This is a genomic window from Actinoplanes sp. NPDC051861 (assembly GCF_040681145.1).
GTDB lineage: Bacteria > Actinomycetota > Actinomycetes > Mycobacteriales > Micromonosporaceae > Actinoplanes.
The window spans coordinates 1-56,576 of sequence record NZ_JBFAYE010000005.1 but is presented as its reverse complement, the minus strand read 5'-3'; the positions used below and the strand labels follow the sequence as shown (position 1 = coordinate 56,576).

Here is a 56,576-nt window from a genome sequence, read left to right as displayed (position 1 = left end):
GCGCCGCACGCTTCGGCCAGGATGACGAGCCGGGGCCTCACCGTGGCGCGCGATGTCCAGCGGCCGGAGGGTGTGCTCTTCTACACCGTGAGCGGCGACGGCAGCACGCCGCTGTACACCGCGGACCTCGGTGGCGAGCAGGCCGGCAAGGACAACGTGTTCAGCATCGTGACCGCCCAGTTCGCCGAGCCGGGACCAGCCGGGGACTTCCTCGCCAGCCCTTACGAATACAACCTGGCCAAGGGCGTCTTCGGTGAGCTGTTCACCGGCTTGCGGCTGCAGCCCCGCCAGGAGGACTTCGCCGCGGTCGAAACCCAGTACTCGGCCAGTGGCGAAGGGCGGGAGTTCCGCGCCGGTCATTACGGTCAACCGACCAGCGGCCGGCCGGAGCTGATCAACTACGTCTCTGGGCCGGGTCCCCGAACAGCGGCTGCACCGTTGCCGCTCCGTCGCCGTGAGTATCTGCTCGCGAGCGGCCTGAAGTGGACGTCGGGTATGGAGCAGGGCGATGTGGAAACCGGAGACTTCGACTTCGTGCTCCGGGAGGTCGAGCCGCAGGTCTATCAGGCGGGCCGGGTCTACGGGCGGACCTGGGGCCGGGGTGTGTTCGGGCCACAGTTCGCCGCGCCGCACAACCTCGGCGGCTACCGTCTCGTCGGAGCCACGACGAGGCAGGGTGACCGGCTGATCGCGGCGTTCGGCCACTTCGTCGACTCGGCACCGGGGCACGGCTGGGGCGTTACGAAGCAGGTGGACGGCAGCCAGCGTCTTTACCGGGACGGTCGGCTGATCGAGGAAGTGCCGTTCGTCGGCCGGCTGGAGGTGGACCTGCCGCCGGAGCCCGCGACCTACCGGCTGGAGGCGACGGTGGAAAAGCCGGGGCTCCAGGTCTCGCCCAGGGTCAGCACGGCATGGACCTTCCGGTCCGGCCGGGTGGACGACGGCCAGGCGGTCGCTCTGCCGCTGCTCAGCGTGAGGTACACGCCGCAGCTGGACGAGTACAACCGGGCCCGGCCCGGGGCCGGCTTCCGCGTCCCGGTCGAGCTCTACCGGCAGCCGACCGCCGGAACCGCACAGATCGCGACGCTTGCCGTCGAGTTCTCCCACGACGACGGCGGCACGTGGCACCGGGCGCCGCTGGCACGGTCCGGCGAGCGGTGGCTGGCGACCGTGGACAACCCGGCGGGCGGCGCGGTGTCCCTGCGCGTCACCGCGACGGACACGGACGGCAACAAGATCGAGCAGACCACCGTACGCGGGTATCGCGTCGCCGACTGAGGGAGCAGCGAGGCGGGCGCGGGCTTCCTGGCGAAGCCCGCGCCCGTCGCCGTTCGACAGGAGGAAGACATCACGGTGCAAGCGCCGCGCCATAGCGTCAGACCGTTCCGGAAGTACCGCAGCGCGGGGGAAGCAATGAGTCGTTCGATGAGTTCGGTGGATCTCGGCCCGGGGGCGGATCCCGTCGGCGGGGCTTCACGCCGTTACCGCGTGCTCGCGCTGCCTCCGGGACTGCGCCACGGCACCGTCGACGCCGTGGACCCGTCCGGCCGGTGGCAGGCCGGGCACGCGCAGGACCGCGACGGTGTGGAGCACCTGGTGCTGTGGGACGACGGTGTGCCCGCCGACCTCGGGACGGTGTATCTCGACCCGGTCGCCATCAATCGCGACGGCATGATGGTCGGCGGCTTCTCCTGGAGATACCACCGCGGCGAGTTCCGGACGCTGGCACCGGTCCCGGGCGGGCATTCGACAGTGGCGGCGGTCAACGACGGGGGAGTTGCCGCGGGTTCCTCCTCCCGCACCGGCGCCCGTCTCGACGTCCCGGTGCTCTGGGAGGGCGCCAACGGGCCGGCAGTGTTGCCGCTCGGGCCGGACGACAACTGGGGATCGGTCGCCGGCATCAGCGGCGACGGGACCGTGGCCGGGGAGGCCGGTCACGGCGCGCACAACGTCGCGGACCTGTCCAGCCGCCCGGTGGTCTGGCACCCGTCCGGCCGGATCGCCGATCTCGCGCTGCCCGCCGACACGTCGCCGGGAGCGACGCTTCGCCTGCTCGGCATCCACGACGGCGTGATCACCGCGAACCAGAAGACCGGTCGCCGCGAACGTGTCCTGCAGTGGCCCCACCCGGCAGGGGTGCCCGTCGTCGTCGCCGAGGGCCACGCCGCCGCGGTGTCCGGCACCGGCGCGATCGTGGTGTACCTCAAACACAGCGGCGGTGACCGTTCCGCCTGGCTCCTGCACGGCGAATCCCTGATCCGGCTGAGGGACTCCACCGACCCGCTCCGCCCCGCCATCGTCACCGGCGTCACCGACACCGGCGACGCGTACGGCTGGGCCCACGACGACAACCGCGGAACCTCGACGATGCCGGTCGTCTGGCGCCGGGACAGCTGACGGGTGGTGCCCCGGGGTGCCACCCGTCAGCTGTCCGGTGGTTCAGCGAGTGCGTTCCGGGTCCGGCTCCAGGGCCATGAAGTACGGGCTGCGCGGTGAGCCCAGCCCGGTCATGTCGTCGTAACCGGGCCCGGTTGCGGTGCTCTGCGGGTACCCGATGGTCCGCAGGGTGTAGTTCACCCCGTCGCTGTCGTCGTTCCAGTTCACGTAGTCGCTGCGTACCTGGGCGCGGACCGTGGTGTCGGCGATGTCGACCAGGTCGGTGCGGCCCGCGAACTGGTACAGCAGCGGGTTCACGAAGCCGTGGTGCCGCCGGGCGTGCTGGTCGGCGAGCGCCATCATGCCGGCGAACAGCGGCGACGCGAGGCTGGTGCCGGCGGTGCGGTACTCGCCGTAGCGCACGCCGTCCGGGAACGTCTGGGTGTGCCCGATCAGCATCCCGGTGTTCGGGTCACCCAGCATCGCGACGTCCGGCACGGCCCGCTTGCGGCCGCCGTTGCGGGTCGCGATCCGGTCCGGCACCTTGCCGGCCTGGTAGTCGGGCTGGGCGAACACTCGGCTGGTGCCACCGCCACCGCCGTTGTTGAAGTTGCCCGGAGGCGCCGGGCTCCACGCGCCCCCGTTCAGGCCGGCCCGCCCGGTGGCCCAGCCGGTCTCGAACAGGCGCTCGTCCCGCGCTCCGATGCCCAGCGAGGTTCCGCCGACCGCGGTGACCAGCGGGTCCGAGGCCGGGTGCGCGGTGACCGGCTTGCCGTCGTTGCTGACGGTCGAACCGTCGCCGCTGTTGGCGGCCGAGAAGTAGACGCCGATACCGGTCGCGGCGGCCTGCAGCAGGGTGCCACGGTACGCGTCGAACAGCGCCGCGTTGTTGCGCTCGTCGTCGACACCCCACGAGTTGGTGACGATGTCGGCCAGGTGGCCGTCGACGACCTTGTTGACCGCGATGTACTGGTCCCGGTCGTCACAGCTGGCCGCGGTGACCATGGTGATGTTCGCGCCGGGCGCAATGGTGTGCACGGCGTCGACGTCGAGCGACTCCTCCGACCACCAGAGCGCCTCCCAGCACTCCTCGCCGCTGTGATAGCCCTCCTCGGGCTCCACGACCTTGAACTGTCCCGGCTTCATCGCGGGCAGCCCGTGCCGGGCGCTGTAGGTGTCCAGGTCGGCGAGCAGCGTCGGTGAGAGGTACGACGCGACGACCGCCACCGTCACGCCACGCCCGTCGAGACCGGACGCGTGGGCCTGACGTACCCCGTACGCGCTCTGGATCTGCTTCGGCGTGTAGCCGCACGGCGCCCAGGGTGCCTGCTTGCCGAACGCCGGTGGTTTTGTCGTGTCGGTCAGCTGGCCGTAATACGCCGAGCACGGCCGCCCGGTGACCTCGCTCTCGAGTGGCGGTGTCTGCAGCTCACCCTGGAAGGTTTTGGTACGGACCGGCCGGTCGGAGAGTCCCAGCACCCCGGTGACCGTGTCGCGCAGGTCCTCCGGGACGGTCACAGCGCCCGCCGGTCCGCGGCCGTCGGCGGCGGACACCCGCAGGTCCGTGCCGAACGCCCGCTCGGCCGCCGCGACCGTGCCGGTGGTACGGACGTACCGCCGGTTCGCCGGAATCTCCTGGATGGACAGACCGCTGCCGGTCAGCCAGTCGCGGACCTCGCCGAGTTCCCGGTCGGTGGTGGCGTAGCGCTGCTGGAACTGTTCCTTCGTGAGGTACTTGCCGTACCGGGCGTGGCGCGGGTCGCTGACCTGGGCGACGAACCGCTCCAGTTCGGCGGTGTCGCGCGTGCCGAGGAACACGTCGACGGTCAGTCGCTGCCCCGGCGTTGCGTCCGTGGTCGAACCGGTGACCGGCCGGTCGGACCGGATCGCGGCCCGGCCGGGCTCCGCGGCGGAGGCCGGTAGGCCGGTCGCGATCGGCCCGAGGGCGACGGCCAGGACTGCGGCCGTCATTGCTCTTCTGCGGTGGCGCATGGTGTCCCTTCAACGAACGAGAAACGTCGATATCGACGCGCCGCCAGTCGAACAACGGGGCACTGCACACGGCTTTCACGTCACTGACACGGCGCGAAAAGGTGGTCTCCCGCGCCGATATTGGCGGTAATCCCGCCGGTCCCGGCGAATCGTATTGATGTCACTCGGCCTCCCGGCGATTCTCTCCTCGCCGCAGACGTGGGCCGGAGGCCACCCCGTATGCCTTCGGCCCACCCCTTTCTCATGGAGGCAATCAGTGATGCGCCGACTATTCGTGCGCCCGGCGATCCTGGCGGCGTTCTTCGCCGTGGTCGCCGTCCCCGCTACCCGGGCCGAGGCCGACCCGGCGATAGCCGAGTGCTCCAGCGTCCCCGCCAACCGGGACATCGCGGTGACCCGCGAGGTCTACCGGACCGGTAAGGACCTGAACGTGTCTGACCGGGTGATGCTCTCCGGCTTCGAGGCCGGCTGGGTGGAGTCCCGGATGAACAACCTGAACTGTGGGGACAAGGACTCGCTCGGCGTCTTCCAGCAGCGTCCCAGCCAGGGCTGGGGCACCCCGGAACAGATCATGAACGTGCGGTACGCCGCCACGAAGTACTTCAACGGTGCCATCGCTGCCGAGCGGGCCAATCCGCAGGCGAGCGCCGGCCAGATCGCCCAGGCGGTGCAGCGATCGTGCTGCCCGAGCCGGTACGACGAGGCCGAGTCGGTCGCCCGGCGGCTGCTCGCCGAGGTCAGTCAGCCGCCGGTGGAGCGGTTCGCCTTCGTCAACTCCGAGGGGATCGTGGTCGCCAAGGACGGCCGCAACTCGTCGTGGATCACGCTTAACAGCGGCGGCGCGAGCAAGGTCGTGCTCGACGGGAACCGGATCGGCTGGCTGGAGAACGGCACTTTCTATCTCAAGGAGCATCTGTACGACACCTGGCGCACGATGCGAGCCGGTGACGTCGCCGAGTTCGCCGTCAGCGGTGACCGCTTCGCCTACATCGACACGTCGGGCCGGCTGTTCGCCAAGAACGGCCGCGACGGCGTCTGGAAGCAGATGAACGGCGGCGGCCGCGCCACCAAGGTCGTGCTCGACGCGAACTGGCTGGGCTGGCTGGAGGACGGGCGGTTCTGGGTCAAGGACGGCCTCGACTCGTCGTGGCGGGACATGGCCGGGACCGACATCCGCGACATCGCGATCAGCGGTAACCGGTTCGCCTATATCAACAGCACCGGCCGGCTGACCGCCAAGGACGGCGTGGACTCGCCGGACTGGCGGCAGATCAACGACCGCGGTGCGGTGAGCGTCGTCCTGGACGACAACTGGCTCGGCTGGCTCGAGGGCGGCCGGTTCTACGTCAAGGAGGGCCTGTACAGCAGCTGGCGCGCGATGAGCGACGGCGTCAGCGCGATCACCGTGGGTTCGCCGGACTGGTTCGGCTACCTCAGTGACGGCAACTTCCGGGCCAAGCAGGGCCCGGACACATCGTTCTTCGACCTGGCGCCCGGCGGCCAGGTCCGGCACATCGCCATCAACCGATAGGGAGTTCCGTTGTCCGAACCGTCACGTCATCTGCGCCGCCGTGCCGTGCTGCGAACGATCCCGGTCGTGGCCGGCGCGGTAGGGGGCCTGCTGATCGCCGCCCGCCAGGCCAAGGCCGCCCCGCAGGCCACGAGGGCACCGGAGTGTCTTGCTGACCTCGTCGAGCAGGGGCTGGTCTGAGATGCCGATCAACTGGCTGGCCGATGTGTTGCGCGACGCCGGAGTCCGGGTCGTCGAGGAGGGCAACTGGCGCGGCCGGGGCGTCTCCGGCGCGTTCGACCCGCGCGGGGTGCTGTGGCATCACACCGTCGGAACCTCCAGCGCCACCAACCCCGCGCCCGCGCTGGGAACTGTCATCAACGGCCGGCCCACGTTGCAGGGCCCGCTGTGCCACGCGCTGGTGGACTACCACGGCGTCTTTCATCTCATCTCGGCCAACCGTACGAACCACGCCGGGCCCACCCGGGCGAGCGGGCCGATCCCGGCGGGCGACGGCAACACCATGCTGGTCGGCTGGGAGATCGACTATCAGGGTGTGCATCAGGCGATCACGGGTGAGCAGTACCGCGAGTCGGTGATCGCGACCGCCGCGGTGCTGCGGGTGCTGGGCCGCGACGCCAGTTATGCCCGCGGGCACCGGGAGACCAGCGTCGAGGGCAAGATCGACCCCGGTCATGTCGACCTGGACCGGATGCGCGCCGACGTCGCCGAGCGATTGAAACAGCCCGGTGAGCGGTTCGCGGTGGTCGGCGAGAAGGGCCGGCTTTACGCCAAGGACAGCAGGGACGGGACCTGGCTCGCCATCAACTCCGGCGGCGCCGGCCTGGTCCGTGCCGACGGCAACTGGCTGGTGTGGAGCGAGGGCGACAAGTGGTTCGCCAAGTACGGCCTCTACGACTCGTGGCGCACGATGGGCGACGACGGGGTCCGTGACCTTGCTGTCGACGGCATGCGTTTCGCGTACGTGAACAGCGCCGGCGTGGTCAAGGTCAAGGACGGCCCGGACGCGGCGTGGCAGGGCCTCAATACCGGCGGTGCCACGAAGGTCGTCCTGGACCGGGTGTACAACCGGATCGGCTGGCTGGAGAACGGCGCCTTCTACCTCAAGGAGGGCATCTTCGACAGCTGGCGGACCATGGCGAAGTCCGGCGTACGCGACATCGCCATCGCCGGTGATCGCTTCGCCTACGTCGACACCGACGGCCGGGTGTTCGCCAAGGACGGCCGGGACTCGTCGTGGACACAGCTCAACTCCTCCGGCGCGGCGAAGGTCGTGCTGATGCGCAACTGGATCGGCTGGCTGGAGGGCGGCACCTTCTACGTCAAGGAGGGCCTGTACAGCAGCTGGCGCACGATGGCGACCGGTGTCTCGGACATCGTGGCCGGCGCGCCGGACTGGTTCGGCTTCGTCAAGAACGGTGACTTCTTCGCCAAGAAGGGCCCGGACTCCGGCTTTGTCCAGCTGGCCGGCTCGCAGATCACTGCGGCCGCCATCCGGAGCTGAAAGGAACACGTGCGTTACGTCAGACGGCTTCTCGCCGTACTCCTGGCGGTTGTTGTGTCTCCCGTCGCGGTCGCCGAACCGGCGGCCGCGATGGACAACGGCCTGGCCAGAACCCCGCCCATGGGATTCAACAACTGGAACGCCACCGGATGCCTGTACGACTTCGACCACAAATTCGTCCGGTCCATGGCCGATCTCATCGTCAGCCGGGGTCTCAAGGACCTCGGCTACGAATACGTCAACATCGACGACTGCTGGGCCGCTCGCGAACGGGACTCCGACGGCCGGCTTCAGCCCGACAGGGACCGCTTCCCGGACGGCATCAAGCCTATTGTGGACTACGTCCACTCCAAGGGGCTGAAGTTCGGCATCTACAGCAGCGCCGGCACCTGGACCTGCCAGACGGCCGAAACCGGCCCGTGGCAGGGGCAGCCGGGATCGCTCGGCCACGAGCGGGTGGACGCGGAACTCTTCGCCTCCTGGGGCGTCGACTACCTCAAGTACGACAACTGCGGTGCCCCGCCGAACGTGTCCGCGCGGGTGCGTTACGAGGCGATGCGCGACGCGCTGCGAGCGACCGGCCGCAACATCCTCCTGGCCCTGTGCAACTGGGGTGAGGAGCGGGTGTGGGAGTGGGGCGCCGGGTACGGCAACATGTGGCGCACCACCCACGACATCTACGACAAGTGGGACTCGCTGCTCGGCATCATCAAGCACAACCGCTACCTCGGCGGCCACGCCCGGCCGGGTGCCTGGAACGACCCGGACATGCTCCAGGTCGGCAACGGCGGGATGACCGACACCGAGTACCGCACGCACTTCACCACCTGGGCGATGATGGCGGCGCCGCTGATGATCGGCACCGACCTTCGGGACGCCTCCGAGGAGACCTGGGCGATCCTCAAGAACCGGGACCTGATCGACGTCAACCAGGACCCGCTCGGTGTGCAGGCGTCGGTCCATCACCCGGGCAGCTACCAGACGGTGTTCGTGAAGCCGCTGGCCGGTGGCGATGTCGCGGTGGCGCTGTTCAACGAGGCGGACGCGCCGGCGGTGATCAGCACGTCGGTGGAGCGGTCCGGTTACGGCGGCGCCTCGGCGTACTGGCTCAAGGATCTGTGGTCCAAGGAGATCCGCTCGACCACCGGTGAGATCAGCGCGACGGTGCCGGCGCACGGCACCGTGGTCTATCGGGTCACCCGGGCCGCACGCATCGGTGTGCTGGCCGGTGGTGACCTGGTCGTCAAGCAGGGCAGCCTGTCCGGCGGGTGGCCCGACGCGCCGAGGAGCGGCGACGTCTCCGACTTCCGGATGGACGGCGACCGGATCGCGGTGCTCAACTGCCAGGGCGAGTTGTGGATCAGGAACGGTGACCCGGACGGCCCGTGGAACGACCGGCCGGTGGCCCGCAACGTCGCCTCCGTCCAACTGCATCGGGGCCGGGTCGGTTACCTGACCAGGGACGGTGTCCTGTACGCCGGCGACGTCACACCCGTGGTGCAGAAGCGTGACGTGGTCGCGTTCGACATGTCCGGCGACCGGATCGGTGCGCTGACCCGCGACGGCGTGCTGCACGTCAAGGAGGGCGGTGTCACCGGGGCCTGGCCGGATCCGCAGGAGAGCGCCGTGGCGGCGTTCGATCTGGAGGGCGACCGGATCGGGGTGCTGCGGGCCAACCGGATGCTCAGGGTCAAGCAGGGTGCCCTGAACGCGGTCTGGGGCGACCCGCAGACGGCTGACCCGGTCGCGGAGTTCCAGCTGTCCGGCACCAGGATCGGTGTGCGGACGACCGGCGGTGTCCTGCGGGTGAAGGACGGGGCGCTCAACGCGGTGTGGGGCGGTGACCAGGCCGGCGATGTGCGGTCGTTCGAGCTGTCCGGCAACCGGATCGGCGTGCTCCAGAACTCCGGCCGGTTGTGGGTCAAGGCCGGCGGGACGGCTGCGAGCTGGGGTGATCCGCAGAAGGAGGGCGTGCGGTCGTTCGATCTGCAGGGCGACCGGATCGGCGCGCTGACCACCGACGGGACTCTCCACGTCAAAGAGGGCCCGACGAACGCGGGCTGGGCGCAGCCGATGCCCGCGGGGTCACCGGTGACCGGGTTCCAGCTGCACAGCTGGTAGGTCGAGAAACAGAAAGACCGTGCGGGCCGGGGCATGACGCCCCGGCCCGCCGGTGTCACCACTCCCGGTTGTCCAACTGCTCCGCGGTGATGCGAACCGAGTCCGTGGTGTCAGTGATGCGCACGGAGTCCGTGCCGTCGGCCGAGGCCGGGCCACCGCCGGCGAGGACGATGCCGGTGGCCGCGGCAACGGCCAGGAACACGCCGGCGACGAGGCGAGAGACGGGTTTCATGATGCTCCTTGTGGAACGACGGAAATGTCCGGACCCACTGAACCAGCCGGCGCTTACGTAACCCTTTCGCGCCGCTGACCGGCGGCCCGGCCGCTTCCCGCCCTCGCGACTGCTACTCTGGTGCATGTACAAGGAAGATAGCGCTATCCAGACTGCCGCAGGACCGCTTTCGCTCGATGTCCCCGCGCTGCGGGCCGACACCCCGGGGGCCGAGCGGGTCGTGCACTTCAACAACGCCGGCTGCGGCCTGCCACCCGGGCCGGTCCTCAACGCCATGATCGATCACCTGCGGCTCGAGGCGACCATGGGCGGTTACGAGGCGGCTGCTGCCAGGGCCGCCGAGGTCCAGGAGTTCTACCGTGAGGCCGCCGCGCTGCTGGGTGCCGAGCCCGAGCACATCGCTTTCGCCAGCAGCAGCACCCATGCGTACGCGACCGCGCTCTCCGCCATCGACTTCGCCGCCGGCGACGTCATCCTCACCACCCGCGACGACTTCATCTCCAACCAGATCGCGTTCATGTCGCTGCGCAAGCGGTTCGGGGTGCGGCTCGTCCACGCCCCCGACCTGCCCGGCGGCGGCGTGGACGTGGACGCGATGGCCGAGCAGATGCGACGGCTGCGCCCGCGCCTGGTGGCGGCCACGCACGTGCCCACCAACTCCGGGCTCGTCCAGCCGATCGCCGAGATCGGGCGGCACTGCCGCGAGCTGGACCTGCTCTACCTCGTCGACGCCTGCCAGTCCATCGGGCAGCTCCCGCTCGACGTCACCGAGATCGGCGCGGACCTGCTCGCCGCCACCAGCCGCAAGTTCCTGCGCGGGCCGCGCGGCACCGGTCTGCTCTACGTCTCCCCGCGCGTGCTCGACGCGGGCTACGAGCCGCTGTTCATCGACATGTACGGCGCGCGCTGGGTGAGCACCGACCGCTACGAGCCGGTCGCCACCGCCGCCAGGTTCGAGGACTGGGAGTTCCCGTACGCCGCCGTGCTGGGATCCGCCGCCGCCATCCGCTACGCCCGCGAGCTCGGGCTCTACCGGATCGCCGACCGTACCCCGGCTCTCGCCGCCCGGCTCCGGGCAGGTCTCGCGGAGATCGGCGGTATTCGCGTGCTCGACCGCGGCACCCAACTGGCCGCCCTGGTCACGTTCGCGGTCGAGGGCTGGGAGGCCGAGCCGTTCAAGGCCGCGCTGGACCGGTGCGGTGTCAACTCGGCCCTCAGCTACCGCCAGTTCGCCCAGTTCGACTTCGGCGACAAGGACGTCGACTGGTGCCTGCGGCTCTCGCCGCACTACTACAACACCGAGGAGGAGGTGGATCGCGTCGTCAGCGAGATCACCGGTATCGTTCGGAAGCGTGTCGGACGGTAGCACTTCTCATTCGCTGGTATCGGAACTGCGCCGCCTGGTCGCCGGGCTCACACCCGGCGACCGGCTCCCCAGCAGCCGGGAGCTGATCGAGCGGTACCGGGTGAGCCCGGTGACCGTGTCGCGGGCGATCGCCACCCTCGCCGCCGAGGGCGCGGTGGTGAGCCGGCCGGGCAGCGGCACCTACGTGGCGCCGCGCACCGATCACGCCGGGCCGACGGTCGCCGACACCGCGTGGCAGACGGTGGCGCTCGCCGACCGGGCGGTCGACGTGCGCCACCTGTCCGGCTCGTACGGTGCGGCGCCGGAGGGCACGATCCGCCTCGACGGCGGCTACCCACATCGGTCACTGCAGCCGACGCAGGCCCTGGGTGCGGCGCTGGCCCGCGCCGCTCGCCGGCCGGACGCGTGGGACCGCGCCCCGGCCAGCGGCCTGTCGGCGTTGCGGTCGATCTTCGCGAGGTTCGTCGGCGGGTCGATCACCCCGGACGACGTGCTGGTGACCGGCGGCGGGCAGAGCGCCCTGTCCATCGCGTTCCGCGCGATCGCCGCACCGGGCAGCCCGGTCCTGGTGGAGTCGCCCACCTATCCGGGTGCACTTGCCGCCGCGCGCGCCGCCGGCCTGCGCCCGGTCCCGGTGCCGCACGACGGCGACGGCATCCGGCCGGACCTGCTCGCCGAGGCGTTCGCGATGACCGGCGCCCGGCTGCTGTACTGCCAGCCCACCTACCACAACCCCACCGGCGCGATGCTCACCGCCGAACGGCGCCGGCAGGTCGCCGAGACCGTACGCGCGGCCGGCGCGTTCCTCCTCGAGGACGACTTCGGCCGCTTCCTGAGCCACGACCGCCACCCGGCCGCGCCGATGATCCTCGACGACCGCGACGGCTCGACGGTCTACGTCACCTCGCTGACCAAACCGGCGGCGCCCAGCCTGCGCATCGGCGCGCTGGTCGCCCGCGGCCCGGTCATGGAGCGCATGCGGGCGATCCGCAAGGTCGACGACTTCTTCGTCGCGCGCCCGCTGCAGGAGGCGGCGGTGGAGCTGGTCAGCTCCCCGGCCTGGGACCGTCATCTACGCGCGCTCGCCACCGAGCTGCGCGAGCGGCGCCTGCTGCTGACCGGTGCCCTCACCGGGGAGCGCCCGGACTGGCGGATTGCCGGGCCGCCCACCGGCGGCCTGCACATCTGGGTCCAGTTGCCGGCCGGCGCCGACGCCCTCGCCCTTGCCGCCGCGGCGCGGAGGCAGGGCGTGACCGTCGACGCCGGCAGCCGTTTCTTCGCGACCGAGCCGCCGGCCGCCTTCCTGCGCCTGTCCCACGCGGCCGCGGCGGACCGCGCGGAACTGTTGGAAGGCGCCCAACGGCTGACCGCGCTCACCTGACGGGGCTGAGCCCCGGCTGACCGGTCACGGCCTCCGGCACGGTAGGGCCAGGCCGGGCTTGCCCTGCAGACCGAGCTCACCGCGCAGGATGTCGAGGTACCGGCATCCGTCCCGGGCGTTGGGCTCGATGTACCCGCCCTCGTGCCACTCGTTCCACGCGTACACCAGCACCATGTTGTCGACCACCGACTGCGGGCGCGGAGCGGCGTCCATGTCCCGCTTCACGTTGCGCGCCGCCTCCCGGAACAGGTCGAAGTTGTGGTCCGGGAAGTACGCCACGGTGCTCGCTTCCGGCTTGAAGACCGGGTAGCGGGGCCGTTCGTCGAAGTCCGACATGACACAGCGCACGAAGTTGTTCGATCCGCGCCCGAAACCGGCCCGCTGCTCGTTCACGTACTTGGTGTAGCTGCGGCCGGCCACGGCGTGGTACGGCGCCGCGCAGTAGTCGCCGTCGGCTCCGGCGTCCGGCAGGCGAAGGCCGAGGTCCTGGTGGGCCAGAACGAGGATCTCCTCACCGAGCTTGGCGCGGGCCTTCGACCGTACGGTGTCGACGAACGCCTTGGTGTCGGAGGCCGTGTTGCCGCCGATGCCGCGGGTGTCGCACAGCCAGAGGATGCGGCGGCCGTCGTTCGCGCGCAGATAGTTCGGCTGCGCCAGGTAACTGTTGACGAGCCGGTCGGCGACCTCGCCGTACTGGGCGACCGGGATCTTCAGCGTGCCGTTGTCCCAGTCGTGGGCGCAGATCGTCACGCCGAAGTCCAGGGCGTTGCGGTTGGAGGCCCGCAGGAACGACTCCAGCCCGGCGTTCTTCGTCTCGGTACGGGTGTTCGGGTTCCAGTACCAGTAGAACGCGAAGTAGTCGAGGCCGGCCGAACTGGCCTGGTCGATGTGCTTCTCCACGGTCGCCGTCTGCGCGTCGTCGTAGTAGCCGATGAGCGGCTCGCGGTCGCTGAAGTCGTCGCTGCTCCAGGCACCGCGGTACTGCTTGACCTTGGGGTCGGTGCCCGCGTAGTCGCGCACACCCGCCCACGGGTCGTCGTAGCTCCGCTTGTAGTAGTCGCGGCCGGCCTTGATGACCGCGGTGGAGCCGCTGTTCCAGGTGCCGAAGTACAGTGCTCCGGCGCGGACCACGCGCGGGTTGGCGTACCCGAGCGGGCCGTCCCGCTTGTAACCGTTGCGGAGCAGCTCCTCACCGTTGCCGTACGGCTGGTCGAACGCCATCCGCCACTCACGCCCGTTGCTGAAACGCCACAGCATCTGGGTGCCCATGGTCTGCTTCACCGATGCGTGCCCCAGCACACCCTCGTACCGGAAGCGGCCCGAGGCGACCAGTGCGTTGCGCTCGCCGGCCGACGCGGTCACCAGCCAGCCGGCCGTGCCGGTGCGCGCGAGCCGGTGCAGCGGCTGCGAGCCGGTGAAGGCCGCCTGCCGGAGATAACCGCTTGTGCCACTGTCGTAGCGCAGGCCGTGCTTCGCGACGGCGGTGTCGGCCTCGGACCGAGACAGCGTGTAGAGGTGCACGCCATCCGGGTTGGTGAGACCGAGCAGGGGAACCGGATCATCGACCGCGTTCTGCCCCACCACCGGATTCTCCGGCGCCTGTTGTTCGGCGCCGGCCGTGCCCACGGTCACGCCGTATGCGATCAGGCTGACCGCTGTCAGCACGGCTGCGCCGAGGTACAGCCTTCTTCGTTGCCTCTTCAAAGGAACACGCCTTTCGCGTTCGGACAGGAATTCGCGTTCGGACGGAAAAGAGCCACGCCCGGCCGGAGCGTGACCGGGCCGCAGGGCGGTGCAGCTGCGCGGTCGTCCGAGTCCGGCGGGCGTGGCCTGCGCCGAGGAGTGGACCGTCACTCCAGGGCTGACGGGGGAAGAGGCAGGGCGGAAACTACGACCAAGAGGAGCACCGCCCTGCCGACTCACCCGGGCGGAAACGTTAGGGGGACCCGGTTGCGCGCCGCTTTCCCGGCGCTGACGCGGGTCAGCGCCGGCCGCGGTCGCGCGGGGGAGTCGGGTCGTCGTACGACCCGGGCGGCCCCTCGTGGAGCTCGCCGTCCGGGTACGGCCACGCGTTGGCCGTGCACCCGTGCAGCCCCAGGGTCTGCTGTTGCATCACCGGCGCGAGCCCACCACGGCGCGGGCACCGCTGATGTGACTCACCGAGCCGGTGGCCGACCTCGTGGTTGATCACGTAGTGGCGGTACTCCGCGAGCGGGGCGCCGTAGTCCGGGACGCCCTTGACCCATCGGGCCACGTTGATCACCACGCGGGCGCCGTTGCGGCACGACGTGTAGCCGTCCGCGCCGTCGCAGAACCCGTCCCGGGTGCCCGGAGTAGCCAGATAGACGGTGAAGTCGGCGTTCTGGCCGGGCCCGACCCGGCGGAACCGGAACTGTTCGCCGGCGATCCAGCTCCGTGGATCCGCCAGCGTCGCGGAGACCGCGTCGGCGAAGGCGGCAGCGGTCACGCCCTTGATCCCGCCCTCGACCGCCACCCGGTACCGCATCAGCCGGCCCTCCCGCACGGCCGGGCTGCCGTCCTGTTTCGCGGCCGTCGTCCAGGTTCCGGTTCCCTGAGCCGGATAGGTGATGCGCGCCGGTGCGGGCGCCTTCGCCCTTGGCGCCTGCGGGGACACCGCCACGGGCGGAGCAGCCGCGGCGGGACCGGGTAACGGCACCGGCTCGGGGGCGGTGTTGCAGGCGGCGACGGCCATACCGGCCATCGCCACCGCGACCCACAAAAAACCCCGCGATCTCATGTCGTCTCCCTCGCCACGGTGTTTTCACATCCCTGACGATCAAGAGCTCGCAAAGGTTGAGAGAGATGCTGCTACCGTTGAACATGAGAGCGACAGATAGCGCTATCGCGCTCGCTGCGGAACCGCTATCGTCCCGCGGTGAACGTCTTGCGGTACTCGCGAGGCCCCACACCGTTGCGCTGCACGAAGCGTTCGCGCAGGATCGTCGCGCTCGTGTAACCGACCGAGCGCGCGATCTCATGGACCGACATGCGGCTGCCGACCAGCAGCTCCTCCGCGCGGGACAGCCGCTGATGCTGCAGCCAGGCGTGCGGGGTGGTGCCGGTCGCCTCGCGGAAACGCCGGGTGAAGGTGCGGGCGCTCATCATCGCCCGGCCGGCCAGGTCGCCGACCGTCAACGGGCTCGCCAGCCGATCGGTCGCCCAGCTCATCACCTCGGTGACCCGCTTCTCCGCGGCGTCCTCGGGGACGGGCAGGCCGGCCGCGCTCGCCTGACCGCCGTCACGGTGCGGCGGCAGCAACAGCTCGCGGGCGATCTCAGCGGCCGGCACCGGACCGTGCTCGCGGCGAACGAGGTGCAGCAGCAGGTCCGACCACGCGCCGCCGCCCGCCCCGGTGAGCAGCCGGCCCTGGTCGACGTAGAGCAGCCCGGCTCGGACGTCCAGGGCCGGGAAACGGGCGGACAGGCCGGCGGCGAGACCGGGGTGCGCGGCGACCTTGCGGCCGTCCAGCAGACCGGTCGCGGCGAGCCCGGCCACCGCGGACCCGGCCGCTACGAGGATCGCGCCGTTGCGGTACGCGTTCCGTACCGCGTCCAGGGTCTCCCGCCGAGGGTCCCGGGCCGCGCCGCCGGGCAGCAGGACGACCAGGTCCGCGGCCACGAGACGGGACATGCCGTGATCGACGTGGACGGTGAGCCCGAGGTCCGACGCGAGCGGGCCCGCGCCGTGGCCGCACCGCGTGACGTCGAAACGACCGGTGAGCATCTCGGTCACCAGACCCAGCGCGTACGTCTCGACGCCGTAGGGGACGTGGATGGCAACTGATCGGAAACCCATGCCCGCAGCGTCGCCGGAGGCGCTTGCCGGGCGCCTTCACCGTGCTGACTCGGCCGGTGTCAGCGACATGAAAGCCCCGCGAAAGCGGCGCGGGAGCGCGGTGAGAGTGCCACGCAAGCACCTCGTAGTTCGGTGGCTACCGAACTTGCCCGGCCGGGCTCCGGCGGAGCCGGGCGGATCACGAGTTGACGCAGGAGTGTTCCGAGGGGGCCGGGTGCCGGCAGGACAGGTGGAGTTCCGCGTTCTCGGGGCGCTGGAGGTGGTGGTCGGCGGCCAGGTCGTCCCGATACCGGCGGACAAGCTGCGCATCGTGCTGACGGCGCTGCTACTGAGGCCGGGCCGGGTGGTGCCGGTGGCCGAGCTCGTCGGCCACCTGTGGGAGACCTCGCCGCCGGTCCGGGCCCGCGCGACCATTCAGACCTATGTCGCCCGGCTGCGGGCCCTGCTGCGCCCGGCGAACGTCATCCACACGCACGGCGACGGCTACCTCATCGACGTCGACTCGGACGCCGTGGACCTGGACCGGTTCCGGCGGCTGGTGGCCGAGGCCGAGGCGGCCACCGGCGACCCGCACACTCAGGCGGCCCTGTTGCGTACCGCGCTCGCTCTCTGGCGCGGCCCGGCGCTGAGCAACGTCTCGTCGGACTCGCTGCGCGCGCTCGTGGTGAGCCCCCTCGACGAGGAGAGACTCGCGGTCGAGGGCCGCCGGATCGAGGTGGAGCTGAGCCTCGGCCGTCATCGGCACGCGGTCGCCGACCTGCGCGCGCTGACCGCCGAGCACCCGCTGCGGGAGCAGTTCTGGGAGCTGCTGATGGTGGCGTTGCACGGCAGCGGGCGGCAGGCCGAGGCCCTCGAGGTGTATCGCACCGTCCACCGGCTGCTGCACGACGAACTCGGGATCGAGCCCGGCGAGGCGCTGCGCCGGCGGCATCGCGAGGTGCTCAACGGCGAGGAGCCGGCCACGGCCGGGCCGCCGCCGTCCCGCGACGCGGATGCCGCTGTCTGGTGGACCGTGTCCACCCTGCCGCAGGAGCCGAGGGAGTTCGTCGGCCGCGAGGAGCTGACGAAGCAGATCGTGTCCGGCCTCCAGCCGAGGGACGGCCGGGTCGATGTGCCGATCATGGCGATCTGCGGCCCGCCGGGCGCCGGGAAGACGGCGCTGGCCCTTCGTGTCGCGCACCGCCTCGGCGCCGCTTTCCCGGACGGGCAGTGGTTCGTCCGGCTCGGCGGCACCGGCGCGTCGGCCCGCCACGCCGGTGACGTCGTCGCCGAGCTGCTGCTGGCCTCCGGGGTGAACCGTGCGCAGATCCCCGACGACCCCGACACTCGCTCGGCGCTGCTCCGTGCCCGGCTCGCCGACCGGTCGGTCCTGCTGCTGCTCGACGACGTCGCCTCCGCGGCCCAGGTCCGGGCGCTGCTCCCGGGCACCACGCAGTCGGCGGTCCTGGTCACCGCCCGCGCCGAGCTGCGCGGTCTGACCGCCTCGCACGCCGCCCGGCTGGTCACGCTCGACGTGCTGCCGGCAGTGGAGTCGCAGATGCTGCTGCGCCGGCTGCTCGGCGACGAGACACCCCTGGACGACGGGACGGCCGCCGAGATAGCCCACCTTTGCGGGTTCCTCCCGCTCGCGCTGCGGCTCGCCGCGGCGCGGCTGGCCGGCCGGTCCGCCGAGGGGGTCGCCCACTATCTCGCCGCGTTGTGCTCGGAGAACCGCCTGTCGCATCTCGCGGTGCCCGGCGACGCCGACACCGCCGTCCGGGCCACCTTCGACCTCTCCTACGGCGCGCTCCCGCCGGCTGCCCGGCGCCTGTTCCGCCTGCTCGGCGTGATTCCCGGCGCCGACTTCACCACCGGCGCGGTGGCCGCGCTGATGGCCGTCGCGCCGGCCGTCGCCACCGAACTGCTCGACCTGCTGGCCGCCGCGTTCCTCGTCCAGCCGGTCGGCGGCGGCCGGTACCAGCTGCACGACCTTCTCCGGCTCTACGCACGGGAGCACGCCGAGGCGGACCAGAGCGCGGACGACGCCCAGCGCCGGTTGCTCGACTGGTACCTGCGCGCCGCCGACTCCGCCGCCGACCTGCTCTACCCCGATTTGACCCGGCTGCCTCGGCCGGACCCGATCGCGCGGCGCCACGACTTCGGCTCCGCGGCCGAGGCCCTGCAGTTCCTGGAGACCGAACGGGAGAATCTGACCGCCGCCATCGCCTCCTGCCAGTTCGCCGGTCCGGGCACCCGGGGCTACGCCTGGCATCTGGCCGACGCGCTCCGCGGCTACTTCCACTCGCATACGACGACCGCGCGGTGGCGGTCCGCCGTACACGCCGGTCTGCAGGCGGCCCGGCAGGCCGGCGCACCCGAGCCGCAGGCCGCGCTGCTGATGAGCCTGGGTCTCCTGCACTGGACGATGGGCGAGCCGGCGCCGGCGATCGAGGTGCTGTCCCGGGCCCGCGAGACCGCGACGGCCGCCGGCCTCACCGAGATCGAGGGCGCCGCGGTGCTGAACCTGGGCGTCGTCCATCTCGAGGCCGGCTCGCCGCACGAGGCCATCCGCCTGCTGCACCGGGCGCTGGACCTGGGCCGCGCCGCCGGCCGCTGGCACATGATCGCCAACTCCCTGATCAACCTGGGTGGCGCCGCGCTGGACGTCGGCCGGTTCCCCCTCGCCCAGCGGCACAGCGAGCAGGCACTGGCCCTCTGCGAACAGATCGGCTCGGCACATGCCGCCGGTATCGCCCGGACGAACCTCGGCCAGGCCCTGCACGCGCTCGGCCGTCCCGACGAGGCGATCGAGCAGCTCACCCTGGCGCTGGAGACCTTCCGGCAACTCGGGTCGATGGCCGACCAGGCCGAGGCCTCGTGGTGCCTGGCCATCGTGCTGCGCGACATCGGCCGGCTGCCGGACGCGCTGCGGACCGCCGGTGAGGCCGTCGCGCACGCCCGGCGATCAGGTGTTCCGCGGCTGCTCGGCCGGGCGCTGACGGTTCTCGGAGCCGTCCACGAGCGCACCGGCGGTCACGATCTGGCCGTGCGTTTCAGCGAGGAGGCGCTGCGCCTGCTGGGCGACCGCGGCCATCGCCGGAGCGCGATCGAGGCGCGGATCACCCTGGCTGCGGCGTTGCGGCTGCGAGGCGATCCGGCAGAAGCATTGGGGTACGCCCGAAGCGCTCGCGACGACGCCGAGGTGTCCGGTCTCACCGTGCACCACGACCTGGCGCGCACCGAGGTCACCCGAGCCGAGGAGGCGCTTGCCCGAGGCCGTCGGTGAGTGAATCGCGTGGCACACGCCACGCGTTGCCGACCCCGGGTTCGCGACTTACTGTCATCGATAGATGCCTCGCTGTAACCCCCTCAGCGCCGAGATGGCAGCGCAACGACGACGTAGGCCGGCTCTCCCCACGTCGTGACGCCGCGCGAGGCCCGCCACCGCGTGTGACATGCCGGGAGAACGGCTGCGCGCGGAAATTCGAGAGAAGGTTCGGTCCCCCCATGCGCAAGTTCCGTTTCCGTGCCCCTGTCCTGGCCGGAGCGCTGCTGCTGAGCACGGCGCTCCAGGCTCCGCCGGCCCACGCGACGACCACAGCGCCGACCAAGGCGACCCGGATGGCGGCGGTGCAGACCGCGAACACGATCAACTACTACCCGTCGAACGCGGGCTGGACGGCGATGTGGACGAGCTTCGACCCGGTACGCATCGACGCCGACCTGACCAGGGCCGCCACGCTCGGTGCGACCAACGTCCGGATCATCGTCTTCCCGACCACGTTCGGTTACCCGGTGCCGGCTGCGGCGTACACCGCGAAGCTCGAGCAGTTCATCGACATCGCGGAGACCCGCGGGCTGAACGTCAAGCTGACGCTCTTCGACTGGTGGAACGGCTACACCGACGTGGCGAACAGCATCAGCTGGGCGCAGACGCTGCTGACGCCGTACGCCGACGACCCGCGCGTGATCGCCGTCGAGCTGAAGAACGAGTTCCCGCCGAGCGACACCGCCGCGGTCAACTGGGTCCGTCAGGTGATCCCCGCCGTACGCACGACCGCCCCCGAGATGCCGCTGACCCTCTCGGTCGACGGCGTCAGCGGCGCCACCGGCATGGGCACGCTCAAGTCCGCGCTGACCACGACGCCGCTGGACTATTACGACTTCCACTTCTACGGCAACTCGGAGCGGGCGCTCGCCGAGATCCGCCGCGCCCAGACGGCTGTCACACCGGACCTGGTCGTCATCGGCGAGACCGGTGTCAGCAGCTACAACGTGTCCGAGGGTGAACAGGGCGCCTATCTCGGCCGGGTGCTGCGCGCGGCCACCGAGGCGACCGTCGGCTCCGTGGCACCGTGGATCCTCAACGACTTCGCCACCGGCGCCATCCCGCCGAACTCGCAGGTTTCCACTCAGCCCGCGCAGTACAAGTACGGCCTGTACCGCACGGACGCCACGGCCAAGTTCAGCGCCTCCGTGGTCGGCACCAAGTGGACGACCGGCACCACACCGAACAGCATCCTGAACCTGAGCTTCGAGGCGGCGGCGAACGAATCGCCGTGGCGTAACTACCTGCCCCAGGCGGGTGCGGCTGTGATCACTACGGAGTCTCCGCGTACCGGCACCAAGTCGGCCAAGTTCTCCGGCACCACCCGGGTCGGCAGCAACCTGCCGTCGCTGCTCACCTCGCCGATCACGCCGGTACAGCCCGGCTACCTGTGGCGGGCCGAGGCGTACGCCCGCGGTGTGGCGGCCACCGGGATCACCGAGATCTCGCTGAGCTGGTTCGACATCAACGGCACGTGGCTGTCCCAGAACACCTCCAACCGCCTCCCCACCGGCAACACCTCCTGGACGAAACTGGTCGTGGAGACCGCGGCGCCGGCCAACGCCGCAGGCGTCCAGCTACACCTGAAGTCCGGCGACAACACCGGCACCGTCTACTACGACGACGTCGCCGTCTCCTAGCCGAGACCCGACGGCATCGCGACCGCCGGCCCGCGCCCGGCGGTCACGACGCCTGAAATCCACACAGCTCATAGCACCGCCAGGTTGTCGCCCCACGAGGTCGCGCGGACGCCCTCCCTCCGGCGACCCGTTCCCGGGCTGGGGCGAGCGAGGCGCGGGCGGGCGGCTGTGGGTGGTGGGCGGCGGGAGGGGGTGCTTGGATCGGGCGCATGGGTGTGGAGGGGAAGGCGCTCGTGCTCGGTGGCGGTGGCGTCACCGGGGTGGCCTGGGAGATCGGGCTGTTGCACGGGCTGGCGGAGCGCGGTGTGGATCTGAGTGGCGCGGGGCTGTTCGTGGGGACCTCGGCGGGGGCTTCGGTGGGGGCGCAGGTGCTTTCTGGCGTACCCCTCAAGGCTCTTTATGACGCACAGCTCGCTGACGCCAAGGGTGAGATTGCCGCGCGGCTCGGGCCCGGTGTTCTGCTCGGGTTTCTGATCGCTGGGCTGTGGCCGGGGGATCCGGCGCGGGGGCGTGCGTGGCTCGGGCGCCGGGCGCTGCGCACCCGGACCGTGCCGGAGGCGGAGCGGCGTGCGGTGATCGCGCGGCGCATCGGGGACGGTGGCTGGCCTTCAGCGGCCCGCCTGCGCATCACGGCGGTCGAGGCACAGACCGGAGAGGTACGCGTATTCGACGCCACCTCCGGCGTCTCCCTGATCGACGCCGTCGCCGCCAGTTGCGCCGTGCCGCTCGTGTGGCCGCCGGTGACGATCGGGGGCGTGCGCTACATCGACGGCGGAGCGCGCTCGGTGGCCAACGCCGACCTGGCCGAGGGCAGCCGGCGGGTGGTCGTGCTGGCGCCGAGTACGCAGTCCGTGCGGAGTTCGGGCCGTCCGGAAGCACAGCTCAGGGCGCTCGGCCCGGACGTGCGCGGCGCGGTGGTCTCGCCCGGCCGGGCCGCGCGCGCCGCGATCGGCACCAACGTGCTGGACCCGGCCCGCCGGCGCCCGGCGGCCGAGGCGGGTTACGCCCAGGCCGCCAGCGAAGCCGACCGCCTCCGCGCGGTCTGGAACGAGTAGCGCGCCCGAAGCCGACCGCCTCCGCGCGGTCTGGAACGAATAGCGCGCCCGAAGCCGGCCGCCTCCGGGCGGTCTGGAACGAGTAGGGCGTCAGCCTCCGTTGACCGGGTGGAAGGGCTTCGGCAGGGAGCGGGGGACCGCTGACCGGGCGGTGCGGGTCTCCGGGACCGGTGGCAGGTTGTCGAACAGGGCGCGGCCGATTTTGGCGTGGGCCTGCACCGCCGGGTGGGTGGCGCCGTAGTTCTCCGGGTCGCCCAGGCCCTCGGCGAACATCGCATACGTCAGCAGCGGCACGCCGTCGGCGCTGAACATGATGCCGACCTCGTGGCGGGACTCGCCGAGGTCGTTGAAGTCGGCGCCGTACTTGGTGGCGACTCGTTCGCGCTCGCGGGAGGACATGACGCGGCGGACGCCGTCGTGGTAGCCGTTGAGCCAGCGGGTGACGCTCAGCAGGAAGTCGCAGGACTCCGGCTTGAGCAGTGTCTTGGTGGCCAGCCGCCAGAGCAGGTCGTGCATCTCGCGCGGGGTCGTGGTGCCCAGATAGAAGCGGTTCGGGTTGGCGACCGGCTCGACGCGGGTGTGTACGAAACCCTTGGCGGCGAGGATCTCGTTGATCTCCAGGGCGGGGACGACGCGGCCGCACATGCGTACGGCGGTGTTGTCGGAGACCAGCAGCATCGCGGTGAGGAAGTTGCCGACGGTGATCTCGTCGCCCCAGACGCGGTGCAGGTGGTAGATGCCGGAGCCGCCGAGGATGATGTCGGCCGGCAGGTCGAGCTTCGTGCCGAGCGTCAGCTGCCCACGGTCGATCTTGTCCATCACGGCGGTGGCGACGGCGAGTTTCTGCACGCTGTAGCCGTAGGTGACGTGGTCGGCGTCGTCCTCGACGATCGCCTCGAGCGCACCGTCGGCGCCGACCGCGGCGATGTGGGTGTGCCAGACGCCGCCGGCCCTGGTCTTCTCGCGCTGGTACACCTTCCGGACACCGGCGGGGCGGGATGGCGTGGCGTGGGCCGGGGTGCTCACGCCGACCGCCGCGGCGGCGCCGAGTCCGAGGGCCAGACGACGGGACATGCTCGTGGACATCGCTCTCCCGAAATGGACGGACGGTGGACCATGCGGCAAGGTACACCACGTCCGCACATAACCGGAGCAAAGGCCGTTGACCGGGAGAAACTCCCGGTCAACGGCCGTCCGTCACACGTAGGAGACCCCGATGTCGGCGTTGTTGGCGACACTGGCCGGGGTCTGGCCGAAGGGCTGCATCGTGTCGTTGACGTCGATGACGTTCGCGGTGCCACCCGTCGGGCGGTAGGCGTTGATGCGGCTCCCGTTGTTGACGCTCTGCCAGCGCCACCACAGCCGGTCGATGTTGCAGTGGTGCAGCCAGAAGGCCGGGTCGTTCGGTGCCTCGCGGGTCGCCATGTGCCCGCCGACATAGTTGTGCACCCGGTTGTGCAGCTCGATCTCGTTGCGGTTGCGGTAGCTGTTGGACACCGTCGAGTTCCACGGCGCGTTGTCGTAGGTCGCGTAGTTGTTCTGAACGGTGTTGACGTTCGTGGTGGTCGGGCGGGAGGCGTTCTGGCCCACCCGGCGCTGCAGGTTGTTGGTGGAGATGCTGCTGCGGTAGACCGACCAGCCCCAGGTCCGGCTGAAGTTGCCGGAGACGGACGGGCCGGTGGTGCCGAGGAAGTTCGCCACGAACGGCGAAGTGGAGATCGTCCAGTCCCAGTACGGGATGAACAGGTTGGTGTTGTTGGCCACCGACTGCAGGTCGAGTTCCAGCAGCCGCAGGTACTCACGGTGCCACGGGAAGAACGACGGGGACTGGTGCGCGTGACTGATGTTGTCGGGAGTGCGCGCGAAGTAGGTCACGTGCTGGTCGATGTACCAGTTGTACGTCCGGCCACTGGCGGCGGGCGTGGTCTTGAAGGTGCGGAGGGTCTGGGTGAACAGGTCCCGCTCCGCCTGGTTCATCGTGGTGAAGTTTCTGCGGACAGCCATGGTGGTTCGCCTTTCGCTTTTCGCTCTCGCCGGATCAGTGGTAGTGGGCTTGGCCGGCCGCGGGACTGATGTCGAGGTCGCCGAGGATGTCGCAGACCTTCTGGGCGAGCAGTTGCAAGCCGTCCTTGTAACGCGTTTCGTCGATCTCGACCGGGTCGTAGTGGTTGAGCGCGCTGATGTAGCCGTACCCCACGTGTTCCGGCGTGGTGGCGGTCGCCGGGAACAGGGTCTGGATCAGCGTGATCGCCAGCTTCTTGTCGTTGATGTACACCTCGTCGCTGCCGCGCTTGATGTACTTGCCCCGGATCCGCTTGCCCCGATAGGTCTTCAGGAAGTCACGCGGGTCCGGCGGCGGCGGTGCGGCGGCCTCGGGGGCCGAGGGCTCCGCGGAAGCCAGGCTTTGCGCTGCGAACAAAGCGGTGGAGGCTGTCACAGCTCCGGCTGCGCCGTAACGCAGTACGTCACGACGTTTGATGTCGGCCATAGGAGAACCTCAAATCGGGAAGCGGGTATTGCGGCCACAATTTTTCCGATGATGCGGGCACATGGAATCACAACGCAAACGTGCGGTTCCCGCATTCACCCGTGGTGGGCGCGGATGTCGCCGAAAGAGCGACCGCCGGACATTGTTCGCGCTGCTCAGGGTGACGGTGCAGCAATTCTTTCGAGTGATGTTCGGGCAACGGCGTGTCGCCGCGCGAGTCCCGCAGTTGCTGGTTGAAACCGCAACAGAGGCCTCCGCCGAGCGGTACCATTACCACGTATCAAGGCGTCATTCCGCAAATATCGATAAGCGTGTTGGGCGATGATCTCGATGCAGAGAAAAAGCAATGCCAGGCGTTCGATCGCCGTTCTGGTCACCGCTGCGGGGCTGCTCGTCACCGCGGGCTCGGCGAGCGCCGCGGACCCGGCTCCGGCTCCGGTGTCGGCTCCTCCGCCGGCCCCGGACAAGGGGTTCTACCAGCAGTACCGGGGGCACCACATCATGGGCTGGGGTGAGGGCGAGTCGGCCTGCGCCTACATCGACGGCGTCCGGCTGGTGCTCTACTCCGACGGCGACGGGTGGTACCGCAGCGCGCTGCAGGGCTTCCAGAAGGAGCGCGGCGTCAAGGCCGTCACCAAGGCCTCGGTGAAGACGCTCGGCAAGGAGAAGATGGCGTCGTCCGGCGAGTTCGTCTCCAACTGCCCGGAGTTCGCCCCGGCGAAGACGACGGTCAAGACGGTGAAGCCGGCCAAGCCGATGAAGCCGGCCAAGCCCGTGAAGCCGGCCAAGAACTGACAGTGCGCCGCCGCCCGGAAGGAGAGCCGGGCGGCGGCACAGAAACGATCAGAAGACGCGTACGGCGGCTTCGGCGGGAGCCTCCAGGAGGCCGGTGATCTCGTCGTCGAGGCGGACCAGCGTCAGGGAGGCGCCGGCCATGTCGAGCGAGGTGCAGTACTCGTTCACGTAGCTGCGGGCGACCGTGATGTCGCGGGCGGCCAGTTGCCGGTGCGCGTGCCGGTAGAGCAGGTACAACTCGCTGATCGGGGTGCCGCCCAGCCCGTTGATCATGAGGGCCACCTGATCGCCGGCGCGGTAGGGCAGATCGCTCGTGACGGCCTGCAGCATGTCGTCGACGATCGCGTCGGCGTCCTTGATCTTCCGGCGTTCGCGGCCGGGTTCGCCGTGGATGCCCACGCCGAACTCGATCTCGTCGGCGCCCAGCTCGAACAGGGGCGAGCCCTTGGCCGGCGGGGTGCAGGCGGTCAGGGCGACGCCGATCGTACGCGTCACGTCGTTGACCTTGCGGCCGATCCGGAGCAGCTCGTCCATCTCGGCGCCCTGCTCGGAGGCGGCACCGACCGACTTGATCACGAAGAAGTTGCCGGCCACACCGCGGCGCCCGACCGTGTACGTCGAGTCCTGCACCGCGACGTCGTCGTCGATCGTGAGGATCTCGGCGCGTACTCCGTCCGCCTCGGCCATCTCCTTACCCATGTCGAAGGCCATCCGGTCGCCGGTGTAGTTGTTGACCAGCAGCAGCACACCCTTGGGTGAGTTCAGCAGCTTCGCGGTCTCGTAGACGTAGTCCATCGGCGGCGCGGCGAAGACGTCACCGGGGCAGGCGGCGTCGAGCATGCCGCGCCCGACGGCCATCACGTGCGCCGGTTCGTGGCCCGAGCCCGACCCCTGCACGATGGAGACCTTGTCGTCGCGGGGTGCGTCGGTGCGCATGATGAGGTTGTACGCGGGCACGTACCTCAGTTTTCCGGGGTTGGCCAGCGCGACGCCCTCGAGCATCTCGGCCACGTAGTTCTTAGGGTCGTTGACGAACTTCTTCATGACGTCGCTCCTCTCGTCTGCCAGGTCTCGCTGATCCGCTCGACCATCACCGCCACCGCGACCGCGCCGGCGTCGACCGAATCCCTGCTGCGGTCGCCGGTGTACGCCGCGCGCCCCCGCTTGGCGACCATGCCGAGCGTCGCCTCGGCGGCCTCCCGCGTGACGGCGGCGGCCGTGCGTAACGCCTCCTCGCCGCCGGCGCCCGCGGCGAACTGTTTCTCGAGGCAGTCGGTCATCGGCACGAGCGCGTCGAGCAGGGTCTTGTCGCCGACGTCGGACCGGCCGCGCGCCTTGATCCCGTCGATGGCCGCCCGCAGCATCTTCACCACCTGCTCGCCGGTCAGGTCGGCGGCGGCACCGGCGGTCGCACCGGCGCGCAGGAAGGCGGTGCCCCACAGCGGGCCGGAGGTGCCGCCCACCCGGGACGCGATGATCATGCCGCTGCGTTTGAGGAACGTACCGGCGTCGCTGCGGTCGATCTCGTCCCAGCCCTCGATGAGCTTCTCGAAGCCTCGGGCCAGCGAATAGCCGAGGTCTCCGTCGCCGACCACGGCGTCGAGGTCACCGAAGTACCTCTCGTTGGCGACCGCGGTCTCGGCGATCGTGCGGACCACCAGCTCGGCGCCGGGTAACGCGTTGCCGCTCATCGCTGTGCCTCCAGGCAGGCGCGCAGATCATCGAGGGTGAGGTAGGGCCCCGGGCGCGCCTCGCACCGGTCGGCCAGCACGTCGACCGGCGGGCGGCCGGGGTCACCGAGTTCGGAGACGACCAGCAGCGCCTCGCTGAAGTCCTCGTCACGGGTGTAGCCGTTGACGGTCACCAGACAGCCGAGCCCGGCGCGGGTGGCGGCGAGCAGGCCGTTGCGGGAGTCCTCGACGACGAGGGTCTCGGCGGGATCCAGGCCGAGCCGGTCGACCGTCAGCCGATAGATCGCCGGGTCGGGTTTCTTGGCCGGCACGATGTCACCGGCGAACACCGGGACCCGCTCGGCGGTGGCACCTCCGACGGCGTTCGCGAGCACCGCGCGTACCGAATCCGCTGCTGAAGTCGACGCGACCGCGACCGTCCATCCTGCCTGGAGCGCATCGGTGATGATCCGGGCAATGCCCGGACGGGCCGGAATCCGGCCCTGCGCCACCAGTTGGAGGAAGAAGTCCGTCTTGGCGCGGTGCCAGGTCCGCAATTGATCGGTACGGTCGGAGCCGCCGGTCGCCGCCGCGAAGGCCGGATCGTCGAACAGCGAAGCCATCCGCTCCTTGCCGCCGCCGATCCTCAGCTTCTCCGCGTAGTCGTCCTCGCTCCACCGCACCGGAAGCCCGAACTTCTCGAACGTCGCGTTGAACGCCGGCAGATGCCCATGGCGTTCCGTGTCGGCGAGCACGCCGTCGCAGTCGAGAACGAGCGCGGTCACCACGCACGTCCGGAGCCGCCGAAGAGACTGATGTGCCGTCGCGCCATCTCCACGACCGCGGACCGCTGATGCCGGAACAGCGACGGCGGGTCCCACTTGCCGGCCTCGCGCAGGAACTCCAGGCTCGACCTCATGTACGACTCCTTGAGCGCCGTGGAGATGTTGACCTTCGCGCAGCCACGGGCGATCAGGTCGGTGAACTGCTCGTCGGAGAGGCCGGTGCCGCCGTGCAGGGCCATCGGTATCCCGGTGGCGGCGACCAGATCGCTGACCCGGCGGGCGTTGAGGACCGGGGCCTGCCGGTACTGACCGTGCGCGTTGCCGATGGCCGGTGCGAAACAGTCGACGCCGGTGCGCTTGATGAAGTCGACCGCCACCTCCAGGCTCTGCACCATCGGGGCGTAATCGCTGCCGACGTCGTCCTCGACACCCTGGATGCCCTCGATCTCGCCCTCCACGTGCGCGCCGGCGCGGCGGGCCTCGGCGACCACCTCGATCGTCTGGCGCAGGTTCTCGGCGACGTCGAGCTCGTGCGCGTCGAACAGCACGGAGTTCCAGCCGCCGGCCAGGCAGTCGGCGATGACCGCGCGGTCGGGGCAGTGGTCGAGGTGCAGGGCCACGGGGACGGGCGACCGGTCGGCGAAGGTGCGGATGATGTCGAAGAGCTGGGGGCGGCCGTACATGCGAACGGTCTTGACCGAGGTCTGCAGGATGACCGGCGCGTGTTCCTCGGCGGCGGCGGCCAGGACGGCCTCGGTGGTCAGGTCGTTGACGATGTTGAAGGCGGCCACCCCGTACCGGTCGGCGAGGGCGCGGTCGAGGATGTCCTTCGTGGCGACGACGGGCATGCCGCCAGTCAAGTCCCGCGCGTACGCCGTACGGTATGGGGGAAAGTCCCCACCCAGCCGTTGTCGATGGCCGTGACCACCGCCGCGGTCCGGTTGGAGGACCCGGTCTTGCGCATGATCGCGCCGACGTGCTTCTCCACGGTCTTGGCCGACAGGCCGAGCCGGCCGGCGATCTCCCGGTACGTCAGGCCGTGCCGCAGCAGCTCGAGGACCTCGGCCTCGCGCGGCGTGAACGGTGCCGGGTTCGGCACCACCCGGAACGGGAGGACCACCGGGCGCCCGGACTTGACGATCGCGGCGGCCGCCGACTGGGAGAGCGTCTCCAGCTCGTCCATGCCCCGCGTGGTGAGCGCGTCCGGCTCGGGACCGAAGACGACGCTGACGGCGATCACGTCGTCGCGCCACCAGATCGGCACCGCGGCGGCCGGGCCCCGGCGCGCCGGATGGGCCGCGGCGAGATGACCGGCGCGGATCTGGCCGTAGTCGGGGATCACCACCGGACGGCGGCTGCCGAACGCGCGGCCGGTGGCGCCGTCCTCCAGCGGAAACGAGCTGCCCAGCTGGCAGTGGGCGCCGTACTCGGCGGCCTTGACGTAACAGCCCCGCCCGGCGTCGATCAGCGACACGCTTCCGGCCACCGAACCGGTGAGCCGGCCGGTGTGCCGCAGCAGGCGCTGCAGCACCGGAATCAGCCGGAGGTCGCCGTAGACGTCGGTGACCGCCTCGTAGAGGCTCATCGTCGTGGGCCCGGTGGCGTGATGATCGGGGGCGTGATGATCGGCGGGTCCTTCTCCTCGTTCTTGCCGTTGCTCACCTCGATGATCACCACACCGCCCTTGATGGTGCGGCCGCTCGGGTTGGTGCCGGCTGCCGTGCCCTTGGGGCACTCCGAGTCGACCTCGCGGCCGATCGACGTGTCGAAGCCGGCCCGGTCGATCCGGGCGCGGGCGCTGCTGAGCGGGTCACAGGTCACGTCGGGGATCGAGCGCTGGTCGCCGTACGCGATCTTCCGGCTCTCCGGCCGGGGGAACTGCACCCTCTCCCGGCCCTCCATGTAGTCCGCGAGCGTGTGCATCACGGCCGGGTTGACCTGGTCGTGGCGCAGCCGGTCCGGGTGGTTCTGGTAGTCGGGGTTGACCAGGTATCCGGCGACGACCAGTTTCGTGGTGCCGGCGATCAGCGACGCGGTCCGGTCACGGTCGGTGGTGCCGGTCTTGCCGAACACCGGATGCCCGACGATCCCGCGGGTGGCCCGGGCGGTCGCGCCGCCGCAGCTGCTCAGCCGCGACGAGTCACCCACCGGGCAGCGGGCCGCGTCGAGCGCGGCGCGGGCCACGTTCTCGCTGGTGGCCCGGGTACAGCTGGGCTTGCCGACGTCCAGCTTCTCGCCGTCGCGGGCCCTGATCTGCTCGATCGGGGTGGGCTGGCAGTACATGCCGTCGCCGGCGAGGGTGGCGTACGCGTTCGCCATGTCCAGCGGGGTGGTCGCCGAGACGCCGAGAGTGAACGCGCCCCACTGGTGGGAGTACCCGTCCGAGGCCAGTTCCGCGTCCTTCGACGAACGGAACTGGATGCCGAACCGTTTCGCGGCGTCGACCACGTTCTCCGCGCCGACCCGTTCCTCCAGCGGCACGAAGTACGTGTTGATCGAACTGCCGAACCCGGTCCACATGTTGAAGACGCCCTCGCCGCCGCCACCGGAGTTCTGCGGGCACCAGAAGTGCGTGCCGGGACAGGCCGAGTCGTTGCTGGAGTTGATGATGTACTTCGACCGGTACCGCTTCTCGGTCTTGATCGTGTACGCGAGCGGATAGCCCTTCTCCAGCGCGGCGATGATCGTGAAGATCTTCATGACCGAGCCGGCCTGGTATCCGGTGATGTCCGCACCGCCGGTGAGCAGGGGGTTGACCGTGTTCGGGTACGACGCGTGCACGCCCTTGCGCGCCTTGCGCGGGTCGGAGGAGAGCGGGTTCGTCGGGTTCTCCGGGTCGTCCAGCTTGTACTTGCGGTTGGTGGCGAGCATGCGGACCTTGCCCGTACCCGGCTGGATCGCGGCAACCAGCAGCGCGTTCTTGTTCTTCTCCGAGATCAGCTCGGAGACCCGCTTGCGGGCCTGGTTCTGCCCCTTCACGTCGAGCGTCGTGGTGATCCGGTAACCGCCGCTCTTCAGCCGCCGCTCCCGGTCGTACGCCGTCGCCCCGAACTCCTGCCGGCCCATCCACCACCGGTAGAAGTAGTCGCAGAAGAAGCCCCAGTTGTTCCTGGCGACCGACACGCAGCCGTTGCTGATCGGCCGCACCTTGCGCGGGATCGGCTCCTTGATCGCCTTGTCCGCCTGGACCTGGGTGATCGCGCCCATCTCCACCATGCCCGGGATGACGTACGCGTCCCGCCGCTCCTTGACCCGCTCGTAACCCTCAGCGGTGGTCGGGTCGTAGCCGGACGGCGCCCGCACGATTGCCGCCAGCAGAGCCGACTCGCCGATCGTCAGGTCCTTCGGCAGCTTGTTGAAGTAGACCCGGCTCGCGGCGAAGATCCCGTACGTCTGCTTGCCGAACGGCACGATGTTCAGATAGCGCTCGAGGATCTGGTCCTTGTCGAGCTGCTTCTCGAGTTCGAGCGCGTACTTCATCTCGGTGAACTTGCGCTTCGGAGTGTCCTGGGTGGCCTCCACCACGTCGTGCGGGCTGGTCGCCGAATAGGCCAGCGACATCCGCACCCACTGCATGGTGATGGTCGAGGCGCCCTGTTTCGCCCCGCCGTTCTTGTTGTTGACCAGAGCCCGCGCCACACCCTTGAGGTCGACACCGTTGTGGTCGTAGAAGCTGCGGTCCTCGGCCGCCAGCATCGCGTCACGCATCGACTGCGAGATCTGCGCCAGCGGAATGTCGCTGCGGAACTCGTCGTAGAACTGCGTTATCTGCGTCTTGTCGTCCGCCGCGTACACCCGGGTCACCTGCGGTGACTTGAATTCCTTGAGTTCGCCGGGCAGGCTCGCGAACGCCTGCTCGCCGGCCTTCGCCGCCAGGCCGGACATCGCGGCGTACGGAAAGACCGCGGCGGCCACGACGAGGCCTGTCGTCAGCCCGCAGATCAGGAAGACGAACGCGTTCAGAAATATGTTGTGGTCCCGCCTGCGAAACCAGGAAGAAGTCACCGCCACCACCACCCGCTCATCGCTCGCTCAACGGTCAGGCAGGGAGTGATACCTGTCAAGGTCTCTTAAGCTCTACCTATGAATGAGCGCGCCAGAACCGCGTGGGTGCCGATGTACTGCTCAGGTGACCGGCAGGCCCGGGTGGCGACGTTTCGCCAGGCCGGGCAGGAGTGGCAGATCGTCGAGGTGGGCGGGCCCGAGCCGATCGGTGAGTCCGGCGGCGGTGGGCTCCCGGTGACGGGTGGATTCGGTTACGCACCGGGATATCGAGGGTGCCCGGCGTGTGGCAGGGAGGCGTACGTGCGCTGTGGACCGTGCGGGCAACTCGGCTGCTGGCGGACCACCGAGGAGCTCTTCACCTGCGGGAACTGCGGGATCAGCGGGCCGGTGTCGGGCGCTATCGACTCGCTGGGCGCCCTCGACGTCGGCTGAGCCCGTCGAGCAGCGCGTCCAGGGTGTCCGGGTCGGCCCAGCCGTTGACGGCCACCTCGCCGTCGGGGGTGACTGTCACCTCCAGACGGTCGGGGGTGTCCAGTGCTGCGGGGATACGGTCGGTCAGGTAGACGAACTCCTGGTTGGTCGAGCCCACCCAAGGCCGGATATTGTCTATTTTGTCGTTACGAAACGGTCCGGTGACCAATAAATCGGTTGATTTCAGGAGGGCGGCCGCTCTGGGATCCGCCTTCAGATCGTTGTATTCGTAGCCCGTGAACGTCATCACCGACCGGCCCGCTTCTCTGACGCCGGCGGCCACCTCGGCCAGTGCGGCGGCCTGGTCGAACGGCTCGCCGCCCAGCAGGGTCACGCCGTCGGTGCCGGTGGCCAGGATCCGGGCGGTGAGGTCGGCGGGGGAGACCGGTGTTCCGCCGCGCGTGGTGAACAGGTGCGGGTTGAAGCAGCCGGGACAGCGGATCGAACAGCCCTGCACCCAGACGGCGGTGCGCTCACCGGGGCCCTCAGCGGTGGTCCGGTCGACGAAGCGGGCCAGCCGGACCAGCTCAGACATCGACGATCCGGCCGTACGGCGGCGGCTCGGGCGGTCCGGGCGGCGGCGGCTCCGTCGCGTCCGGAGGCGGCGGTGGGGGATTGCACGACAGCCGGTCGCGGATGGCCACGAACTCGTGCGGTGCCAGACCGGCGACGGCGGCGAACTCGGGCAGGCCGAGGAAACCGCCCCGCGCCTGACGGGCGGCCATCACCTGGGCGGCGCGCTGCGGACCGAGGCCGGGCAGGGCCGCCAGCTCGTGCTCGGCGGCCATGTTGACGTCGAGCAACGCCGGCGGTGCCGTGTAGAACTCCTGCGGCGGCGGGACGACGTCCTGCAGCTGCGGCGGCAGGGGAGCGGCGGTGGGCATCGGCGGCGGCGTGAACGCCACCGGCTGGGGCTGGTTGTACCAGGGCACGTGCTGGGCACGCCACCGCAGCCAGGTGTTGTTGATGATGAACGCGTGCACGACGCTGATCGGCCACATCAGGAACATGAACGTGTAGATCAGGTTCTGGGCGACCGAGCCCTCCGGCACGGCGGAGCCGAGGAAGAAACAGACGTTGCCGATGACGCTGTAGATGACGCCGGCGACGCACCACGACACCCGTCGCATGCGGACGCCGACGTAGAGGAAGCCGGCCGCGGACAGACAGCTGAACGGGATGATCGGGGTGATCAGCCAGGCGCTGTGCGCGATCCGCCAGGAGAGCCGCGCCGGCCCGACCGGCTTCTGACCCGGTGGCGTCGCGTAGGCCGGAGGCGGCGTGTAGGCGGCCGGCGGCTGGAAGCCGGACTGTCCACCGGGAAACGGCGGTGGGAACGGTGGCGGACCGGGCTGCGCCCCCTTGTCAGGCGGGGTCCACGTCACGATCGATGTTCCGTTCCCTCGTCGTCTGCGCCTGCCGGTGGTAGTCGTCGGTGAACTCGCTCTGCCGGACCTGGCCACCGACCAGGTCCTCCAGGACGGCGATGTAGTCCAGGCACTTCTCGCCGAGCAGGTCGACCGTCTCGGCGCGCACCTGACCGTCCGGGCCCACCGTCACGATGATCCGCGGTCGCTCGGTCATGCGCGCTCACTCTCCACCTCGAACACCAGCCGCACACTGGCGTCCTGATCCACCGACTCGGACTCCAGCCGCAGCCCCGCCGCCGGTGCCTGCGCCCGCAACCGCTCCAGAACGGCCTGCTGGACCCGCCGCCCGTACGCGGCGTCGACGCGGGTCATCAACTCGACCGCGCCCGCCTGGTCCACGCCGGTGACGTGCGCGGCCCAGATCCCGTCGGCGCCGCGCGTGAACGTGGCAGCGCCGGCCGCCCACGCCGCGCTCAGCGTCTCGCCCGTGGCCGTCACCGTCGCGCCGGTGTCGCGCAACGCGTCCTCCAGCAGGGTCACGTCGCGCATGCGGGTCTGCACCTGGCAGACCAGCTGCCCGTCGGCCTTGCGGCCCGCGGCGGCCTGAACGGCTGCGGCCCCGGCCAGCGCCAGCGGGACCAGGAGAATGGAGATGCTCACGACCCATCACCTTAGCGGGGACCGGGCCGGTTGCTGAGGTCCCAATCGTCGGCGGAGGTCGCCGAAACGGCACGATTGCGGGCCCAGCCGCGCAGGCCGTCGATGCGCTCGGCCTGGGTGACGCTGAGCGGCACGATGCTCATCACGGCGCGGACCAGGTCGTCGCGGCGCAGTGGGCGGCGCTCGGAGAACGCGTCGAACAGGCCGGCGACCACTGCCTGTTCGATTTCGGCGCCGGAGTATCCCTCGGTCAGCCCGGCCAGCTCGTCGAGCACCCCGTCGTCCACCGGCAGCTCACCGGCGGCCCGGGGATGCCGCATCGCCCGCGCCAGGTGCACCCGCCACACGGCGGCGCGCTCCGGGCGACTCGGCAGGTCGACGAAGAACGTCTCGTCGAAGCGGCCCTTGCGCAGCAGCTCCGGCGGCAGGCCGTCGAAGTCGTTGGCGGTCGCGATGACGAAGACCGGGCGCTGCTTCTCCTGCATCCAGGTGAGGAAGGTGCCGAAGACCCGCGCGCCGGTGCCGGAGTCACCGGCGGTGCCGCCGGCGAACCCCTTCTCGATCTCGTCGACCCACAGCACGCAGGGTGCCACCGCCTCCGCGGTACGCAGAGCCGTACGCATGTTGTGCTCACTGGACCCGACCAGTCCCGAGAAGACCCGCCCGATGTCGAACCGCAGCAGCGGAAGGCTCCACGCGGTGGCCGCCGCCTTGGCCGTCAGCGACTTGCCGCACCCGGGAACACCGGTGATCAGCACGCCCCGCGGTGCCGGAAGTCCGTACTCGGCGGCCTCGTCCAGCCACGACCCGTTGCGCTTGACCAGCCACGACTTCAGGTTCCCGAGACCGCCGACGTCGTCGAGCACGGTGCCGGCGGTGATGAACTCCAGCACGCCGGACTTGCGTACCGTCTGGCTCTTCTCGTCGTGGACGATCTCCAGGTCCTCGAGGTCGAGCACCGCGTCGTTGACCATCGCGCGGGCGTACGCGTTCTCCGCCTCCTGCATGGTCAGCCCGGCCGCCGCCGTGACGAACCGCTCCCGCCCCGGCTCGTCGAGCGTCACCTGCAGCCGGCCGGACGCCCCGTTCGACCGGACCATCGCGTCGAGCAGCCCGCGCAACTCCATCGGCCCGGGCAGCGGGAAGTCGACGATCGTGACGTCCTTGCTCAACTCGACCGGCAACTCCAGCACCGGCGAGAGCAGCACCAGGGTCCGCGGGCTGCGCCCGGCCCGGAACGCCTGCGCGATGTCGCGCACCAGCCGGACCACCTCGACGCTCTGCGCGAACAGCGGATGCAGGTCCCGGAAGACGAACACGGCCGGCTCGTCGATGCGCTGCACCGCCTTCAGCGCGTCGGTGGCGCGCTGGGCGCCGGAGCGGGCCTCACCGTTCGGCTGGGTCAGGCCCGCGGTCAGAGACCAGGTCCAGACCGCGCGGGGTACGCGTACGAGCTCACCGTGGCCGGCGATGGTCGCGAGGTGGTGCAGCGCACGCTGTTCCTCATAGGTCTCCAGATAGAGCACCGGGAACCGTGCCTTCAACAGCTGCGCGAACGTCTCCGCGAACGACCTCGTCACCCCGCACATCGTAGGCCCTGCGGTCCGCCCTCCCTCCAAAACCTTTCGTGTGGAGTTGGGGTGCGCAGGAGGGCCGAAATCCACACACGGGTCTACGTGGTAGGACTACGGCCATGGCTGTCACCGAGAGCGATCTGACATATCTGCGGCGGTGCGTTGATCTGGCGCGTGAGGCTCTGCTCGACGGCGATGAGCCGTTCGGGTCGGTGCTGGTGTCGGGGGACGGGGTGGTGTTGTTCGAGGATCGGAATCGGGTCAAGGGTGGGGATGAGACCCGGCATCCGGAGTTTGCGATCTCGCAGTGGGCGGTGGCGAATCTGAGCCCGGAGGAGCGGGCGGAGGCGACGGTGTACACCTCGGGTGAGCACTGTCCGATGTGCGCGGCCGGCCACGGGTGGGTGGGGCTGGGGCGGATCGTGTACGCGGTGTCGAGTGCCCAGCTCGCGGCGTGGCTGGCGGAGTGGGGTGTGCCGGCCGGTCCGGTGGCGGCGCTGCCGATCGGGGTGGTGGTGCCGGGTGCGGTCGTCGAGGGGCCGGTTCCGGAGCTGGCGGCGGAGATGCAGGCGCTGCACCGCGGCCGGTTCACTTCATTGACATAGTTCACTTCCGAGGCGACCATGGGAGCGCTCCCAACCTTCGCCCCATGGAGGCTCTCGTGCACACTCCGTTTACGCGGCGCGCCCTAGCGAGCACCGTCCTGCTCGCTGTGGCCGCCGTCGTCTCCGCGGCGCCACCCGGCGCACAGGCCGCGGCGCCCGCCGCCGACACCCGGATCGACGTCGACGTGCGGGCCGGCCTGGCCACCGTCGGCGACGCCGCGCTCGGCATCAACCACGCCATCTGGGACTCGCAGCTCGGCACGCCGGCGGTCGCCGACCTGCTCAAGGACGCCGGGGTACAGATGCTGCGGTATCCCGGTGGCTCGTACGCCGACATCTACCACTGGGAGGATCACACCGCTCCCGGCGGCTACGTCGCGCCGAACACCGACTTCGACACGTTCATGGCCGGCGCCCAGCGGACCGGCGCCCAGCCGATGATCATCGCGAACTACGGGACCGGGACCGCGCAGGAGGCGGCCGAGTGGGTCCGGTACGCCAACGTCACCAAGAGGTACGGCGCCAAGTTCTGGACCATCGGCAACGAGAACTACGGCAACGGGCACTACGGCGCGGCGTGGGAGGCGGACGAGCACGCCGACAAGAGCCCCAAGGAGTACGCGGCGAACGTGGTGGCGTACTCGCAGGCCATGAAGGCAGTGGATCCGACGATCAAGGTCGGCGCGGTGCTGACCATGCCGGGCAACTGGCCGGACGGCATCGTCGGGCCGGGTGACGCGGGCACGTGGAACCAGGAGGTGCTCACCCGCGCCGGGTCGGCGATCGACTTCGTCGACGTGCACTGGTACCCCGGCGGTGCGACGCCCGCGGAGGCGCTGACCAAGCCGGCTCACATCCAAGACGCGGTGCATTTGCTGCGGCAGCAGATCAATGCGTACGCGGGCGCGAGCGCGAGCCGGATCGGGATCAGCATGACCGAGACAAACGTCGAGGCCGGCCGCAACACACAGCCCGGCGCGCTGTTCCTGGCCGACGTGTACAGCGGGCTGCTGGCCCAGGGTGTGTTCACGGTCCAGTGGTGGAACGTGCACAACGGCCTCGGCACGGTCTCCACGGTCGCCGGGCAGACCGACTACGGCGACTACGGGCTGCTGTCCAGCGGGAACTGCACGGACGACGGCTCGGTCTGCGAACCGCCGCTGAACACGCCGTTCGCGCCGTACCACGCCCTGTCGCTCGTCGGCGACCTCGCCCACACGGGAGACCAGTTCGTCGGCACGGGCAGCGACAACGCGCTCGTCAGCGCCCACGCCGTGCGCCGGGCCAACGGTGACGTGGCGGTCCTGCTGATCAACAAGGACCCGGACGCCTCGCACTCGGTGGCGCTGAACTACCAGGGCTTCACGGCGGCCGCGGGTGCGCCCACCGTCGCGACGTTCGCCAACGGGGACACGTCGGTGACGAGCGGACCGGCCGGTACGTCGGCCGCGCAGACGCTGGCACCCTATTCGCTGACGCTGGTCACGCTGAAGCCGGCCCGGGCCGAGGCCAAGCCCAAGGCGCCGGCCCAGCCGTCCGCGACCGTCACCGACCGCACGGCGACGATCTCGTGGGCGGCCACCGCCGCGGGCGTCAAGTACGAGGTGTACCGGCAGAACGGTGGCATCAGCGAGCTGCTCGGTGAGACCACGGGCACGTCGCTGACCGTCCGGAACCTGGAGCCGGGCCGCCGCTACACGGTCAACGTCCTGGTCCGTGACGGTGCCGGGCGGCTGTCGCCGCCCTCGCCGCCGCTGACCTTCACCACCGGTACCCCGGCGGGCGCGGGTTGCACGGTGAAGTTCCGGGACGTCAACGACTGGGGCAACGGCTACGTCGGCTCGATCGACATCACCAACAACGCGGCCGGTGCGGTCAGCGGGTGGACGCTCGCGTTCACCTGGCCCACCGGATGGCAGAGCGTCAGCAGCGGGTGGAGCGCCACCTGGGAGCAGAGCGGCCGCACGGTCCGGGTGACCAGCGACGGCAGCCTGGCGCCCGGCGCTACCGCGAGTGTCGGGTTCGTGGGTTCCTACAGCGGGCCGAACGTGCTGCCTACGGTGTTCACGCTCAACGGCACCGTCTGCACCAGCGTGTGACCCCGGTGTGCGCGGGCGGCGTCGTGCCGCCCGCGCGCATCCGGTGACCACTGACTGGGCGCGAGAGGCGCGCTGCGGCATGGTTCCGCGGGTGGTCGCGGGTCTAGGAGCGGCAGAGCACGATTTAGCGTACGAAATAGGCTTTTTACGGCAGATAGTCGACGTAGGCGAAATGCTGGCAATCGGGTGACCAACTGTTGACATTGATCGTGCCCTGGCCGCCCCGCAGCGTGACGATCGTGCGCGCCTCGGCCCACGCATCGCCCTCGACCAGGCGCAACTCGACCGGAAGATCGGCCGGATGACCCCGCGTGCCCGGCGGATAGCTGAGGTGGACCGCCCGGCTGCCGTCCGCGGTGAGATGCGGGAACCAGTTGACCCGGTCGTCGACAGTCAACTGCTCCATGCCGGTGCCGTCCGGGCGGATCCGGGCGATCTGCGCGTTCGGGGAGAAACGCTCGGTGTTGAAGTAGATCCAGGTGCCGTCCGGCGAGTATTCGGGGCCGTCGTCCGGACCGCCGTCCGCTTCGGTGAGCCGCGTCGACGGACCACCGTCGCTGCTGATGGTCAAGAGGCTGCCCGCGTCCCAGCGCTGCTGCTCGATGCCGACGTAGGCGAGAGTCGAACCGTCCGGGCTCACCCCGTGCAGGAAGTGCATCCGGTCCTCGTGCGTGATCCGGCGCGCTGAACCACCGCTGAGCGGCGCCTCGTAGATGTGGCCGTCGTTCGCGGAGAGGAAGATTCTGTCGTTCGGGGCGAGCACGTGGTCGTTGTTCAGCTCGGGGACGCCGTCGAGCGGTATCTGCCGGGGCGGCGCCGAACCGTCGGCGGGCAGGCTCCACAGCAGGCCGTCCCCGTTGAGGATCAGATCGCCGCGGGCGGACCAGTTGGGCGCCTCGAAGTGAACGGTGGTGCTGGTGTGCACGAGCACCGACTCGCCGGAGACGACGTCGTGGATGTGGATCCGGGCTTTCATCAGACGACCCTTCTGCCGCGCGCCTAGCCTGAACTGCATGCCGTATGTTGCCACCCGCGACGGCCGCAGGAACCGCAGCGCCGCCAGCCGGTCCCCGTCCGTTCCCGACCGGCTCGACTCCCTGCACGGTCACAGCGTCGGCCTCATCGAGGTGCCGCATCACATGGCCGCCGGGCACGCCGGCCGGCGCCGCTACGACCTCGGGGACCCCACCCAGTGCAAGCACGCCTACGAGCAGGTGCTCTGCGAGGCGGCGAACTGCGGCGAGGTCGAGGACCTGCTCAACCCGGCCCTGCTGCGCCGCGTGTGGCGCGACCTGCATCTGCCGTCGCGGGTGCGCGAGGCGTGGGAGACCCGGCACCCGGGCCTGCGGCGGAGGACGGTACGGGTCGCCTTACGCTGACCCGGTGGAACCCCTCGATCTCATCGGCTGGGCCGGATCGGCACTGCTCGTCTGGTCGCTGCTGCAGAGCCGGCTGCTTCGTCTGCGCGCGCTGAACCTGGTCGGCTGCGTGGTGCTGATCGGCTTCAACGCGGCCGTCGGGGTGTGGCCGATGGTGGGGCTGAACGTCGTCCTCGCGGTGATCAACGTCTGGTATCTGTGGCGGATGCTGGCCACGCGCCACGACGACAAGGCGTATCAGGTCGTCGAGGTGGGGACGGATGACGAGTTCCTGGCGCACGTGCTGCGGACGCATGGTGACGACATCGCGCGCTTCAACCCGTCGTTCGACTCCGGCGGCCTCGGTCTCCCGGGAGCGGCGGCGTTCGTCGTGGTGAACGGGGACGAGGTGGTGGGGCTCGTCGTGTTCCACGTGGCGGGGGACGGGGTGGCGCAGGTTGATCTGGATTATGTGACGGAGCGGTACCGGGATCTGACGCCCGGGGAGTTCGTGTTCCGCAGGAGCCGGTATTTCGCTTCGCGGGGCTGCCGCACGGTGATCACGCCGCCGGGGATGCGGGCGCCCTATTACGGGCGGCTGGGGTTCCAGCGGCGCGGGGATTCGTACGTGCTGGAGCTGACCTGACCACTGCCGGACGGCTGAGGGCGGCCCGCTGATCTACCCTCCCAGTCCGCCCGACCGGATGAGCGTCCACTGTGCTGGATCCGCCGTACGGTGACCGCCATGTCTCTGCCGTTCGATCTGTGGGGCCAACGGGGCTGGGCCTCCATGGACGTCGTGGGTGAATCCCACTACGCGACGTCCATCAGAGCGCTGTTCGGTCCGGGCCTTCAGCCGGACGGGTCCGAGATGACGGTGACGGTGCAGTTGCTTCCCGAGGCCATGAACAAGCATGACCGCAACGCGGTCGGCGTGTGGGCGGGCTCCCGGCAACTCGGCTACCTGTCCCGCCAGGAGGCGGCCCGCTACGCGCCCGTCCTCTCGGCGCTGATGGCCAAGGGCTGGACCCCACAGGTGTCCGCACGGGTCTGGGCTGCCGCACGCGGCGGCGCCAACGCCTCCGTCCGGCTCGAACTCGCCGAACCCCACATGATCGTGCCCGGCAACCAGCCGCCCGGAGTTCCGTATCGGCTGCTGCCCGTGGGCCACGCGATCCAGGTGACCGGCGAGGACAAGCACCTGGACGCGCTGACGCCGTGGCTGCGCCCCGAGGGCGAGTGCTGGGTCCACGCGACGCTGCACGAGCTCACCGAACAGCTGCCGCGCAGCTCACGCACCGTCGTCGAGGTACGTGTCGACGGCACCCGCGTCGGCCTGCTCAGCCCGAAGATGAGCGGCGACATGCTCCCGGCGATCCGCCATCTCGCCGAGCGGGAACTGGTCACAGCCACCCGTGCCGTCGTCAAGGGCAACCGGCTGAAGGCCGAGGTCGTCCTGTATACCGCACGCGCCCACGACCTCTCCGAGAGCTGGCTGACCCCCGAAGCCCCCGCCGCGCCTGCCCCGGCCGTGCCGATTCGCGCGGTACCGGTTCCCGCCGCGCCGGTGGTGACCGCCTCTGCCGCTGTGCCCGTGGTTCCGCCAGCCGTCGCGCCGACTTCCACCGCTGGGTTCGAGCGCCCCCGCTCTGACGTGAGCCTCCGCTTCCAGGCCCCGCCGAACTGGCCCACCCCGCCCGTCGGCTGGACACCCCCGACCGGATGGATCCCCGATCCCACCTGGGGCCCGCTGCCACCGGGCTGGCAGCTGTGGGTGGAAGACACACCGGCGCCGTTGCCACCCCAGCCTGCTCAGACCGCGCCCGGTCCGGAGATCCCGTTCTTCGGTGCCCGTGGAAGAGCCCGTGAGCTCGCTGCCGAACTCAGCGAGCTGCGAGCCGAGATCGACCGCCTCCGCGCCGACAACGGCCAGCTTCGAGCCGAGATGAACCGCCTGGGCGCCTTCTCAGTCCGTGAGCTCGAGGACTACCGCCACCGGCTCAACCGCGAGATCACCGACCGCGTCACCGCCGCGCATGCCGAACAGGCCGCCCTGAATGCCAAGCTCGACGAGCTGCGCCGGGAGGTGGTCGTCACCGAGGAGACGGCGCTGCTGCAGGAGGCCGGCGTCTACCAGTACCAGCACCCGCTCAGCGACGCCGTCGCTTACCAGAGCGCTCTGGCCCAGCTCCAGGAACAGATCAAGGCGATGGCCAAGGTTGACGGAGGTGCGGTGAAAGCCGCGAGCGGCTGGACCGTCAACGGTTCGTCGGCGCAGGGCCGCACGATGCTCCGGGACTACTCGAAGCTGATGCTGCGCGCGTACAACGCCGAGGCCGACAACCTGGTCCGGACCCTCAAGCCGTACAAGCTGGAGGCGGCGGTGGACAGGCTGGGCAGGGTCGCGGCGACCATCGCCCGGCTGGGCAAGACGATGGACATCCAGATCACCGAGGAGTACCACCGGTTACGCGTACGGGAACTGGGCCTGACCGCCGACTTCCAGGAGAAGGTCGCGCAGGAGCGGGAGCGCGACCGGGAGGAGAAGGCCCGGCTGCGGGAGGAGCGCCGGATCCAGCAGGAGATCGAGAAGGAGCGGGAGCGCCTGGAGAAGGAACGGCAGCACTACACGAATGCCCTGGCCGCGCTCCAGGCCAACGGCGACGTGGCGGGCGCCGCGCAGCTTCAGGAACGGCTGGCGCAGATCGACACCGCGATCCAGGACGTCGACTACCGGGCCGCGAACGTACGGGCCGGCTACGTCTACGTCATCTCGAACATCGGCGCGTTCGGCGAGAACATGGTGAAGGTCGGGATGACCCGGCGCCTCGATCCGATGGACCGGGTGCGCGAACTCGGCGACGCGTCGGTTCCGTTCACCTTCGACGTGCACGCGCTGTTCTTCTCCGACGACGCTGTCGGCATCGAGGCGCAGATGCATGCCCGGCTCGCCGCCCGCCGGGTCAATCTGATCAACCAGAGGCGGGAGTTCTTCTACGCCAGCCCCGCCGAGGTGAAACAACATCTCATGGAGCTCACCGGCAACCTGCTGCAGTACGAGGAGACCCCGCCCGCCCTGGAGTATCGCCAGAGCCGCACCAGCCGGTCAGGCGCCGTGAGCCAGTAGCTCCAGGCCGACCACCGCCACGCCCAGGGCGAACTCCGCGAACAGCACGATCAGCTTCTGCCACAGCGGCAGGCGGACCCGGCGGACGGCGGCGTAGCCGATCGCGACGAGGGCGGCTACCAGGGCTATCGAGGCGGCGCGCAGTGACTTCTCGATCGGCCACATGTCGCCGAGGGCCAGCACGATGAAGACGAACGGGAAAACCAGGGAGCCGAGCGCGCCGAACACGACGGCGAGCATGTGGCGCAGTTCCGTGCGCATCGGCAGGGCGGCGTGCACGGCGATGTGGGACACGACATCGGCGACGAAGACCGCGAGCAGGGTGCCGGCGACGGCGATCAGCAGGGTCAGGCCGGCCTCCTCGGCGCTGGCGTGGTGTGAGCGCAGCGCCAGCACGACCGCGAGGGCCGTGAAGGTGATGTAGACGCGTTCCTTCAGGCGCTCTGCGCGGCGTTCCCGTTCTTCATCGATCACCGCGACAGACTAGGTGCTGCCAGGGCGGTGATCGCGGAGGCCGGCATCGGCGGGGCGAAGTGGAAGCCCTGCGCGGCGTGGCAGCCGAGTTCGGCCAGCCGGGTCGCCTGGGCCGCGGTCTCGACGCGTTCGGCGACGACCTCCAGGCCGGAGGCGGCGGCAAGGGCCAGCACACCGGCGGCGCCGTGCAGGAACGAGCTGTCCAGCTTCACCCGGTCCAGCGGCAGGGCGTGGAGCAGGGTGAGTGAGGACGTCCCGGTGCCGAAGTCGTCAAGAGCGATGCGTACGCCACGACGCCGCAACTCCGACAGCGGCGCGACGGTGCCGGCCGCGCTTTCGGTGATCTCGAGGGTCAGGCGGTGCGGTGGTACGCCGGTCTCCTCCAGTACGCGGGTGACCCGCTCCGCGAAACCGGGCGACGAGAGTTCGCGCGCCGACACGTTCACGCTGATCGCGACCGGGGTCAGGGGTCCCAGCTCGGTGCACGCGGTCCGCAGAACCCACTCGCCGAGCGGCACGATCGCGCCGGTTCGCTCGGCGACCGGAACGAACTCGGCGGGCGGCAGCGTTCCGCGTTCCGGGTGCTGCCAGCGCACCAGTGCCTCGGCGCCGATCAGGGTGCCGTCGAGTTCGACGATCGGCTGGTACTCCAGCACCATCCGGCCGTCCGCGATGGCGTCCTCCAGTTCGGCGCCGAGAGCCGCGGTGTGGGCGACCGCTCCGGCCATCCCGGGCGTGTAGCACTGGACGTCGCTGCCGCCGCCGTGCTTTGCCGCGTACATCGCTATGTCCGCCTGCCGCAGCATCTCGCCCGCGTCTCCACCGTCGTGGTTGTCGGCCAGGCCGATGCTCGCCCTGGCCAGCAGCTCATGCCCACCGGCGAGCACCGGCGCGGCCAGCGCGCCGATCATCCGCTGAGCGGTGCGCGACGCCTCGTCCGCGCCGACGCCCACCAGCAGCACCACGAACTCGTCGCCGCCCAGACGCGCCACCGTGTCCTGCGGCCGGACCGACTCGCTCAGCCGCTGCGCGACGCTGACGAGCAGGAGGTCGCCGGCGCCGTGGCCGAGGGTGTCGTTGACGGTCTTGAAGTCGTCCAGGTCGATCAGCGCCACGGCGGCCGGGCCGTGCGCGATGGCGGCGGCCAGGCGTTCGTTGAACAGCGCCCGGTTCGGCAGGCCGGTGAGCGGGTCGTGTGTCGAGCTGTGGTCGAGGCGGTCGACCAGTTCGGCGTTCTCCCGCATCGTGGTGATCTGCCGCGAGACGACCATGGCGGCCAGCGCCACCGCCGCGCAGAGGACGACCCGCAGGTCCGCGTGCGGCCAGGCCACGCAGATGAGTACGGCGTCGACGCCGGCGATCGCGAGGTAGGGGAGCACGCTGTACGAGCGCTGGCTGGCCGTGCTGCGCCGTGGCGGGGCGGGTGTGGCGCGCAGCTGGGCCTCGGCGGCGGCGGTCGCGCAGATCATGACGATCGGGATGACGAACTGTGCCGTGCTCAGATGCGGCCGGTCGACGGTGAGACCCTGCACGACGCCGCTCAGAACGCCGATGATCAGGCCGATCGCGAACAGCCGCAGGGCCGGGGCCGCTACGTAGGCGCGCCCGGCGATGGCGACCTTGACGATCGCGAACACCGTGACCAGTTCCAGGACCAGGGTGAAGCCGACCGCGATGAGTTGCGTGGCGTGGTAGCCGGAGGCCTCGAGCATGGGCGCGCTGACGAACTGCCACATGAAGACCGTCGCGGCCAGCAGCACGGTGCCGCCGTCGAGCGCGACGCGCAGCCGGTCCCCGCGCCCGGAGGCGTCCAGGGGCAGCCGGAACATCCCGACCAGCAGCACCAGCACGGCGACGCCGTAGACGGCGACGGTCCACGGCGACAGGACCTGGGTCGGTTCCTCGCCGCCGATCGCGTCGACGATGTTCATGACCGCGGCGACGCCGCACAGCGCGGCGCAGCCGGCCAGGTGCGCCCAGAACCGCCGGGTCGGCCGGGGGAAGCGCGGGGTCAGGACGATGCGGGTCGCGATCACCGCGGGGATGACCGTGGACAGCGGCGCGGCGAGCCATAACAGCAGCAGCGGTTCGCGCGGACCGGCCAGGTTGGCGGCGACGGCGATCACGGAGTACACCGCGATGGCGGCGGACAGCAGCACACTGGTCATTGGTCTGAGGGTCGGCCGGACCGGGCCGGAATTGAGCAGACGGCCGGGCGCCGACCCTGAAGGGTCAGCGCCCGGCGATCAGTGGTGCGTCAGCTGGCGTACGTCTCGAACTCGGCCACCTGCGGCGCGCTCGACGCGCTGGTGATCCGGAACGTGATCTTCGTCAGCGAGGTCGAGGCGAAGGTGATGACCTTGGCGCCGGAGCCGGAGGCCAGAACGGTGCTGCCGTTGAGGACCTGCCAGTTACCGATGCGCCCGGTCGCGCCGGACGCCTCCCGGATGTTGATCTTCGAAACGGTCTGGGCGGAGCCCCACTTGACGGAGATGTCGCCGGTGGTGCCGCTCGGCGACCAGTAGGTGCTCATGTTGCCGTCCTTGACGTTGCCGTAGCTGGTCCCGCTGGCCTTGCTCGAACCGTCGGCACCGGCACCGGAGGCGAGGCTGAGGTTGGTGCCGCTCGGCTGCGACGGCGGGACCGACGGGGAGGACGGCGGGTTCGACGGGGACGAGGGCGGGTTGGACGGCGACGACGGCGGGTTGGACGGCGACGAGGTCACCGAGCAGCTGCCGGTCGAGGTCCTGATCCCCTTGTTCGCGCCCGCCGTCTGGCTCACGATGTTCGGCACGCAGGACGCGTTGTCCAGCGAGAACGAGTACGGAACGCTCACCGTCGTGGTCGACGCCATGCTCGGGCCGGCCGGGTTGTGGTCGCTGCTCTTCGCCGACCACGTCACGTTGTCCAGGATGTTGCCGCTGGTCTGCCACGTGCCGGCCTGGTCGGTGTAGAACGTGCCGAGCACGTCCTTGGAGTTCTGGAAGTAGTTGTTGTCCACCTTCGCCCGGGCGCCGGCCCGCGAGTTGATGCCCGACTCGTTGAGGCTGTAGTAGTGGTTGTTGTAGATGTGCGCGACACCGCCACGCAGCAGCGGCGTACGAGAGTCGATGTTCTCGTACTTGTTGTGGTGGAACGTGATGTTGCTGTTCCCGGTGTCGCTCTCGCTGGAGCCGATCAGCCCGCCACGGCCCGAGTTGCGCAGGATGGCGTACGAGAGCGTCACGTACTCGACGTCGTCCTTCATGTCGAACAGGCCGTCGAAGCCCTCCGACTCGCCGCCGGACGCCTCCAGGGTGACGTGGTCGACCCAGACGTTGCGGACCGTGCTCTCCATGCCGATCGCGTCGCCGCCGTTGGAGGTCGGGGAGCCCGACTTCTTCACGTTCTTGACGGTCACGTTCTGGATGATGATGTTGCTGGAGTTCCGGATGTGGATGCCCAGCTGGTCGAAGGTCGCCCCGCTGCCGACACCGATGATCGTGACGTTGCTGATGTCCTTGAGCTCGATCACGCCGGCCGCCGTGTTGCAGCTGTCACCGGAGACCTTCGCGGTGTTGCCGTGGTTGATCGTGCCCTCGACCTCGATGGTGACCGGCGTGCTGCTGCTGGCCCGGTTGCACAGCGCCGTGTGGATCGCCGTGCCCGTGCTGGCCCGGACGGTCGCGCCGCCGTTGCCGCCGGTGGTCCCGCCGTTCTGGGACGCGAAGCCGGTGGCGCTGCCCACCGCCGCCGCTGACGCCTGGGGGAGCGGCGCGCCGAACGCGATGGCCCCCGCCGCGGCCGCCGTGCCCAGTACCGCCGAGAGTCGCAGTGCGACTGATCGTTTCATCCTCGCCTCACTTGTTCTCGTCTTGGTGCGAACCACTCATGGGCGCGCGGCAGCCCCAGGCCGCCCTCCGTAGCAGGGCACCTTCTACATGCAGGAAAGCGCTTTCCTTGGCCGAGAATAGAGTCGCGTCGATTAACCCGCAAGAAACAACAACCAGAATCTGGTTGCAGGATTTTTGCAGCGCACCGGGCCTGGGTATCCCGGTTGGTGGAGGAGGTGGCGGCCATGACGGATCGAGCGCGGCGGGATCCTCGGCTTCGGCGCGGCCTCGTCGTTCATCCCGACCGGCGCGGTACGCGCGGTCACCGACGACCGTGTGGAGGTCGCCTCGTCGAAGAACCGCATCGCGGGCGCGCCGAAGTACGACCCGGAGCTCGTCGAGCAGCGCGCGTACTACGAGGAGATCTACGGCTACTACGGCTACCCGCCGTTCTGGGGTCCCGGCATCCCGATGGGTCGCTGACGCGCGGTCACGTCGAAACGGCCGGTGAACCCTCCAGCTCGGTGCGCATCACACCCGCGCCGTCACGGTCCAGGTTGTAGGCGATGTACCCGTCCGCGCTCCACCCGCCCCGGCGCCCCGACTTGAACGTCGCCATGGGGCAGGTGAACGTGCCGCTCTCGGTACGGTTCACCCGCTCCGCGAGGCCGCACGCGCCGCCGGCCACCGCGATCCCGTACGCCTGCAACTGATAGTGGATGTCCAGCGCGTCGAACTTCCGGTCGCCGTCCTCCACACTGTCCCCGCCGTCGATCCAGTCGACGTGGGCGTACGCACCCCGCGTCGGCGAACCGTGCGCGATGCAGATCCGCACCCGCAACACCGTGTCGAACCCCGGTGTCTCGAACTCGACTCGCTGCGACCGGCTGCACGTGTTCTCCGCGAGCGCCGGCGACCCCACCAGCACTCCCGCCCCGACGATCGCGGCCGCGACCAGCCCTTTCATCCTCTTCATAAGATCAACCCCCGTGCCGTGATTGTCCGCCCGCCGCGTCCCGGAGGGGCGCGTTTGCGGTAAGCAACCCGGTAGCGGGACCGAGCCGTGGCGGGCAGCATCGGGACATGACGGGCGTTGTGGTGGTCGGTGGGGGGATCGGGGGTCTGGCGGCGGCGCTCAGCCTGCTTCGCGCCGGGCTGGACGTGCATGTCTATGAGCAGGCGTCGGAGTTGTCCGAGGTGGGCGCGGGAGTGCAGGTCAGCCCGAACGCGTCGCGGATCCTGCATCGGCTCGGGTTGGCCGCGGCGCTGGCGGCGAGTGGGGTGAAGCCGCTCGCGTGGCATCAGCGCAGGTGGGCGGATGGGCGGACGCTGTTGCGGGCGCCGCTGGCGGAGGCGCTCGAGGCGACCTACGGGTGTCCGCACTATCAGATGCATCGCGCGGATCTGCTGGCCGCGCTCGTCGAGGCGGTGCCGCCGGAACGGATCCATCTCGGACACCGGTTGGAGGGGCTGACCGATCTCGGCGATGCGGTGGAGGCGCGGTTCGCGGGTGGGCGGACGGTACGTGCGGACGTGCTCGTGGGTGCGGACGGTATTCACTCGACGGTGCGGCAGGTGCTGTTCGGCGCGGACCGGGCGCGATTCACCGGGTGTGTGGCCTATCGGGGCGTGGTGCCGGCGGAGCGGCTGGCGGCTCTGGGGCTCGAGGTCACGGCGCAGATCTGGATGGGGCCGGGCCGGCACTTCGTGCACTACTTCATCAGCGGGCGGCGGTCGGTCAACTTCGTCGCGGTGATCGAGCGGGAGACGTGGACGCGGGAGTCGTGGACGGACCGCGGGGAGGTCGCGGACGCGGTGGCCGCCTACGTGGGGTGGCATCCGCAGGTGCGCGAGATCATCGGGGCGGCGGACGAAACCTTCACCTGGGCGCTTTTTGACCGGCCGCCGCTGCCGCGCTGGTCGGCCGGGCGGGTGACGCTACTCGGCGACGCCGCGCACGCGATGCTGCCGTTCATGGCGCAGGGCGCGGCCCAGGCGATCGAGGACGGGGCCACGCTGGCTGCCTGCCTGCGGCAATTGCCGCCGGTTGCGGCGCTGCGTCGTTATGAGGGGGTACGGATACCGCGCACCGCCCGTCTGCAGGAGATGTCGGCGGGCAACAAGACCCGGTTCCACCTTCCCGACGGCGACGCGCAGCGCGAGCGCGACGATCAGATGGCGGCCGGCTCGCGGTCCTGGTCGTTCAACGCGCTCGGATGGCTCTATGAGCACGATGCGGCGGAGTTGAGCTTGACCGCTGACCGGTTGCGAACTTAGCTAGCGGTGAAGGTCCATATCGGTCTTGGTGGATGGAGTCCCGATGCGACGACGCCCCATCGTTGCGGTCCTCGCCGCAGCCGCACTCGCCCTGGCCGCTTGCAGCAGCGGCTCCGACGACGAACCCGAGCCCGGCTCCTCCGGGCAGCTGACCAAGGTCGATGTCGGCGTCATCGCGATCGTCGACGTCGCCCCGATCTATCTCGGCCAGGTGAAGGGCTTCTTCCGTAACCGCGGCATCGATCTCAAGCTGACCACCGCCCAGGGCGGCGCGGCGATCGTGCCCGGTGTGCTCAGCGGGCAGTTCCAGTTCGGATTCAGCAACGCGATCTCACTGATGCTCGCGCAGAGCCAGAAGGTGCCGATCAAGGCGGTCGTCAACGGCAACAACTCGACCGGCAAGGACGGCGCCGACTTCGCCGGGCTCTACGTGAAGGCGGACAGCCCGATCAAGTCGCCGAAGGACCTGGTCGGCAAGACCGTCGCGGCCAACACGCTGAAGAACATTGTCGAGGTGAGCGTGAAGGCCTCGGTGAAGAAGGACGGCGGCGACGCGAAGGCCGTCAAGTTCACCGAGCTGGCGTTCCCGGACCAGGTGCCGGCGCTGGAGGCCGGCCGGGTCGACGCCATCTTCGTGGTCGAGCCGTTCCAGCAGGCGGCGATCGCGACCGGCGCCCGGCGGATCGCGTCGAGTTACGTCGACACCGCGCCCGACCTGACCGTGGCCATGTACTTCACCTCGCAGAAGCTGATCGCCGACGACCCGGATCTGGTCAGCCGGTTCACCGAGGCGATGAAGGAGTCGCTGGCGTACGCCGACGGGCACCCCGACGAGGTCCGGGAGGCGCTCGGCAGCTACACGAAGATCCCGCCGGAGACCCGGGACGCGCTGATCCTGCCCCGCTGGCCGGCCGAGGTGAACCGGGCGTCGATCGAAACTCTCGGCCAACTGGCGGTGGAGGATGGTCTGTTGACTCAGCAACCGGATGTTGCCGCGTTGCTCCCCTGAGTGAGTGGAGGTTTGTCACTAGGCTGTCCGCGTGACCATGCCGGGACGGATTGCTTACTTTCTCGTCCTGCTGTTCCTGGCCGTACTGGGGTTCTCGGTCCGGCTGGACCTGTGGGCGAGTGTCATCGTGGCCGCGGTCGCGATGATCGGGGTGGCGCTGTTCGAGACGACGCTCTCGCGGCGCCGGGCAGACCGCGCCGAGAGTGAGGGCGCGCCGAGCCAGGCGGTTGACCAAGGGCTCGGAGGCACGTGACGGCGAGGTGGTGGACGAACGATAGTAAGCGTCATGAGCATTCTGCAGGCACTCGTCTCCGGAGTGGATAGCGGCGCCATCGACGTCGTCGAACTGACCGCGCCGCTCTCCTCCGGCACCCCGATTCTTCAGCTGCCCGAGCCGTTCTCCAACACGATCCCGTTCGGTCTCGAGGAGATCAGCCGGTACGACGACCGCGGCCCCGCCTGGTATTGGAACAACATCCACACCGGCGAGCACACCGGTACCCACTTCGACGCGCCCGTCCACTGGGTCACCGGGCGCGACGGCGACGACGTGTCCCAGATCCCGCTGCGGCGGCTGATCGCGCCGGCCGTCGTGATCGACGTCGCCGACCGGGTCGCCGCCGATCCGGACTTCCTCCTCGAGGTCGAGCACATCCGCGAGTGGGAGAAGGCCAACGGTTCGCTTCCGGAGGGTGGGTGGCTTCTTCTGCGTACGGGGTGGGACGCCCGCTCCGACGATCAGGACGCCTTCCTGAACGCGAACGAGACCGGCCCGCACACTCCCGGCGTCTCGGTCGAGGCAGCGAAGTGGCTCGCCGAGGAGGCCCCGGTGATCGGCATCGGGGTTGAGACGGTCGGCACCGACGCCGGGGCGGCGCACTCGTTCGACCCGGCGTTCCCGTGCCACTCCTACCTGCTGGGCGCCGGCAAGTACGGCCTGACCCAGCTGCAGAACCTGAGCCGCCTGCCCGCGACCGGCGCGGTGGTGATCGCAGCGCCGCTGCCGATCGTGGGCGGCTCGGGCAGCCCGGCCCGGGTGCTCGCGCTGGTCGAGCGTTGATGAACGTCGCCGAGGTGGTCGGCGCCACCCTCGCGGGACTCGGCGCCGACCACGTCTTCGGGGTGGTCGGGAGCGGCAACTTCCACGTGACGAACGCGCTGGTGGCGCACGGGGCGCGGTTCGTGGCGACCCGGCACGAGGCGGGGGCGGCCACGGCTGCGGACGCGTACACGAGGCTCAGTGGCAAGCCGGGTCTCGTGACGGTCCACCAGGGATGTGGGCTGACGAACGCGATGACCGGGATCGCCGAGGCGGCGAAGTCGCGGACGCCGATGATCGTGCTGGCGGCCGAGCCGGCGGCCACCGCGCTGCGGTCGAACTTCCGGGTCGACCAGGACGCTCTGGCGAGGGCGGTGGGCGCGGAGAGCGATCGGGTGTTCGGCCCGGACACGGCGGTGGCGGATGTGGCGCGGGCCTGGCGTACGGCGGTCGGCTCCCGCCGGACCGTGGTGCTGAACCTGCCGCTGGACGTGCAGGCGGCGCCCGCCGAGCTGACGGTGCCGCCGCCCGGTGTCGAGGTGCTGGCACCGCGTGCGTCCGACGAGGCCGTGGCCTCCCTGGCGAAGGTGCTTGCCGGGGCTTCGCGGCCGGTGTTCATCGCGGGGCGGGGCGCGCTGGGAGCCCGGTCCGCGCTGGAGTCGCTGGCGTCGTCGTGCGGTGCGCTGCTGGCCACCTCGGCCGCGGCCAAGGGACTGTTCGCCGGCAATCCGTGGAACCTGGACGTCTCGGGCGGTTTCGCCACGCCGTTGGCGGCCTCGTTGATCAGTGACGCTGACGTGGTGGTGGCGTGGGGTGCCGCTCTGAACATGTGGACCAGCCGGCACGGTGCGCTGGTGTCCCCGGACGCGGTCGTGGTGCAGGTCGACGACTCACCGTCCGCTCTGGGCGCGCACCACCGAGTTGATCTGGCCGTGGTGGGTGACGTGGCTTCCACGGCTCGGGCGGTTGCCGGTGTCTCCTCCGGTGGCTATCGGACTGACACGGTTCGGGATCGTCTCGCCACGTCGGGGCGGTGGCGGGATGTGCCGTTCGAGGACTGGGGGGATTCCGGGCACATCGACCCCAGGGTGGCGACTGTCGCGCTGGACGATCTGTTGCCAACGGAACGGGTCATCGCCACCGACTCCGGAAATTTTATGGGATATCCGTCTATGTTCCTTTCGGTGCCGGACCACCGGGGGTTCTGCTTCACCCAGGCCTTCCAGTCCGTGGGCCTCGGGCTGGCGAGCGCCCTCGGTGCCGCCCTGGCCGTCCCGGACCGCCTGCCGGTCGCGGCCTGCGGCGACGGCGGCTTCCTGATGGGCATCGCCGAGCTGGAGACCGTCCGGCGGCTCGGCCTCGGCATGCTGATCGTGGTCTACAACGACGACGCGTACGGCGCCGAGGTCCACCACTTCGGCCCGCACGGCCACCCGCTCTCCACCGTCGTCTTCCCGGACGCCGACCTGGCGTCGATCGCCCGGGGTTACGGCTGTGCCGGCGTCACGGTCCGGGCGGAGGCCGAACTGGCGCCGGTGGCGGAGTGGGTCGCGGGGCCGCGCGACGTGCCGATGGTCGTCGACCTGAAGGTCGCGGCGGGCCGGCCGTCATGGTGGCTGGAGGAGGCCTTCCGCGGTCACTGATCGTCGAGCGGGAACGAGTGATGCTCGTGGCTGATCTGCCACCGGCCGGCCTCCCTGCGCAGGCCGACGGTGATGCGCAGCCGCAGGTCCGGCTTGCGCTCGAGCTCCTCCGCCGGGCCACAGCGCAGCAGCATCCAGCCGAACGCGACGTCCTCGCCGCAGGTCACGTCCAGCTCGACGATCTCGAACGTCGTACCCGACTCGATGTACCGGAAGAACGGCGGCCAGCAGGCGCGGTAGTCGTCCATGCCACGCAGCCCCCGCTGCGGCGGCGGCACGTCGAACATCACGATGTCACCGGTGTGATCGGCGACCACACCGTCCAGGTCCGACGACCGGATCGCGGCGACCCAGCGCTCGATCACCGCGGTGACGGCGTCCTTCTCCTTCTGCACGTCCATGTGTGCCTCCTTCCCCGGTAAGACCACGCCGGACGCCCGAACTCATCGGTGGAGGTGTCAGCGGCGCACGCCGAACTTCAGGTGCAGGACGCGCTCGCCCTGGACGACCACGTGCGGGTCCTCCAGCAGGTGCTGGCCGTCGACGCTGCCGAAGTAGCGCTTGCCCGATCCGAACACCACCGGCACCACGTCCATCGCCACCTCGTCCACCAGGCCGGCCGCGAGGATCTGGCCGCCGACCTCGCCGGCGTTGACCGCGACGACGCGGTCGCCGGCCAGTGAGCGGGCCGTGTCGATCGCGGTCGTGACGTCGTCGACGAAGTGGTAGGACGCCTCGGGGTGCCAGCCCTCGGGTTTGGGCCGGTGTGACACCACGACCACGTGGTCGCCGGCGGGCGGGCGGCCCTCCCAGCCGTTCACCAGGTCGAACAGGTGGCGGCCCATGACGATCACGCCGATCGACTCCCACATCGACCGGACGTAGCCGGCCGACGCCGCGGACACCTTGAAGGAGCCTCCGGCGACGATCGGGACGGTCCCGTCGAAGTACCAGTCGTGCAGGGGGCCGACGTCGTCGTTCAGATCGGCGATGAAGCCGTCCACCGACGCCACGCTGTGCATGACAACAGAGCCCACGTCTCCTCCTCGAAGTCCGGTTGCCGTACCCCTCGATCCTGTCGTGGTGAGGACGATCCGGCTTGGAGAAAATCACGCGGCCGGCATCGGCCCGTCATCCGGCGGGAAGCCCGCCTGGGCGGGGAACCGGCGCCGCAGGGCGAGATACTCGGTCGGTGTGTGCCCGGTGAAGTCCTTGAACTCCCGGCTGAGGTGGGCCTGGTCGAAGAAGCCCGCGGTGTGTGCGAGATCGGGCCAGGCGACCGGGTGCTGCGTGTCGATCGACAGGATCAGCCGGGCGAAGCGGTAGATCCGGGCGACCGCCTTCGGGGTCACGCCCACGTGCGACTTGAACTGCGTGGCCAGGTGATTGACGCCCACACCGGCCGCGTCGGTCAGCACGCCCACCGGGACGGCGCCGTGCGAGATCTCCAGGCGCCCGCCCGTCCGCCGGACCAGCTCCAGACCGCGTGGCGGCTCGGCGGCGAGCCGCGAGCGCAACTCGTCCTCCAGGACGCGCATCGCCGCGGTGGCCGAGGCGGTGGCGTCGACCTGGTGGCGGATCCGGTCGAGGGACCGGTTCCATACGGCGTCGACCGGCACCCAGCGGTTCCGCAGGTCGGCCGGTGGGACACCGACGAACGGCGACATGCCCCAGGGTTTGAAGTGCACGCCGACGACCCGCACTCGGGCGGGGTACTCCAGGAGGAACCGGCGGGTCCACAGCCCCATGAACCATCCGTCGGTGAACACGGCGGGCGGCACCGACGGGTCGGAGTCCCGGAGACGGACGGGGTCCCCGAGATTGACGAACAGGTGCGCCGACGGCATCGGCGGCACGTTCACCCGGCGGTGGCGCGGTTCCCCGGACAGGCAGTAGATGTCGTCGATGAAGCGGTCGAGCGGCGGGGCCGGTGTCCGGCTGAGATACCGCATCGCCGGACCATAGCGCGGCGCCGCTGTCCGCCCGCAGAATTCCGGTCATGAGCGAGGCCGCGGCGCGTGCCGCCGAGATGGTCGCTGCCGTGCGTGACGATCCGGAGCGGCGGCTGGGGCTGGCGGCGCGCTTCTACGAGCAGCGGATCGACGGGCGCAGCATCCGGGCGTACCGCAGGGCCGAGGTCGCCTTCATGCGCTGGCAGATCCGCTGCGGCGTGCTCCGGGCCGACGGCGGGAGCCCGTGGTGGCGGGCGGTGAACGAGGCGCTGCTGCGCGACGCCGCCGAGGCGGATCTGCTCTGCAACGGAGCAGCCGGGTCACCGACCACACGCAGCGTCGACGCGTGGCTGGCGTTTCTGCGCGCTCCCGAGCCGGCACGCTGGTACCGCGCGCACAACGCCAGCATCGTCGGCGGCTATCTGCGGCATCGCGATCTGGTGGACGGCGAGGGGCCACTGGAACGGTTCTTCATGGATGTGGCGCTTCTTCGCGTACTGTATGCGCACTGCCTCCTCATTCGCCCACGTCTGGCTCTCGGCCGGCTCGCACCGCTCGGCCGTGTCCTGGGCGATCCGCGCTTGCGCGGCGCCGATCTGTTCCTGTCGCTCGGCGACGTGCTCCCGGACGTCTATCCGCTGGCGAAGGTCGGTATCGAGAAGGTGCTGGCCGACGAGAACTACCTCTCGCGGATCATGGACTACGGCGTCATCGTGCCGCGGATCGCGCAGCTGTACCGGGCCGCCGCAGACGACCTGGGCGAGCCCGAGCTCGCCGGCCTGTGCGAGGGCGACTTCCCGGTGTACGCCTGGCCCTACGAGCAGCGGCATGTGTGGCGCACGGATCGGTCCCCGCTGGCGATCGCGCTGGCCCGGGCCCTGGTCGGGCCGCCGCCGCGTTGAGACGCCCCGCCCGCAAAGGGGACGGGCGGGACGCTCCGGTCAATCCGTCAGGGGAGTGTCCAGCGCTGGTTGGCGCCGGCGAAGCAGTCCCAGATCTGCAGGCGGGTTCCGTTGGCGGAGCTGTTGTTCTGCGCGTCGAG

General features: G+C 70.3%; 51 protein-coding genes and 1 pseudogene (1 of these 52 running past the window's edge). 25 read left to right on the top strand and 27 right to left on the bottom strand.

Annotated features, from left to right (window positions below; genetic code table 11):
* Positions 1-1,278, top strand: the 3' portion of a protein-coding gene (locus AB0M02_RS17205; protein WP_364227654.1) for a S8 family peptidase. Its footprint begins 2,043 nt before the window's first position; the window shows 1,278 of its 3,321 coding nt (coding positions 2,044-3,321); the start codon falls outside the window, past its left edge; it ends in the stop codon at positions 1,276-1,278.
* A 147-nt stretch (positions 1,279-1,425) separates the two neighbouring features.
* Positions 1,426-2,397 carry a hypothetical protein gene (locus AB0M02_RS17200; RefSeq protein WP_364227652.1) on the top strand — a complete coding sequence of 324 codons (972 nt, stop codon included), beginning with the start codon at positions 1,426-1,428 and terminating at the stop codon, positions 2,395-2,397.
* A gap of 42 nt (positions 2,398-2,439) precedes the next feature.
* On the opposite strand, the gene AB0M02_RS17195 is transcribed toward AB0M02_RS17200, so the two are convergent.
* Positions 2,440-4,347: a S53 family peptidase gene (locus AB0M02_RS17195; RefSeq protein ID WP_364227649.1), complete on the bottom strand. Its 1,908-nt coding sequence runs from the start codon at positions 4,345-4,347 to the stop codon at positions 2,440-2,442.
* Between the two features lie 400 nt (positions 4,348-4,747).
* Here AB0M02_RS17195 and AB0M02_RS17190 point away from each other — a divergent pair.
* The 4 genes and pseudogenes from AB0M02_RS17190 to AB0M02_RS17175 form a co-directional block, all read left to right on the top strand.
* Positions 4,748-5,095: pseudogene (locus tag AB0M02_RS17190) on the top strand (hypothetical protein); the annotation flags it as partial.
* Between the two features lie 813 nt (positions 5,096-5,908).
* A complete protein-coding gene (locus tag AB0M02_RS17185) occupies positions 5,909-6,079 on the top strand; it encodes a hypothetical protein (protein ID WP_364227646.1) in 171 nt (56 codons plus the stop codon).
* A 1-nt stretch (position 6,080) separates the two neighbouring features.
* A complete protein-coding gene (locus tag AB0M02_RS17180; RefSeq protein ID WP_364227643.1) occupies positions 6,081-7,403 on the top strand; it encodes an N-acetylmuramoyl-L-alanine amidase in 1,323 nt (440 codons plus the stop codon).
* 9 nt (positions 7,404-7,412) lie between these two features.
* Complete coding sequence (locus tag AB0M02_RS17175; RefSeq protein WP_364227640.1) at positions 7,413-9,524, top strand: glycoside hydrolase family 27 protein; 2,112 nt, start codon at positions 7,413-7,415, stop codon at positions 9,522-9,524.
* Positions 9,525-9,579: 55 nt separating this feature from the next.
* Here AB0M02_RS17175 and AB0M02_RS17170 read toward each other — a convergent pair whose 3' ends face one another.
* The gene (locus AB0M02_RS17170) at positions 9,580-9,756 is read right to left on the bottom strand and encodes a hypothetical protein (protein WP_364227637.1); all 177 of its coding nucleotides are present in this window, start codon (positions 9,754-9,756) and stop codon (positions 9,580-9,582) included.
* A gap of 124 nt (positions 9,757-9,880) precedes the next feature.
* Here AB0M02_RS17170 and AB0M02_RS17165 point away from each other — a divergent pair, with 124 nt between their 5' ends.
* Positions 9,881-11,122 (top strand): aminotransferase class V-fold PLP-dependent enzyme, encoded by a 1,242-nt coding sequence (locus AB0M02_RS17165; protein ID WP_364227634.1) that lies wholly within the window; start codon positions 9,881-9,883, stop codon positions 11,120-11,122.
* Positions 11,109-12,503, top strand: a complete 1,395-nt coding sequence (locus tag AB0M02_RS17160; RefSeq protein WP_364227631.1) for a PLP-dependent aminotransferase family protein — start codon at positions 11,109-11,111, stop codon at positions 12,501-12,503. Before AB0M02_RS17165 ends, AB0M02_RS17160 begins: the two co-directional genes overlap by 14 nt.
* 24 nt (positions 12,504-12,527) lie before the next feature.
* On the opposite strand, the gene AB0M02_RS17155 is transcribed toward AB0M02_RS17160, so the two are convergent.
* The 3 genes from AB0M02_RS17155 to AB0M02_RS17145 all read right to left on the bottom strand — a co-directional run bounded on the left by AB0M02_RS17155 (position 12,528) and on the right by AB0M02_RS17145 (position 16,319).
* On the bottom strand, positions 12,528-14,207 hold the full coding sequence (locus AB0M02_RS17155; RefSeq protein ID WP_364227624.1) for a glycoside hydrolase family 99-like domain-containing protein: 1,680 nt from the start codon (positions 14,205-14,207) through the stop codon (positions 12,528-12,530).
* A gap of 277 nt (positions 14,208-14,484) precedes the next feature.
* Positions 14,485-15,261: a DUF3152 domain-containing protein gene (locus AB0M02_RS17150; protein WP_364227621.1), complete on the bottom strand. Its 777-nt coding sequence runs from the start codon at positions 15,259-15,261 to the stop codon at positions 14,485-14,487.
* Positions 15,262-15,386: 125 nt separating this feature from the next.
* A complete protein-coding gene (locus tag AB0M02_RS17145; protein ID WP_364227619.1) occupies positions 15,387-16,319 on the bottom strand; it encodes a helix-turn-helix domain-containing protein in 933 nt (310 codons plus the stop codon).
* A 214-nt stretch (positions 16,320-16,533) separates the two neighbouring features.
* Here AB0M02_RS17145 and AB0M02_RS17140 point away from each other — a divergent pair, with 214 nt between their 5' ends.
* The 3 genes from AB0M02_RS17140 to AB0M02_RS17130 all read left to right on the top strand — a co-directional run bounded on the left by AB0M02_RS17140 (position 16,534) and on the right by AB0M02_RS17130 (position 22,321).
* Positions 16,534-19,584: a BTAD domain-containing putative transcriptional regulator gene (locus tag AB0M02_RS17140; RefSeq protein WP_364227616.1), complete on the top strand. Its 3,051-nt coding sequence runs from the start codon at positions 16,534-16,536 to the stop codon at positions 19,582-19,584.
* Between the two features lie 221 nt (positions 19,585-19,805).
* Positions 19,806-21,266 (top strand): glycosyl hydrolase, encoded by a 1,461-nt coding sequence (locus AB0M02_RS17135; RefSeq protein WP_364227614.1) that lies wholly within the window; start codon positions 19,806-19,808, stop codon positions 21,264-21,266.
* A gap of 209 nt (positions 21,267-21,475) precedes the next feature.
* On the top strand, positions 21,476-22,321 hold the full coding sequence (locus tag AB0M02_RS17130; RefSeq protein WP_364227612.1) for a patatin-like phospholipase family protein: 846 nt from the start codon (positions 21,476-21,478) through the stop codon (positions 22,319-22,321).
* 90 nt (positions 22,322-22,411) lie between these two features.
* On the opposite strand, the gene AB0M02_RS17125 is transcribed toward AB0M02_RS17130, so the two are convergent.
* The 3 genes from AB0M02_RS17125 to AB0M02_RS17115 form a co-directional block, all read right to left on the bottom strand.
* Positions 22,412-23,407, bottom strand: coding sequence for a serine hydrolase (locus AB0M02_RS17125; protein WP_364227609.1), 996 nt, complete (start codon positions 23,405-23,407; stop codon positions 22,412-22,414).
* Positions 23,408-23,518: 111 nt separating this feature from the next.
* A complete protein-coding gene (locus AB0M02_RS17120; RefSeq protein WP_364227606.1) occupies positions 23,519-24,325 on the bottom strand; it encodes a tyrosinase family protein in 807 nt (268 codons plus the stop codon).
* A 34-nt stretch (positions 24,326-24,359) separates the two neighbouring features.
* On the bottom strand, positions 24,360-24,809 hold the full coding sequence (locus tag AB0M02_RS17115) for a tyrosinase family oxidase copper chaperone (protein ID WP_364227603.1): 450 nt from the start codon (positions 24,807-24,809) through the stop codon (positions 24,360-24,362).
* Between the two features lie 321 nt (positions 24,810-25,130).
* On the opposite strand from AB0M02_RS17115, the gene AB0M02_RS17110 reads away from it, so the two are divergent.
* Entirely contained in the window at positions 25,131-25,604 is a 474-nt protein-coding gene (locus AB0M02_RS17110) for a tyrosinase family oxidase copper chaperone (protein WP_364227601.1), read from the top strand.
* A 48-nt stretch (positions 25,605-25,652) separates the two neighbouring features.
* On the opposite strand, the gene dhaK is transcribed toward AB0M02_RS17110, so the two are convergent.
* The 6 genes from dhaK to AB0M02_RS17080 are packed head-to-tail and all read right to left on the bottom strand — an operon-like array spanning position 25,653 to position 32,070.
* On the bottom strand, positions 25,653-26,648 hold the full coding sequence (gene dhaK / locus AB0M02_RS17105; RefSeq protein ID WP_364227598.1) for a dihydroxyacetone kinase subunit DhaK: 996 nt from the start codon (positions 26,646-26,648) through the stop codon (positions 25,653-25,655).
* The gene (gene dhaL, locus AB0M02_RS17100; RefSeq protein WP_364227595.1) at positions 26,645-27,295 is read right to left on the bottom strand and encodes a dihydroxyacetone kinase subunit DhaL; all 651 of its coding nucleotides are present in this window, start codon (positions 27,293-27,295) and stop codon (positions 26,645-26,647) included. The genes dhaK and dhaL overlap by 4 nt, the downstream gene beginning before the upstream one ends.
* Positions 27,292-28,059, bottom strand: a complete 768-nt coding sequence (locus tag AB0M02_RS17095; protein ID WP_364227592.1) for an HAD-IA family hydrolase — start codon at positions 28,057-28,059, stop codon at positions 27,292-27,294. Before AB0M02_RS17095 ends, dhaL begins: the two co-directional genes overlap by 4 nt.
* Positions 28,056-28,907: a class II fructose-bisphosphate aldolase gene (locus tag AB0M02_RS17090; RefSeq protein ID WP_364227589.1), complete on the bottom strand. Its 852-nt coding sequence runs from the start codon at positions 28,905-28,907 to the stop codon at positions 28,056-28,058. The genes AB0M02_RS17095 and AB0M02_RS17090 overlap by 4 nt, the downstream gene beginning before the upstream one ends.
* An 8-nt stretch (positions 28,908-28,915) precedes the next feature.
* On the bottom strand, positions 28,916-29,644 hold the full coding sequence (locus AB0M02_RS17085; protein WP_364227586.1) for a LuxR C-terminal-related transcriptional regulator: 729 nt from the start codon (positions 29,642-29,644) through the stop codon (positions 28,916-28,918).
* Positions 29,641-32,070: a transglycosylase domain-containing protein gene (locus AB0M02_RS17080; RefSeq protein ID WP_364227584.1), complete on the bottom strand. Its 2,430-nt coding sequence runs from the start codon at positions 32,068-32,070 to the stop codon at positions 29,641-29,643. Before AB0M02_RS17080 ends, AB0M02_RS17085 begins: the two co-directional genes overlap by 4 nt.
* 72 nt (positions 32,071-32,142) lie before the next feature.
* Between AB0M02_RS17080 and AB0M02_RS17075 the strand changes: the two genes are divergently transcribed.
* Complete coding sequence (locus tag AB0M02_RS17075) at positions 32,143-32,496, top strand: hypothetical protein (RefSeq protein WP_364227581.1); 354 nt, start codon at positions 32,143-32,145, stop codon at positions 32,494-32,496.
* Here the strand turns inward: AB0M02_RS17075 and AB0M02_RS17070 are convergent.
* The 5 genes from AB0M02_RS17070 to AB0M02_RS17050 are packed head-to-tail and all read right to left on the bottom strand — an operon-like array spanning position 32,462 to position 36,145.
* Positions 32,462-33,070 (bottom strand): 4Fe-4S single cluster domain-containing protein, encoded by a 609-nt coding sequence (locus AB0M02_RS17070; protein ID WP_364227579.1) that lies wholly within the window; start codon positions 33,068-33,070, stop codon positions 32,462-32,464. The genes AB0M02_RS17075 and AB0M02_RS17070 overlap by 35 nt on opposite strands.
* Positions 33,063-33,920 (bottom strand): helix-hairpin-helix domain-containing protein, encoded by an 858-nt coding sequence (locus AB0M02_RS17065; protein ID WP_364227577.1) that lies wholly within the window; start codon positions 33,918-33,920, stop codon positions 33,063-33,065. The genes AB0M02_RS17070 and AB0M02_RS17065 overlap by 8 nt, the downstream gene beginning before the upstream one ends.
* Positions 33,901-34,119, bottom strand: coding sequence for a DUF2997 domain-containing protein (locus tag AB0M02_RS17060; protein WP_364227575.1), 219 nt, complete (start codon positions 34,117-34,119; stop codon positions 33,901-33,903). The genes AB0M02_RS17065 and AB0M02_RS17060 overlap by 20 nt, the downstream gene beginning before the upstream one ends.
* Positions 34,116-34,565 carry a hypothetical protein gene (locus AB0M02_RS17055; RefSeq protein WP_364227573.1) on the bottom strand — a complete coding sequence of 150 codons (450 nt, stop codon included), beginning with the start codon at positions 34,563-34,565 and terminating at the stop codon, positions 34,116-34,118. The genes AB0M02_RS17060 and AB0M02_RS17055 overlap by 4 nt, the downstream gene beginning before the upstream one ends.
* A gap of 11 nt (positions 34,566-34,576) precedes the next feature.
* Complete coding sequence (locus AB0M02_RS17050) at positions 34,577-36,145, bottom strand: AAA family ATPase (protein WP_364227570.1); 1,569 nt, start codon at positions 36,143-36,145, stop codon at positions 34,577-34,579.
* Positions 36,146-36,258: 113 nt separating this feature from the next.
* Here AB0M02_RS17050 and AB0M02_RS17045 point away from each other — a divergent pair, with 113 nt between their 5' ends.
* Entirely contained in the window at positions 36,259-36,744 is a 486-nt protein-coding gene (locus tag AB0M02_RS17045) for a nucleoside deaminase (protein ID WP_364227567.1), read from the top strand.
* Positions 36,745-36,800: 56 nt separating this feature from the next.
* Complete coding sequence (locus tag AB0M02_RS17040) at positions 36,801-38,843, top strand: cellulose binding domain-containing protein (RefSeq protein WP_364227564.1); 2,043 nt, start codon at positions 36,801-36,803, stop codon at positions 38,841-38,843.
* Between the two features lie 145 nt (positions 38,844-38,988).
* Here AB0M02_RS17040 and AB0M02_RS17035 read toward each other — a convergent pair whose 3' ends face one another.
* Positions 38,989-39,819, bottom strand: coding sequence for a hypothetical protein (locus AB0M02_RS17035; RefSeq protein WP_364227561.1), 831 nt, complete (start codon positions 39,817-39,819; stop codon positions 38,989-38,991).
* A 37-nt stretch (positions 39,820-39,856) separates the two neighbouring features.
* Here AB0M02_RS17035 and AB0M02_RS17030 point away from each other — a divergent pair, with 37 nt between their 5' ends.
* The 3 genes from AB0M02_RS17030 to AB0M02_RS17020 all read left to right on the top strand — a co-directional run bounded on the left by AB0M02_RS17030 (position 39,857) and on the right by AB0M02_RS17020 (position 43,328).
* A complete protein-coding gene (locus AB0M02_RS17030) occupies positions 39,857-40,222 on the top strand; it encodes a hypothetical protein (RefSeq protein ID WP_364227558.1) in 366 nt (121 codons plus the stop codon).
* Positions 40,223-40,226: 4 nt separating this feature from the next.
* Entirely contained in the window at positions 40,227-40,847 is a 621-nt protein-coding gene (locus tag AB0M02_RS17025; RefSeq protein ID WP_364227555.1) for a hypothetical protein, read from the top strand.
* A 99-nt stretch (positions 40,848-40,946) separates the two neighbouring features.
* Complete coding sequence (locus AB0M02_RS17020) at positions 40,947-43,328, top strand: DUF4041 domain-containing protein (RefSeq protein WP_364227553.1); 2,382 nt, start codon at positions 40,947-40,949, stop codon at positions 43,326-43,328.
* On the opposite strand, the gene AB0M02_RS17015 is transcribed toward AB0M02_RS17020, so the two are convergent.
* The 3 genes from AB0M02_RS17015 to AB0M02_RS17005 all read right to left on the bottom strand — a co-directional run bounded on the left by AB0M02_RS17015 (position 43,308) and on the right by AB0M02_RS17005 (position 47,634).
* The gene (locus AB0M02_RS17015) at positions 43,308-43,802 is read right to left on the bottom strand and encodes a hypothetical protein (RefSeq protein WP_364227550.1); all 495 of its coding nucleotides are present in this window, start codon (positions 43,800-43,802) and stop codon (positions 43,308-43,310) included. The genes AB0M02_RS17020 and AB0M02_RS17015 overlap by 21 nt on opposite strands.
* Positions 43,799-45,970 carry a bifunctional diguanylate cyclase/phosphodiesterase gene (locus AB0M02_RS17010; protein WP_364227548.1) on the bottom strand — a complete coding sequence of 724 codons (2,172 nt, stop codon included), beginning with the start codon at positions 45,968-45,970 and terminating at the stop codon, positions 43,799-43,801. The genes AB0M02_RS17015 and AB0M02_RS17010 overlap by 4 nt, the downstream gene beginning before the upstream one ends.
* An 89-nt stretch (positions 45,971-46,059) precedes the next feature.
* Positions 46,060-47,634, bottom strand: a complete 1,575-nt coding sequence (locus AB0M02_RS17005; RefSeq protein WP_364227545.1) for a pectate lyase — start codon at positions 47,632-47,634, stop codon at positions 46,060-46,062.
* Positions 47,635-47,950: 316 nt separating this feature from the next.
* On the opposite strand from AB0M02_RS17005, the gene AB0M02_RS17000 reads away from it, so the two are divergent.
* Positions 47,951-48,097 carry a hypothetical protein gene (locus AB0M02_RS17000; RefSeq protein ID WP_364227543.1) on the top strand — a complete coding sequence of 49 codons (147 nt, stop codon included), beginning with the start codon at positions 47,951-47,953 and terminating at the stop codon, positions 48,095-48,097.
* A gap of 7 nt (positions 48,098-48,104) precedes the next feature.
* Here AB0M02_RS17000 and AB0M02_RS16995 read toward each other — a convergent pair whose 3' ends face one another.
* Positions 48,105-48,590 (bottom strand): hypothetical protein, encoded by a 486-nt coding sequence (locus AB0M02_RS16995; protein ID WP_364227540.1) that lies wholly within the window; start codon positions 48,588-48,590, stop codon positions 48,105-48,107.
* A 107-nt stretch (positions 48,591-48,697) separates the two neighbouring features.
* On the opposite strand from AB0M02_RS16995, the gene AB0M02_RS16990 reads away from it, so the two are divergent.
* Genes AB0M02_RS16990 through AB0M02_RS16970 form a run of 5 tightly spaced genes read left to right on the top strand, consistent with a single transcriptional unit; the run spans position 48,698 to position 53,582 of the window.
* Positions 48,698-49,891, top strand: a complete 1,194-nt coding sequence (locus AB0M02_RS16990; RefSeq protein WP_364227538.1) for an FAD-dependent monooxygenase — start codon at positions 48,698-48,700, stop codon at positions 49,889-49,891.
* Between the two features lie 43 nt (positions 49,892-49,934).
* Positions 49,935-50,900: an ABC transporter substrate-binding protein gene (locus AB0M02_RS16985; RefSeq protein WP_364227536.1), complete on the top strand. Its 966-nt coding sequence runs from the start codon at positions 49,935-49,937 to the stop codon at positions 50,898-50,900.
* A gap of 31 nt (positions 50,901-50,931) precedes the next feature.
* Positions 50,932-51,153 carry a hypothetical protein gene (locus tag AB0M02_RS16980; RefSeq protein ID WP_364227533.1) on the top strand — a complete coding sequence of 74 codons (222 nt, stop codon included), beginning with the start codon at positions 50,932-50,934 and terminating at the stop codon, positions 51,151-51,153.
* Positions 51,154-51,186: 33 nt separating this feature from the next.
* Complete coding sequence (locus AB0M02_RS16975; RefSeq protein ID WP_364227530.1) at positions 51,187-51,960, top strand: cyclase family protein; 774 nt, start codon at positions 51,187-51,189, stop codon at positions 51,958-51,960.
* Entirely contained in the window at positions 51,960-53,582 is a 1,623-nt protein-coding gene (locus AB0M02_RS16970) for a thiamine pyrophosphate-binding protein (protein WP_364227528.1), read from the top strand. The genes AB0M02_RS16975 and AB0M02_RS16970 overlap by 1 nt, the downstream gene beginning before the upstream one ends.
* On the opposite strand, the gene AB0M02_RS16965 is transcribed toward AB0M02_RS16970, so the two are convergent.
* The 3 genes from AB0M02_RS16965 to AB0M02_RS16955 form a co-directional block, all read right to left on the bottom strand.
* Complete coding sequence (locus AB0M02_RS16965) at positions 53,576-53,983, bottom strand: SgcJ/EcaC family oxidoreductase (protein ID WP_364227526.1); 408 nt, start codon at positions 53,981-53,983, stop codon at positions 53,576-53,578. The genes AB0M02_RS16970 and AB0M02_RS16965 overlap by 7 nt on opposite strands.
* Positions 53,984-54,040: 57 nt before the next feature.
* Positions 54,041-54,619, bottom strand: coding sequence for a dihydrofolate reductase family protein (locus AB0M02_RS16960; protein ID WP_364227523.1), 579 nt, complete (start codon positions 54,617-54,619; stop codon positions 54,041-54,043).
* Between the two features lie 72 nt (positions 54,620-54,691).
* Positions 54,692-55,534: a helix-turn-helix domain-containing protein gene (locus AB0M02_RS16955; protein ID WP_364227520.1), complete on the bottom strand. Its 843-nt coding sequence runs from the start codon at positions 55,532-55,534 to the stop codon at positions 54,692-54,694.
* A 47-nt stretch (positions 55,535-55,581) separates the two neighbouring features.
* On the opposite strand from AB0M02_RS16955, the gene AB0M02_RS16950 reads away from it, so the two are divergent.
* On the top strand, positions 55,582-56,436 hold the full coding sequence (locus AB0M02_RS16950; RefSeq protein ID WP_364227517.1) for a hypothetical protein: 855 nt from the start codon (positions 55,582-55,584) through the stop codon (positions 56,434-56,436).
* Positions 56,437-56,576: the final 140 nt, after the last annotated feature.

Excerpts from the sequence above, each read along its gene's own strand:
- AB0M02_RS17060 (WP_364227575.1), bottom strand. The coding sequence starts at position 34,119 with ATGACCGAGCGACCGCGGATCATCGTGACGGTGGGCCCGGACGGTCAG.
- AB0M02_RS17030 (WP_364227558.1), top strand. The coding sequence starts at position 39,857 with ATGCCGTATGTTGCCACCCGCGACGGCCGCAGGAACCGCAGCGCCGCC.
- AB0M02_RS17085 (WP_364227586.1), bottom strand. The coding sequence starts at position 29,644 with ATGAGCCTCTACGAGGCGGTCACCGACGTCTACGGCGACCTCCGGCTG.
- AB0M02_RS17195 (WP_364227649.1), bottom strand. The coding sequence starts at position 4,347 with ATGACGGCCGCAGTCCTGGCCGTCGCCCTCGGGCCGATCGCGACCGGC.
- AB0M02_RS17120 (WP_364227606.1), bottom strand. The coding sequence starts at position 24,325 with ATGGCTGTCCGCAGAAACTTCACCACGATGAACCAGGCGGAGCGGGAC.
- AB0M02_RS16985 (WP_364227536.1), top strand. The coding sequence starts at position 49,935 with ATGCGACGACGCCCCATCGTTGCGGTCCTCGCCGCAGCCGCACTCGCC.
- AB0M02_RS17115 (WP_364227603.1), bottom strand. The coding sequence starts at position 24,809 with ATGGCCGACATCAAACGTCGTGACGTACTGCGTTACGGCGCAGCCGGA.
- dhaL (WP_364227595.1), bottom strand. The coding sequence starts at position 27,295 with ATGAGCGGCAACGCGTTACCCGGCGCCGAGCTGGTGGTCCGCACGATC.
- AB0M02_RS17035 (WP_364227561.1), bottom strand. The coding sequence starts at position 39,819 with ATGAAAGCCCGGATCCACATCCACGACGTCGTCTCCGGCGAGTCGGTG.
- AB0M02_RS16995 (WP_364227540.1), bottom strand. The coding sequence starts at position 48,590 with ATGAAGAGGATGAAAGGGCTGGTCGCGGCCGCGATCGTCGGGGCGGGA.
- AB0M02_RS17150 (WP_364227621.1), bottom strand. The coding sequence starts at position 15,261 with ATGAGATCGCGGGGTTTTTTGTGGGTCGCGGTGGCGATGGCCGGTATG.
- AB0M02_RS17005 (WP_364227545.1), bottom strand. The coding sequence starts at position 47,634 with ATGAAACGATCAGTCGCACTGCGACTCTCGGCGGTACTGGGCACGGCG.
- AB0M02_RS17090 (WP_364227589.1), bottom strand. The coding sequence starts at position 28,907 with ATGCCCGTCGTCGCCACGAAGGACATCCTCGACCGCGCCCTCGCCGAC.
- AB0M02_RS16955 (WP_364227520.1), bottom strand. The coding sequence starts at position 55,534 with ATGCGGTATCTCAGCCGGACACCGGCCCCGCCGCTCGACCGCTTCATC.
- dhaK (WP_364227598.1), bottom strand. The coding sequence starts at position 26,648 with ATGAAGAAGTTCGTCAACGACCCTAAGAACTACGTGGCCGAGATGCTC.
- AB0M02_RS17110 (WP_364227601.1), top strand. The coding sequence starts at position 25,131 with ATGATCTCGATGCAGAGAAAAAGCAATGCCAGGCGTTCGATCGCCGTT.
- AB0M02_RS17125 (WP_364227609.1), bottom strand. The coding sequence starts at position 23,407 with ATGTCCACGAGCATGTCCCGTCGTCTGGCCCTCGGACTCGGCGCCGCC.
- AB0M02_RS16965 (WP_364227526.1), bottom strand. The coding sequence starts at position 53,983 with ATGGACGTGCAGAAGGAGAAGGACGCCGTCACCGCGGTGATCGAGCGC.
- AB0M02_RS17045 (WP_364227567.1), top strand. The coding sequence starts at position 36,259 with ATGGCTGTCACCGAGAGCGATCTGACATATCTGCGGCGGTGCGTTGAT.
- AB0M02_RS17010 (WP_364227548.1), bottom strand. The coding sequence starts at position 45,970 with ATGACCAGTGTGCTGCTGTCCGCCGCCATCGCGGTGTACTCCGTGATC.
- AB0M02_RS17180 (WP_364227643.1), top strand. The coding sequence starts at position 6,081 with ATGCCGATCAACTGGCTGGCCGATGTGTTGCGCGACGCCGGAGTCCGG.
- AB0M02_RS17020 (WP_364227553.1), top strand. The coding sequence starts at position 40,947 with ATGTCTCTGCCGTTCGATCTGTGGGGCCAACGGGGCTGGGCCTCCATG.
- AB0M02_RS17165 (WP_364227634.1), top strand. The coding sequence starts at position 9,881 with ATGTACAAGGAAGATAGCGCTATCCAGACTGCCGCAGGACCGCTTTCG.
- AB0M02_RS16950 (WP_364227517.1), top strand. The coding sequence starts at position 55,582 with ATGAGCGAGGCCGCGGCGCGTGCCGCCGAGATGGTCGCTGCCGTGCGT.
- AB0M02_RS17130 (WP_364227612.1), top strand. The coding sequence starts at position 21,476 with ATGGGTGTGGAGGGGAAGGCGCTCGTGCTCGGTGGCGGTGGCGTCACC.
- AB0M02_RS17145 (WP_364227619.1), bottom strand. The coding sequence starts at position 16,319 with ATGGGTTTCCGATCAGTTGCCATCCACGTCCCCTACGGCGTCGAGACG.
- AB0M02_RS16975 (WP_364227530.1), top strand. The coding sequence starts at position 51,187 with ATGAGCATTCTGCAGGCACTCGTCTCCGGAGTGGATAGCGGCGCCATC.
- AB0M02_RS17070 (WP_364227579.1), bottom strand. The coding sequence starts at position 33,070 with ATGTCTGAGCTGGTCCGGCTGGCCCGCTTCGTCGACCGGACCACCGCT.
- AB0M02_RS17135 (WP_364227614.1), top strand. The coding sequence starts at position 19,806 with ATGCGCAAGTTCCGTTTCCGTGCCCCTGTCCTGGCCGGAGCGCTGCTG.
- AB0M02_RS17170 (WP_364227637.1), bottom strand. The coding sequence starts at position 9,756 with ATGAAACCCGTCTCTCGCCTCGTCGCCGGCGTGTTCCTGGCCGTTGCC.
- AB0M02_RS16970 (WP_364227528.1), top strand. The coding sequence starts at position 51,960 with ATGAACGTCGCCGAGGTGGTCGGCGCCACCCTCGCGGGACTCGGCGCC.
- AB0M02_RS17200 (WP_364227652.1), top strand. The coding sequence starts at position 1,426 with ATGAGTTCGGTGGATCTCGGCCCGGGGGCGGATCCCGTCGGCGGGGCT.
- AB0M02_RS17075 (WP_364227581.1), top strand. The coding sequence starts at position 32,143 with ATGAATGAGCGCGCCAGAACCGCGTGGGTGCCGATGTACTGCTCAGGT.
- AB0M02_RS16990 (WP_364227538.1), top strand. The coding sequence starts at position 48,698 with ATGACGGGCGTTGTGGTGGTCGGTGGGGGGATCGGGGGTCTGGCGGCG.